Origin of the sequence: Parahaliea maris (assembly GCF_008064665.1) — a bacterium.
GTDB lineage: Bacteria > Pseudomonadota > Gammaproteobacteria > Pseudomonadales > Halieaceae > Parahaliea > Parahaliea maris.
This window is the reverse complement of sequence record NZ_VRZA01000001.1, coordinates 916,240-972,014: the sequence shown is the minus strand read 5'-3', so window position 1 is coordinate 972,014 and position 55,775 is coordinate 916,240. Positions and strand designations below refer to the sequence as shown.

The window sequence follows — 55,775 nt, the reverse complement described above, 5'->3', positions numbered from 1 at the left end:
ATGGAGAGGTTGTCGTGGGTGTACATCGGCGCCACCGGGATGTCGATGGTGTACTTGCCACCCGGCTCGATAAGCTGGCCGCCAATGACCAGTTTCTCAACGGGTGTTCGCGCCACGTTTATTGGCCCTCGCCCGGGCGGGCACCCTGCAGGTAGGAGCGCGCCGGGTCCACCAGGAACTCCCCGCGCATGGCGGTGCGGCCCAGCAGCATGCGAAAGCGCATGGTTTCGCGGTCGGTGAGGGTGATTTCGGCGTCGATGATGCGCTGGCCCACCTGCACCCGGCTGGCGATCACGTAGCGGTATTCCCGGTGGCCGCCGGAGTCGGTGACCTGGCGCTTGTCGAGCACCTTCGCCTCGCAGTGTACCTCCAGCTCGGTGTTCTGCTGGCGGGGGTGGATGCCAAAACGCACCCACTCCTCGCCGTCGCGCTCGAAGGGTTCCACGTAGTAGGCGTGCAGGGCGCTGGTGCGCGCCCCGGTGTCGATTTTGGCCTTGATGCTGTCGATGCCGAGGTCCGGCAGGGCCAGCCACTCGCGCCAGCCCAGTGCAGGCTTGTCTGTCATACCCGGTGTCGCCTAACTCATTCAGCCCCGAGTATCACCGCGCGGGCGGGTTCTGTAAACCTACGCGGCCGCGTTCAGGGAACGGCCCCGGCCGATACCGTAGTACTCGATGCCGAGCTCTTCCATGTGCGCCGGGTTGTAGAGATTGCGGCCATCGAAAATCAGCGGGTTGGAGAGCAGCGACTTCACCTGCTCGAAGTCCGGTGACCAGAAGGCCTTCCACTCGGTGCAGATCACCAGGGCGTCGGCGCCCTCGAGGGCTTCCTCTTTGTGTTCGGTGATCACCAGGTCGTCGCGCTCGCCGTAAATGGCGCGGCAGGCCTCGGCGGCCTGGGGGTCGTAGGCCCGGACCTTGCCGCCACAGGACCAGATGCCCTCCAGCACGTAGCGGCTGGGCGCCTCGCGCATGTCGTCGGTATTGGGCTTGAAGGACAGGCCCCACACGGCGATGGTCTTGCCGGTGAGGTCAAAGCCCAGGCGTGTCATGACCCGCTCCGCCAGCTTGTTCTTCTGGCGCTGGTTGGTGTCGTGCACGGCGGTGAGGATTTCCGCCCGGTGGCCGTGTTCGCCGGCCAGGAATTTCAGCGCGCGGACGTCCTTGGGGAAGCAGGAGCCACCGTAGCCGCAGCCTGGGTAGATAAACTGGTAGCCGATGCGGGGGTCGGAGCCGATACCGCGGCGCACGGATTCGATGTCGGCGCCGACCACTTCCGCGATGTTCGCCATCTCGTTCATGAAGCTGATCTTGGTGGCCAGCATGGCATTGGCGGTGAGCTTGGTCATTTCCGAACTCAGCGGGTCCATGGCCATGATTTTTTCATGGTTGCGGTTGAAGGGCTGGTACATGCGGCGCATGTCTTCCAGCACCTTGGGCGAGCGGGTGCCGATGATGATCCGGTCGGGGCTCTGGCAATCCGCCACCGCGGAGCCTTCCTTGAGGAATTCGGGGTTGGAGGCGGCCTCGATGGGGATGTCACGCCCCTGGTCGTGCAGGGCCTGCTTGATATGGGCGAGGACCTTGTCGGTCGTGCCCACCGGCACCGTGGACTTGGTCACCACAACCTTGCGGCTGGTCATGTAGCGGGCGATGGACGAGGCCACGTCCATGACGTAGGTGAGATCGGCGCCGCCGTCAGGGCGGGAGGGAGTGCCCACACAGATAAACAGGAACTCGCTGGCCTGGATGGCGGCCTTGGCGTCGGTGGTGAAGGACAGTAGCTGGTTGTCCAGGCCGTTCTTGAGCAGGCCGGCCAGGCCGGGCTCAAAGAAGGGGACTTCTCCCGCGCGCAGGCGGTCGACCCGCTCTGCGTCGATGTCCATGCAGACCACCCGGTGGCCCACATCGGCGAAAATGGCGGCCTGTACCAGACCCACGTAACCGCTGCCGAAGATGGTGATATTCATTGTTCTGTGTGACTTCCCTGATAATTTCTCGCTAATGGGCGCACTATATGTCGAAAAAGTGACAAAAATAATACTGTCGATTGCCAGGACGGCTTTCAGGCTTATCGGTCGGGGGGTTTTTCAGTAGAATGTGCGCCTTTCCAATCGGGGTCAGATTCTAGCAGGAATCGGGCCCACCTGCCGGGGGATTCCGATGTTTGACCGCAGCATGACCATCCAGGGTTTTGACGACGAGATTTTTGCCGCCATTGGCGACGAGGAACGTCGCCAGGAAGAGCATATCGAGCTCATCGCCTCAGAAAACTACACCAGCCCCCGCGTGATGCAGGCCCAGGGCACGGTGCTCACCAACAAGTATGCCGAGGGCTACCCTGGCAAGCGCTACTACGGCGGCTGTGAGTACGTGGACGAGGCCGAGCGCCTGGCCATCGAGCGGGTCTGTGCCCTGTTCGGCGCGGACTACGCCAACGTGCAGCCCCACTCCGGCTCCCAGGCCAACTCCGCTGTGTACCAGGCCCTGTGTGTCCCCGGCGACACCGTGCTGGGCATGAGCCTTGCTGACGGCGGCCACCTGACCCACGGCGCCAAGCCCAACTTCTCCGGCAAGATGTACAACGCCGTGCAGTACGGCCTGAACGCCGAAACCGGTGAAGTGGACTACGAGCAGGTGGAAGCCCTGGCTCTGGAACACAAACCCAAAATGATCGTGGCGGGCTTTTCCGCCTACTCCCGGGTGATGGACTGGGCCCGCTTCCGCGAGATCGCCGACAAGGTGGGCGCCTACCTGATGGTGGACATGGCCCACGTGGCGGGCCTGATCGCCGCCGGCGTCTACCCCAACCCGGTGCCCCACGCCCACGTGGTGACCTCCACCACCCACAAGACCCTGCGCGGCCCCCGCGGCGGCATCATCCTGGCCAAGGCCAACGAAGAGCTGGAGAAGAAGTTCCAGTCCGCCGTGTTCCCCGGCGGCCAGGGCGGCCCGCTGATGCACGTGATCGCTGCCAAGGCGGTGAGCTTCAAGGAGGCCGCCAGCCCCGACTTCGTGGAGTACCAGAAGCAGGTGGTGGCCAACGCCCGGGCCATGGCCAAGACCTTCATCGAGCGCGGCATCAACATCGTGTCCGGCGGCACCGACAATCACCTGATGCTGGTGGACCTGATCGGCAAGCCCTACACCGGTAAAGACGCCGACGAAGCCCTGGGCAACGCCAACATCACCGTGAACAAGAACGCCGTGCCCAATGATCCGCGTTCCCCCTTCATCACCTCCGGCCTGCGTGTCGGCACCCCGGCCATCACCACTCGCGGCTTTGGCGAGGCGGAAACCATCGAGCTGACCGGCTGGATGTGCGACGTGCTGGAAGCCCTGGAAAATGGCAATGCCGACGCCGTGATCGAAGAGGTGAAGGGCAAGGTGCTGGATATCTGCGGACGGTTCCCGGTTTACCGCTAGGTTCCCGCCGAAGACACTGAACAAGGGAGCTGCGGCTCCCTTTTTAGTGCGTGGCTGTTGCGGGCTTATTGCATCTCAGACAGCGCTTCAGTGATGACTTCGGGATGGCGAGCGGCAATCTGTACCAGGGTGCGGGCGGCCCCCGAGGGGTGACGCCGGCCCTGCTCCCACTCCTGCAGGGTGCGCACGGAAATGCAGAGGACGCTGGCAAACTCGGTCTGTGTCAGGCCGGTCCTGGAGCGTGCCTCGGCTACCGCATTGGCGTTGATTACGGTTCGGCGGGCGAACTGTCCCTGTTTCATTTCGCGCACAGATTGCAGCAGTTTCTCGCCGAGTTCGTGTTCACTCACGGTTCAGTTCCTCCCGTATGGCCTTGAGGATGTGGGCGGGAATATTGCTCTGATTACGCTTGGCGTAAATTAGCAGCAACCAGATCTCCCCGTGGCGAAGGCGGTTAAAGTAGATGACCCTCACACCTCCGCGTTTGCCCGAGGTGCCACCAATCCAGCGCACTTTCCTGCATCCGCCACTGCCCGGAATGACTTTTCCCGCTTCGGGGTTGACCGCCAGCCAGGCATAAAACTGATCTCGCTCCTGAGCGGACCAGATTGCGTTGGCTTCGTCAGTGAAGGTTGGTGTTTCAACGATCGTAAACATTACGCCAAAGTACGTCAATGACGGACTTTTCCGCTACAGGTTCAATCAGCCTTTTTCAGGCATCGCGTGGCACCCGTGTTGCGCAGTGCTGGCGGGCAGCGCGCCAGCCGGCGCGACTCTGATTCGCGACTTAAGTAAACCTTCAGTATTCACACGTACCGTTATCACCGTATTCCCGAATACGGGATTACGCGGTGGGCGCCGGGAACTCCTGCCGTGCATGGTCATCGGCAACAGGAGGCAGGCGTGTTCAACCCCATGGAGGTTATCGGCCGCGCGAAGCAGCGCAGGCAGCGGGCGGCACTGGCCGGGACTCTGGCCGATCAGGCGCGAATACGTGCGGGTGAATTGCGACTGCAGTCGGAACATTGCCGTGAGCCCGGCGTGGCACCCTCTGCAGAAGATAACCTGGTTATTTCCCTGACCACCATCGGTTCCCGGCTCGACAATGTGGCCCTGACAATCGAAAGCCTGATGCAGCAGACGCAACGCGCCAGTCGAATCGTGTTGTGCCTTGATCGCGAGACATTTCGATGGCGGGAGCTGCCGCTGTCCCTGAGCCGCCAGCAGGGACGTGGGCTGGAGATCCTGTTCTGTGAGCGAGACCTGGGCCCGCATACCAAGTATTACTACACCCTGCAAAAGTACCCTGATTCCCTGCTGCTCACGGTCGACGACGACAAGCTGTACCCGGACGATATGGTGGCGCGCCTGCTGGTTGCCCATCGCGCGCAGCCCGGGGTCGTCCACTGCCACCGGGGCCATGGCATGACCTTCCGGCGGGGACAGATCCGACCCTACAAGCGCTGGCAGTGGAATACGTTGAGGAGCGAGGCTTCGCCGCTGGTATTCCCGACCGGCGTTGGTGGCGTACTTTACTTCCCCGGGTGCTTTGATGAACATGTGCTCGACGACGGCCTATTCCGTCAACTGTGCCCCTCGGCCGATGACGTCTGGCTCAAGGCCATGACCCTGGCGCGGGGAGTCGACTGCCAGGTGGTGCCGCGCGACTACCTGTGGAAGACGCGCAACCTGACCATTCCGGGTTCGCAGCAAACCGCCCTCAAGCGGCGTAACAAGCACGCCGTGTCGGGTAACGATGCGCAGATCGCGCGCACCTTCGATTACTTTGGCCTGTTGGCCCCCCTGGCCCATGAATACCGCGCCCGGCCCGCGCTGAAGCCGGCAGCCGAGCGCAGCGGAGTGACACCCCTGACAGGGACTTACCAGGCGATCCCGTAATCCTCGCCGTAGTCCGAGGCGCCGCCCCACATCGTGCCGTGCTCGCGATCGAACCAGATAGCGGTGATGGGGCTGTAGGTGCGTTCCACAGCCTCGACCTTGTAGCCCATTTTCTGCAGGGTCTCACGGGTGTAGGGCGGTATCTGCGTAGTCACCTCGAGCCTCCCCGGCTCGCTCTGGTGGGCGCCGAAGGAGCTCTGCATCTGGTAGCTGGTGATGTTGTGGGCCTCCACCGCCTCTTGCACGTTCATGTCGAACTCCACCATGTTGAGGAAGAATTGCAGCAGGTTCTGGTCCTGGGTGTCGCCGCCCTGCACCGAGAAGGCCATCAGCGGCACGCCGTCTTTCAGCGCCAGGCTGGGTGTGAGGGTGGCCCGGGGGCGCTTGCCCGGGGCCACCACGTTGTAGGGGTTGAGGCGCTCGTCCAGCACGAAACTCTGCATGCGCTGGGACAGGCCGATGCCGGTGTCGCCGGCGATGAAGGCCGGTACCCAACCGCCTGACGGCGTTACCGAAACCACCCAGCCCTCGGCGTCTGCCGCCTGGATCGAGGTGGTGCCGGCGAGGAAGCCTTCGTCGTGGGACATCAGGTTCGCCTGCTGGAAGCCATCGGAACCCTCCGCCTCGGCAGCGGGCGGGATGGGCGTCCATTGCTCCAGCAGCTTTTTGAAAGGATTGCTGCCGCGCTGGAAGGCGTAGGGGTCGCCGGGGCGGGCGTCCGGATTGTTGCGGTCCGTTGGGATCTCCTTGCGCCGCTGCTCGGCGTACTTTTTCGACAGCAGGCCCGCGACGGGTTCTTCCGGCGGGAAGTAGGGGTCGCCGTAGTAGAAGTCGCGGTCGGCGAAGGCCAGGTTCATGGCCTGATAGAGCGTGTGAATGTAGCGGGCGCTGTTGTAGCCCATGCTCTTCAGGTCGTAGCCCTCGAGAATGTTCAGCGCCTGCAGCATGGCCGGGCCCTGGACCCAGGTGGTGAGCTTGTAGACATCGATGCCCTTGTAATTGGTAGTGACCGGCTCCTCGATGTGCACCTGCCAGTTGGCCAGATCCTCTTTGGTGAACAGGCCGCCGGCCTCGCGAGTGGCGCGCACGATCTCCTCGGCGATATCACCGCGGTAGAAGCGCTCGTAGGCGGCGTAAATGGCTTCCTTGCGGCTCTTGCCGGCGGCCAGTGCCTCGGCTTCGGCATCCACCAGTTTCTGCAAGGTAGCCAGCAGGTCCTCCTGTTTGAAGATTTCGCCGGCATAGGGGGCGGCCCGCTCCTGGCTGTCGTCGTCTTTCAGGTGCGGCAGGAATACGCGAGTGGAGGAGGGCCATTGCATGATGACTTCCTTGCGCCGCTCCATATTGTCGGCCTGTTGGGCCTCGATGGCGTAACCGGCAGCCATTTGCATGGACGGCGCCAGTACCTCCGCCAGGCTGAGCTTGCCGTATTCCGCCAGCATCACCATCAGGCCGCCGGGGGTGCCGGGCGTGACCGCGGCGAGGGGGCCGAATTCAGGGGGGTAAACCATGCCCTGTTCGCGAAAGAATTCGGGCGTGGCGCCGGTGGGTGCAACCCCCAGGGCATTGATGCCCTTCACTTCACCGGTGTGGGGGTTATAGATCAGCGCCTGGGTTTCCCCGCCCCAGCTCAGTACGTCCCACATGGTGGCGGTGGCGCCGAGCATCGCGCAGGCGGCATCCACCGCGTTGCCGCCTTTGGCGAACATCATCGCCCCGGCAGTAGCGCCCAGCGGCTTGCCGGTGATGGCTACCCAGTGCTTGCCGTGGAGTACGGGCTTGGTGGTGGTTTTCTGGGCGAGCGCTGCGGGTGCGGCAGTGATGGAAAGTGCGCAGGCGAGGCCGGCGAGCAGGCGTTTGCTGATGCGTGGCATGGTGATCCCTCTGACAATGTGCCAGCAGGATAGCAAAGCGACGCAACGGGTGCTCGACAGGATTGGCTTGCCGCGCCGTCGCTGGCAGGTGGACTGTGGTCGAATTTGGCTGATGACAATAGGCATACATTTTATGCTAGATTTGCGCTATGAAAGTGTTCAATTGGAGCCCCGAGAAGAACCGCCAGCTTATACGGGAGCGGGGGCGGTCTTTCGAAGAGGTGATCTTTCACATTGAGCAGGGCGGCTTACTGGATGAAATTGCCCACCCCAACGCGAGCGACTATGCCCATCAGCGCGTGTTCGTAGTGGCGATTCAAGGTTACGTCTATCTGGTGCCTTATGTTGAAGATGAGGAGCAGGTGTTCCTGAAGACCATCATCCCCAGCCGCAAATTTACCCGGCTATACCGTGGAGGCAGCCAATGAGCAAAGCGACAATCGAGCGGGAAGAGCAGGAATTGCTGGAAGCGGTGGAGTCCGGGCAGTTTGAGTCGATCCTGACGGCGGCAAGGCGTCGGGAACTAGCGTCTGTGGCCTCGGCTACTACGCGTAAGGACCGCAGAATCAATATCCGCATATCCAATAGAGACCTGCTGGCGGTGCAGAGTCGGGCGATGGAAGAGGGTATTCCCTACCAGACCCTGATTTCCAGCGTGATTCACAAATACATTTCCGGTTCTTTGCAGGATGTCACATCGGGCAAGAAATCAAAGCCCTAGACTGGCGCTCCAGCGCTTTGGTGATTTTCCACAGTCGCCTTCCGGTGACCACTGAAGTGGCGAAAATATGTTAATCTTCAGCCACTTAACTATAGGGGACGGCCATGCACTGTCCATTCTGTGCCGCCGATGACACCAAGGTCATCGACTCCCGTCTGGTGGCCGAGGGCGACCAGGTGCGGCGCCGCCGCGAGTGCCTGAGCTGCAAGGAGCGTTTCACCACCTACGAGGTGGCGGAGCTGGTGATGCCGCGCGTCATCAAGCAAAACGGTGACCGCGAGCCCTTCGACGAGGGCAAGCTGCGTTCGGGTTTTCAGCGCGCGCTGGAGAAGCGCCCGGTGGCCACTGAGGACATCGAGGCCGCCATCAACCAGATCAAGCACAACCTCCGGGCCACCGGCGAGCGCGAGGTCAAATCGCGGGTGCTCGGTGAGCTGGTGATGGACAGCCTCAAGCAACTGGACCAGGTGGCTTACGTACGGTTTGCCTCGGTGTACCGCAGCTTCCAGGATATCGCCGAGTTCCGAGACGCCATCGAACGGCTCGAAAGCGACAGCGCCTCCACCTCCTCCTGAGCATGTCTTCACCCTTTGATACCCGGATGATGGCGCGGGCCCTGCAACTCGCGCGCCGCGGGCGCTTTCGCGCTGCGCCCAACCCCCATGTGGGCTGCGTGTTGGTGCGCGATGGTGCCGTGATTGGCGAAGGCACTACGCAGCCCGCCGGCGGTAACCACGCCGAGATCGAGGCCCTGCAGCAGGCGGGCGATGCCCGCGGTGCTACCGCCTACGTGACCCTGGAACCCTGCTCCCACCAGGGCAAGACCGGCCCCTGCGCCGACGCGTTAGTCGCCGCGGGGGTTAGCCGGGTGGTGGCGGCGATGGAAGATCCCAACCCCCAAGTGGCGGGGCAGGGCCTGGCAAAGCTGCAGGCTGCCGGCGTGGTGGTGGAGTCCGGCCTGTTGGCGGCGGAGGCGGAGCAGGTGACTCCCGGCTTTGTCGCCCGGATGCGCCGCGGCCATGGTCGGGTCCGGGCCAAGCTGGCCATGAGTTTCGACGGGCGCACGGCGATGGCGTCCGGCGAAAGCCAGTGGATTACCGGCCCCGCCGCCCGTCAGGATGTACAGCGTCTAAGGGCCGCAAGTTGCGCCATTGTCACCGGCGTAGGCACCGTGCTTGCCGATGACTGCAGCCTCACCGTGCGCCGGGAGCAGCTGGACCAGCACTCACTGGCGGCCCAGGCGGGCGAGCGCCAACCCCTGCGGGTGGTGCTGGACTCCCGCTTACAGACACCCGCCGGGGCCAATATCCTGTCGGCTGCGGCTCCCACCCTGATCTGCCACAGCGCCGGTGCTACTGTGCCGGCGCATTTGCAGGCGGTGGACCGGGCGTTTCTGCCGGATGCCGCGCAGGGCCTCGACCTGGCGGCATTAATGCCCCTTCTCAGCACGCGGCAATGCAACGAAATTCTGGTAGAATCTGGCCCCCGTTTGGCCGGGGCCATGCTGCAGGCGGGCCTGTTGGACGAATTGATCGTCTACATGGCGCCACTGTTGATGGGTAGCAGCGCCAATCCGCTGCTCGCGTTCCCCCTCGACAGCATGGGGCAGGCAGTACCCCTGGCCGTGAAAGACGTGCGGCAGGTGGGCGTAGACTGGCGCTTTACGGTCGTACCACAGCAGGTGGTACTGAAGTAAGCAGCGTCGCGGTAAGCCCTGCCACCGTCGGAAGAAACCAAGGAATCACCACATGTTCACAGGCATCATCCAGGCCATTGGCGAAATCGCCGCGCTGCAGCCCAGCGGCGGCGACCTGCGCCTGCGCGTACGCACCGCCAACCTGCCGCTGGATGACGTGGCCCTGGGTGACTCTATCGCCACCAACGGCGTGTGCCTGACCGTGACCGAACTGCCCGGCGACGGCTACTGGGCTGACGTGAGCCGTGAGACCCTCGACTTCACCACCCTGGGCGCCCTGCAGGTGGGCTCTAAAGTGAACCTGGAGAAGGCCCTGACTCCGGCCAGTCGCCTGGGTGGACATATTGTGTCCGGCCACGTGGATGGCGTGGGCGAGGTGGTAAGCAGTGCCGAAGACGGCCGCTCGATCCGCTTTGTGCTGCGCGCGCCCGATGCCCTGGCCAAGTACATCGCCCACAAGGGCAGCATTACCGTGGACGGTACCAGCCTCACGGTGAATGCGGTCAGCGGCGCCGAGTTCGACCTGAACATCATTCCCCAGACCATGGCGGAAACCATCTTTGGCACCTATTCGCCGGGCAGCCGTGTCAACCTTGAGGTGGACCTGATTGCCCGCTATCTCGAGCGCCTGGTGCTGGGAGAGGCTGCGGCTGATCCCCAGGCAGGTGGCCTGACCATGGAAACCCTGGCCGAGAACGGCTTTCTGCGCCGTTAACGCCAACAAGGACCCCTTATGCAAGTCAATACGGTAGACGAACTGATCAGCGACATTCGCCAGGGGCGGATGGTGGTGCTGATCGACGACGACGCCGAGAGCCACAACGAAGGCGTGGTGATGGTGGCCGCGGAGCACTGCGACGCCAACCACGTGAACTTCATGGCCCGTCAGGCCCGGGGCCTGGTGTGCCTGACCCTGACCGAGGACCGCTGTCGCCAGCTCGACCTGCCGCCCATGGTGGCCGAACCCCACGGGGAAAAATCCAACTTTACCCTGTCCATCGAGGCCTCGGTGGGCATTGATACCGGTATTTCCGCCGCCGACCGCGCCCGTACCGTGCAGGCTGCGGTGGCGCCCCACGCGGTGCCCTCGGACATCGTGCAGCCGGGCCACATCTTCCCGCTCACCGCCATGCCCGGCGGTGTGCTGACCCGCGCCGGCCACACGGAAGCCGGTTCTGATTACGCCCGGCTGGCGGGCCTGCTGCCCTCTGCGGTGATTGCCGACATCCTGACGCCGGAAGGTGAACTGGCCGACGGCCCTGCACTGGTGGAGTTTGCGGCGAAGCACCAGCTCAAGATTGGTACCGTGGCGGACCTGATCCACTTCCGCCTGGCCAATGAGCGCACCATTCGGCGGGTGCGCGAAGGCAGTATCCAGACCGCCCATGGCGAATTCCGCCTGACCGCCTATCGCGACCAGACCATGGGGGAGGTGCATATCGCCCTGTCCCGCGGTGAAATCCGCGCCGACCAGCCGACTCCCGTGCGAGTGCATGTCACCAGCACCCTGCGCGACCTGGTCACCAGCGAACTGCCCGGCGGCACGTCCTGGAGCCTGGGCAAGTGCCTGGCCCATGTGGCCAGCGTCGATCGCGGCGTGATCGTGCTGCTGGCGCGGGAAGAAAGCAGCGAACAACTGCTGGCCAGCATCGACATGGCCCTGGGCGAAGAGCCGATGCCCTCCAAGGGGCAGGACGTGTACACCACGGTGGGCCTGGGCTCCCAGATCCTCAAGGATCTCGGCGTGGGCCAGATCCACCTGATGGGCGCGCCCATGAAGTACAATGCCATCTCCGGGTTCGACCTGGAGGTGCTCGACTATATTGAACCCAACTGATTAAACAGGACCCCACCATGACCGACATCAAAACCCTCGAAGGCGACTTCACCCACACCAAGGGCAAGTACGCCCTGGTGGTAGGCCGCTGGAACAGCTTCGTGGTGGAGCACCTGCTGGAAGGTGCCGTTGACGCGCTGCGTCGCCACGGTGTGGACGAGAAACAGCTCACCATCGTGCGCGCCCCCGGTGCCTTCGAGATCCCGCTGGTTTGCCAAAAAGTCGCCAAAAGTGGCAAATATGACGCCATCATCGCGCTGGGCGCCGTGATCCGTGGTGGTACTCCCCACTTTGAGTATGTCGCCGGCGAATGCACCAAGGGCCTGGCCCAGGTCAGCATGGACTCCGGCGTACCGGTCGCCTTTGGCGTGTTGACCGTGGATTCCATCGAGCAGGCGGTCGAGCGCTCCGGGACCAAGGCCGGCAACAAGGGCGCCGAGGCGGCCCTGTCGGCCCTGGAAATGGTCAGCCTGATGGGCCAGCTGGACTGATTATTGTGAGCAAACCCCAAGGTTCCAACCAGGGCAACACCCTGGCCGCACAGCGCCGCAAGGCCCGCCACTACGGCATGCAGGCCCTGTACCAGTGGTATATGGCGGAGGCTCCGCTCAACGTGATCGAGGCTGAATTCCGCACCGACTACGACTTCAGCCACGTGGATTCCGAGTATTTCCAGGCTCTACTGCACGAGATTCCCGCCAAGGTGGATGAACTGGAGGCCGTCTTTACCCCCCTGCTGGACCGCAAACTGGAAGAGCTCGACCCCATCGAACGCACTCTGCTGCGCATGGGCACCTGGGAGCTGGGCGGCCGCATTGACGTACCCTACAAGGTCGCCATCAACGAGGCCGTGTCCCTGGCCAAGAAGTTCGGTGCGACCGACAGTCACAAGTACATCAACGGTGTGCTGGACAAACTGGCCCGCAAGCTGCGCCAGGTTGAGTGGGCGGCTGACCATCCCGGTGGCGCGGCCTGATACCCGGTTCCGGGCTTTCTTGCCTTGCCGCCTAAGGCCCCTGTCGTTACACGGCCGGAGGCACCAGTAGTTGCCGCTACCGGCAGAACGGTGATCAGATGCCCCTCTCTGAATTCGACCTGATCTACCAGTTTTTCTCCTCCCTGGGCCGCGGCCCGGGAGTGGTACTGGGCGTGGGGGACGACTGTGCCCTGTTGCAGGTACCCGAAGGCGAACAACTGGCGACCTCCATGGATACCGTGGTAGCCGGCGTGCATTTTCCCGAGGACGGCTTTCCCGAAGACATCGGATTCCGCGCCATTGCCGCGGCGGCTTCGGACCTGGCTGCGATGGGTGCACGTCCCCTGGGCATGACCCTGGCCCTGACTGTGCCCGAGGCGGACGATCTCTGGTTGCGCACCTGTAGCGAAGGCGTTGCCGCGGCGGTATCGGCCTTCGACCTGCCGCTGGTGGGCGGTGACACCACCCGCGGGCCATTGAGCATCACGGTGCAGGTATTTGGCAGTGTGCCTGCCGGCAAAGCTCTGTTGCGCAGTGGCGCGCAAGTGGGCGATCAACTCTGTGTTAGCGGTACCCAGGGTGATGCGGCGGCGGCGCTGTTGGTATTGTCCGGCGACTGGCCCGGTAGCCATGAAGCGGCGGAGTATCTCGAGCAGCGCTACTACCGCCCCTCCGCGCGCCTGGCCCTGGGCCAATCCCTGCTGGGCGTGGCGACCTCCGCCATCGATATCTCCGACGGCCTGCTGGCCGATGCCGGCCACATTGCCGCCGCCAGCGGGGTGAAACTGAAGATAGACCCGGCCCTGCTGCCCCTGTCACCCGCCCTGCGCAGTTATCCGGACCAGGACCAGGCCCTGCGCTGGGCCCTGGCTGGCGGGGACGACTACGAACTGTGCTTCACCCTGCCTGCGGAAGCAGAGTTACCACCGTTGTGCACCCGCATCGGCGAGGTGGTAGCCGGGGAGGGCGTCGACTGCGGCCTGGACCCAGGGGATGCGGGCGGTTACCGTCATTTCTAGGATTGGGTGCATCGGTTTTGTTGAACAGGACTACAATGGACCCCCGACAAAAGCACTCGGGGGTGACTCGGAGGGTACTCCCGTCACCCCGGGCAGTTTATCAGAGTCATCCCCGCAAGCCTGCCTCCGTCATCCCCGCATGCTTTTGGCGGGGATCCATTTAAACCACTGAGACAAGCCCTAGAGCCGTGCCCAAACCCAACCTCACATCCCCCATCCACTTCCTCGCCTTCGGCCTCGGATCCGGCCTTGCCCCCAAAGCGCCCGGCACCTTCGGCACCCTGGCCGCGGTTCCCCTCTACCTGCTGGCCGCCCAGCTACCCCTGCCGGCCTACAGCGTTTTTGTGGTCCTCAGCTTCGCCATTGGCGTTTACCTCTGCGACCGCACCAGCCGTGACCTCGGCGTACACGACCACCCTGGCATCGTCTGGGACGAATTCGTGGGCTACTGGATCACCATGTGGTTAGCCCCGGCAGGTTGGTTGTGGATAGTGGCGGGCTTCGTCCTGTTCCGTCTGTTCGACATCCTCAAACCCTGGCCTATCGGCTGGCTGGACCGGCGGGTGCACGGCGGGCTGGGGATTATGATCGATGACGTGGTGGCGGGGGTGATGGCGTGGGGGTGTTTGCAGGGCCTGGCCTGGTGGCTGGCCGCATAATCAGAGCGGTCAGTGAATCAGGGTAATAGGCTCTTGACGGTTGGCAGCAGGATCACCGCCGTTAGGAGCGCCAGTATCCAGTTATGCAGTTTGAGTTGGGATTCGATGGCGGCAAAACGCTTCTCCTGGACTGAGAACAGGGCTTCGATACGCGCATCCTGCTGGGCGAATCGCGCGTTAAGAGTGGCCTCGAAATAGTCCTTGGTGACGATTTCGCCAACGTAATACCCGAACGCCTGACCCATAAGCTCCGCCTGTACTTCGGCTTGCTCCTCCGGTACACCGGCCTGTTTGAGGCGCCTGGCGCACTGGAGGGTATCAAATGCAATTTCAGCCATACTACGCCCCCTTCCATATTCCGTACAGCCTTGCACCGGGACACTGGCAAGTACACATCAAAACCAGCCACCGGCTTGATCAGACCCGCTAAACTGGGCTTACTGGTTTTAATTGATGGCAATCGGGGAGGTGAGGGCATGAAAAATGCGGCCCGCGTTCTGGCGGGGTGGTTAATGTTGGCGGTGTTGCCCGCCCACGCGACCTCCCTGGTGGTAGAGGCTTTGCTGCCCAATACCGCCGTGATCACCATCGACGGCACCCGTAAAACCCTGCGCGCCGGCCAGAGCCACGGCAGCGTCAAACTGATCAGCGCCGATGCCAACGCTGCCGTTGTGGAGGTGGACGGCCAGCGGCAGACCGTGAAAATGCACCAGCGCATCACCAGTAACTACAAGGCACCCGAAACCCGGGTGGTAAGCATCCCCCGGGATGCGCTCATGCAGTACCGCACCACCGCCCACGTCAACGGCCGCCAGATGCAGGTGATTGTGGATACCGGCGCCAACGTGGTGGCGATGAACAGCGCCCACGCCAAAAGCCTGGGCGTGGACTACGCCAGCGGCCAGCCCGCCCGGATGGAAACCGCCAGTGGTGTCACCGCTGCGTGGGTCGTGAATCTGCGCAGCGTGGACGTGGGGGGCATCCGGGTGGACAACGTCCAGGCCACTGTGGCCGAAGGCGCTTTTCCCAGCGATATCCTGCTGGGTATGACCTACCTGCGCCATGTGAAGATGAGCGAGGAGAACGGGGTGCTGTCGTTGAGCAGGGAGTGGTGACGTGGGCGGGCGTCAGGGAATGACCATCTCCTTTATAGCGGGCAGCAAGACCGCCGCGGCCAGCATCGCAAAAATCCAGTTATGCATGCGCAACTGGGCGCGAATTTCGGCGAACTGCTTGTCCAGTTTGGCGTCTTGCTGGGCAAAGCGGGCGTCCAGGTAATCCTTGGTCACCAGATTGCCAATGTAGTAGCCAAACGCCTCAGCCATAGCCTCCCCCTGGACCTCTGCCTGTTCCTCGGGTACCCCAACTGCCTTGAGCTTGCGGGCGTACCTAAGTGTGTCAAATGCGATTTCGGCCACTATACTCCCCCCATCGGCAAGTGGACAGGGCAGGCCCTGGGCGCCGTTAATACCACGTCATATCCGGCCGCTCTTCTGGCAACTATTTCAGTCGCTATACCCCTGATTTCCGATAACTCGCACCCGCGCGCCAAAGTGGTAGAATAGGCGCCCTTTTTTGACCCGCAAGGCCCACAGAGTGCCAACACGCTACGTAGAATCCGCGCGCCTGCCCACCGACTGGGGCGTGTTTGACATGCATGGTTTCGAAGACGCCGCGGACAACAAGGAGCACGTGGTACTGACCATGGGCGACGTCAGCAACGGCGAGCCCGTACTGGCACGGGTCCACTCAGAATGCCTGACCGGCGACGCCCTGTTCAGCCTGCGCTGCGACTGCGGCAACCAGCTGGAAGCCGCCCTCAAGGCCATTTCAGAGGAGGGCAGAGGCGCCCTGTTCTACCTGCGCCAGGAAGGCCGGGGCATCGGCCTGCTCAACAAGATCAAGGCCTACAAGCTCCAGGACGCCGGCGCCGACACCGTCGAGGCCAACGAACAACTGGGTTTCGGCGCCGACATGCGCGATTACTCCATCCTCGGGCCCATGCTGGAGCACCTGAACATCAAGCAGGTGCGGCTGATGACCAACAATCCACGCAAAGTCGCCGCCCTCGAGGCCGCCGGGGTCGACGTGGTGGAGCGGATTCCCCTGCATACGGACTGCAACCCGCACAATGAAAAGTACCTGCAGACCAAAGGCGCCAAGTTGGGGCACCTGTTCAACGACTAAGCCGGTCGTCTAGCGGTCCCGTTCGACGATATACCGCGCCAGTTCCCGCAACATGTCCGCCGACTCGCCAAACCCTTCTAGCGCCGCCAGAGCCTCGTCCAGCAACCGCGCCGCCTCGGCCTTGGCGCCCTCCAGCCCCATCAACTTGACGTAGGTCGCCTTGTTGGCCGCCTCGTCCTTGCCCTGGGTTTTGCCGAGGGTCTCCGTGTCGCCCTCCACGTCCAGAATGTCGTCCACCACCTGGAAGGCGAGGCCGATATTGTCCGCATAGCGGTCCAGAGCCGCCAGTTGCTCCTCCGTGGCCCCGCCAGCGATACCGCCCAGTGCTACCGAAGCCCGGATCAGGGCACCGGTTTTCATGGCGTGCATGGCCTTGAGTTCTTCCAGCGTGAGTGCCTTGCCGGTGGACTGGATATCGACATATTGGCCGCCTACCATGCCGGCAAAGCCTGAGGCCTCGGCCAGCACCTTGATCATGCGGACTTTCTGTTCTGCCGAGAGATCATCAGCGTCTGCGATCAGCTCGAACGCCCGCGCCTGCAGGCCATCGCCCACCAGGATGGCGGTAGCCTCGTCGAAGGCCCTGTGCAGAGTGGGTTTGCCCCGGCGCAGGTCGTCGTCATCCATGGCGGGGAGGTCGTCGTGGATGAGGGAGTAGGTGTGGATGAGTTCGAGGGCGAGAGGTGTAGGGCTATGTTTGCAGCACCCGGAAATGCTGATAGCTGTGGCATGGAACAACGCTGGCCGCACGAGTTTGCCGCCCATGTCTGCAGCATAGGCAAACGGTTCAGCCAATGATGGTGGAACCATGGCCGTGTTTTCCGGCAGAGATTTGATATGTCCGCTAGCTGCGCGGCGAATCTCGTCTAACTGCTGTTCAAGATGATTGGACACCTAACTGGGTTCCTGGTCAAGATACTGTGGAATTTTCGTCAATTAGTAGTTCGCATATTTTTTGTTCCATCGCCGAAAGCTCCGTTTGTGTAACTCGCACCAGTTGGATTCCGCGTTGAAACTCCTCCATGGAAGCTTCTAGAGAGGTGCCTGTGTCTTCAAGTGTGGCGACAATTTGCTCAATTGAAGCGAGGTTTTCAGCGAAGGTTTGAGTTGTCTTTTTTGTCGCCATAGTGGCTCTCCTGATAATGTAACTCGATTATACCAATTTCGGCGGAGAGAATTTCCAAGTCTATTATATGGCTTCAGGTATCTGTGCTAGCCAATCTCCCATGGAGTGTCAGTGAGATTTCTCATTCAATACGGCATCTTCATATGTAAAATATACTCCGCTTAGTCCCGGTCAAGGGAGTTAGAGCCAGTAGCTGTAGGCAAAGCAGTACTTTCGATTTAGGTTTGAATTCACTCTTCAATAGCCGCCAAGCGGCGCGCCACTCTCCACCAGGTGAAACTTGTTTGAGCCAAGAGTAAAGTACTTCAGGTACCGGGAGACGGTTTTTTTGAAGGCGACCTATTAACTCAGCAATGTTAATTATCTTGTTGTCCAGAACTCGCCGTTGCCTATTTAAGATGTAACGTAGTTTTGACAGTCTTCTCAGGGAGATTTCCGCACCAATTGTGTTATGTCCATGCTGGCGATAATTGACTAATCTTTCAGGCAAATACTTTAACTGTCCGAGCGAGGCTGCACACATTGCCAGCCACCAGTCATGGTTTTCGAGATCCTTCGGAAACGGTAGTGCCAATTCTAGAATTTCACTTTTGATCATTAGTGAACATCCGACCACAAAATTTTGGCGTAGCAGGCCGTTCAAGTCATGCATGCCGTCCAAACCGGTGTACTGCATGAAACTGCCTTTTGGTCTTCCGTAACTATCTATGATTTCCAGATCAGAAAAAACGCTTGTGTAATTTGCCCCAGATATACAGGAGGATGCCAACATCATCTCAAGCTTACTAGTCGCCCAGATGTCATCTTGGTCAGCCAAAAAAATAAACTTTGCATGAGCTTGTACAGCATGCATCAGCAAGTGTTCAAAGTTCGAGGCATGTCCCGGTGCGCCGGTCCTGCGTGGAAGTATAACTATTCGGCTGTCATTTTGAGCCAGATCGCCCAAGATCTTAAGTGTCTCATCGTTCGATCCATCATCAGAAATCAGTAGCGTCCAGTTTGTTAGCGTTTGTTGCTGAATGCTTCTGATTTGCTCTCTGAGATAGCGCTCTCCGTTGAAGGTGGCCAGCGTAATAAAAATGTTTTGATCTTTCATAGTTTCGCTACTTCGTCAGCAACTGCGCTATAAACCATCCTCTGACTTAAGTGTTGGTCATATAGTTTTCGAGTCTCTACAAAGGATGATAATGAAGGATACTTTACATAAATGTCGTGGATGGCAGTGGCTAACGACTGTGGATCCCCTGGGGGTATGAGAACGAGTCCAGGAATATCTTTGTCGTGAGTCAGAGCTGACAAGGCCGGACCTGACCGTGTGATCAGAATTCGGTTGGCTGCCAAGGTTTGATGGGCCTTGTAGGGCACCACATTCCCGGCTTTGTCCGAATCCCCAAATATGCCTAATACGCAGTGTGCACTTTCAAGATGCTGTACCAGCATTTGTCCGGGAAGGATCGCTCGATGCCATGTGATATTTGTAACATCCAGCGCTGCAATCAGTTCAGCTACCGTGTTCGCTGTCTGTCCGTCACCGATGATTATAAACTCGATATTTGGATGGCCGATTTGGACTAGAGCTGCCGCCTTAATTATTGTTTCAATACCATGCAAAGGTATGAAGGTGCCCCAAAATAAACAATAAAATGTGCCGGAAAAAATAGGCTGTGGGAGTGGGTGCCAAACTGACTCATCAATACCCACGGGAATAGTCGCCAGACGGTGAGGTTCAATACCGTACATGCGTTGTAAAAGTGCTTTATGCTGAGAAGTATCTATAAAAACGAGATCGGGCACCTTTAAAGTTTCACCTTCCAGCCAGCTTACCGTTTTGTCTAGAATGCTCCCGGGACTAATCATCTTGCGATCACTGACAAGCGTGTCTTGCAAACAAAGAAACGCATCTACGATTATTTTGTAGTCTTCCCGATTCCGCTTTCTCAGCAGGTACCTAAGTAAAAGTAGATCCAAATAAGCAGGATAAGGAACGAAGAATAAATTACTACGGGAAAGACATCTACGCTGTCGGAGAAGGAAAGCTGCATCTACAAATAATTGTATTATTGTGCGAACGAGCCCCCGGACGGAAGAGAGCTTTTCCTGGTTACTTTGATGTTTGCTGCTTTTAGCGGCTCGAACTTCAATTACTTCAATAGAGGACTGACTTAGCGCGTCTATTAGTACACGATTTCGTGCATAATACTCGGAGTCCACATAGCTGCCGAAGACGCAAAGTCGATAGAATTTTGAATTATCGTTCAAATGTACTCCCGCAAAGATTGGTCTAGGACTTTTGATGTGTTAACAGCACTGGATTAAAAAATGGGTATGAATAGTCCAATGCATATTAGTACCGGACTGAACGTTTAGCTGTATGTAGTAACTCCCTACAAGCAGGCAAGATTGATGCGGTGGACAAAAGTACAAGCACAATACTCGCCAGGCAAGTAATAAGTGGAGAAACCCCAGCCCACGAATAAAGCACAATATTGAGTGTGTAAAAAATTAGAAGCCCCAATACGCAGGGAAGTGTTGTATCGAAAACCCACCAAGGATATAGAGCGTGTTGTAGTAAACGACGATGCATTATCGGGACTTCAAAAGCAAAGTAGAGCACATTGATAGCGAGCCAAGCCCATGCTCCGACAATAGGTCCCGAGTGAGGAATTCCATACCATAAAGCTATGAGAAAGAATGGCAGGATCAAAAGATTTTTATATGCCGAGAGTTTTGCCCAACTGTGTGCCAACTGTAGAGTGTAGGGCAGCACCATTAGTACATTCAACATGGTGCCAAGTGCAATCCAAGGTAGTAAAGCGCCAATCTCCTGTGGGGTATCCCCCCCTTTAGTGCCTAGCCACCAAGCAGCGATATCCTCTCCGTAGAAAACTAACGCTCCAACTGGTGGCAGTGTTACGAAGACCGTAAGTTGAGTCCACCTGCGATACTCCTTTGCGAGCGCGTCTTTCATTCCAGCAGTAGCTAATTGTGTAAAGTGAGGATATGCAACAATAAGTGCGGGCTGCACAATCAAAACACTAACAACCGATGCTAGTGTGAAAGAAAGACTATAAGCAGCGAAACTGGAGAGCGACGTGAACTTTGCAACAAGAAATTTATCGGATTGAGTGAGTAATGTACCTGTAAATCCTATAGCTAAAGTGCCTATTGAAAATCGCCAACTTTGGCGCAGTACTTCTTGATTCCACTGGAACCTAGTTTTATTGGGTTGAACACATTGTTTGACCCGAACTCTCAGAAGAGATGAGAGCAAAGCAAAGCAGGCTGCATGCCATAAAAATAAACTTTGAATTTCGTTCGATAATGCAGCTAGCACAAGAGCGCCCCCAAACCACTGCAGGACCGCTGTAAGTACACGAACGCTATTTAGCGCTACTTGCTCACCCATACCTGAAAGCGCTGCGCTGTAAAAAGATGAAGGCCATTGGACGGCAACCATTAGTCCCATTAATTGTATGGCCCGTAATGATTGCGGATTTGAAACGGTTGTTCCTTGAGTGAAGTTGCTCGATAACCACGGTGCGGATAATGCTAAAACCGTCGCCAAGAGTACACTCGCAAAGAGAACTAAGGCTTCCAGTGTGCGAAAAGCATTCCACAAATTAGATAAAGGAGTATCTTTGTTTGACGCTTGAGCGAAGTAACGGGATATTAAAGGGTTTAACGCTTGATCCAAAAACGCAATGCTCGCGAGTATCGTAGTATAAAATCCAATTAGGCCGTATGATTCGATCCCTAGAAGTTCAATATAAATCGGTGTAAAAATGAACATCAACGCAACGGAAAAAATTCTTCCAATAATACTTGAACAGATGTTAAGTGTTAGGGAGCGTCGCATTTTCTTTCCGTGGGATCAGCGGGTCCGTCGTTTCTAAAAACAACAGTAATTCCTGCCCCGCCATTTTTCAAAAAAAATAGAGAGAGTAGCGGTGGGGCAATTAAAGATAAGAATATCCTAGTGAATCTGTTCCCAATGATTCCTTGTATTCTATGTTGCCAAGCGTTTCTTTCAAGTACGCGGCTTAATCTGTCTCTAGTGTGTAATTCTAAAACTGATAAGCCGTTTTTCATTCCCAGTTTCCTTAGACCTCTGGGAGACCAAAAGTAGAGGTGTCGCGGTGCATCCAAATGCAGCCACTTTGCCCCCAAAAGCTCGGCTTGTGTGCTGGTAATATTAGGAATCCCAATTATTAGAATGCCGTTAACTTTCAATCTATGTGATGCTTGCTGAATAACAATCCACGGTTTTGCTAGGTGCTCTAGACTGTGCCAAAGTATGATAGCGTCGTATTTTTTGTTGTCGTTCTGCAGCTCACCAACCACGTCGTCTGTCTCTGTAGCATTAATCTCAACCACCTGGCGTAAGAACCTACATACATGTGGATCCCTTTCTATCGCGCTAACTCTGAATCCGCGACGTTTCGCGTTCAGACTAAAGATGCCTATCCAAGGTCCTATCTCGAGTATATCTCCATGTTCCTTGTGTCTTAATAATGGGGAGAGTCTGTACGCTTCCTTCTTGGCCATTCTTTCAAGAGATAGAAGATTATCTGGAATTTCTTGATATCCGCCAGAATAGAATTTGGAAATATCTTCAGGTATAGGGTCTATGAATACCATTTCGCATTCACTGCACTTCCAATAATCAAAAGTATGCGTTGAAATCTGGCGGTTATAGTCTCTACTATTCAAGAATGGATCTGCACAATACATATCACAAGCGGGACACTTTGTTCTACGAGTGTTGTGCAAAAAGGGGGTAGTGTTTTTCGGCGACTCGCGAATCATTCTTACGTTATTCCTTCCCCAAGCCAAGTCTGCAAGTTTTCTACGTCGATTTTTCGAGCTAGCAATGTATTCGTGCGTTCGATTGTCCGTAACGAGTAAATTCTGTTGTTCATGTGACCTGAAAGTTACGCTGAAAGGCCACTTTTCTATGGGATATTCCTTTCCATCAGCACCACATATCACTAATTTGCAGTGATTATCTAATGCAAACATTGAAAGGCCATTGATTCCGCTTTCGAGCTGAAATGCCTCATTTTTAGTTTTTGGAAATTTGCTATTCTTGGCGAACTGTTCAAGTAAACATTTTTCAATAACAAGACCATTGGACCTTAAATGGGGGTTAGGAAAAGATTGGAATTTTTTCCAATTAGCACAGTTTATAATATTACTGAGAGCGGTTGCTGCAGTCGCCGATATCGATCCCTGTTTTAGGGGCGACCAGCCTAGAGACTGCCAAGAACCTGTAGCTCCGGCGATCCCGTTGCCAGTGGTTCTGGCAGATTGAGAGAGTAGTCTTAGCCAGCCGGGAGTGTTTGGTTTGGCATACGAATTCATTAGACAGACCCATTTTTCCTCTATTTGGGGCAATGCGCGAAAATAGGCTCCGAAATCAAATCCTGTATCCGGAAGATCCAGCAATTTCGCATCACAGGATTGTGCGAGTTGAACCAATTTCTGGTGCTGAAGCTCGCTTTTCCAACCCTTGGCGAGGAAATACAACTGATGTGCATGTTCGGGAGGGTGTCTACTCCAGGCCTCTACAAATTCTTTTGCAGAATTTAGCCCTGCATCGATGCCCCGGGCGATATAGAATACTGCTACGGTCGAATCGTTCATACTAGGTCGCTTCGAAATTTGATTGAGCCTAATCTAAAGTAGGGGCGTTCAAGACAGCCGATTTTCTGTGTTAAATATCGAAAAAGAAGGTCTATTTGAATGACTAAATGAATCCTACCTCGTAATTCGGAGTATAGTACTAATACTAAGCTAATGAGACCGTTACCTAAGCTTAGTCCAAAGGTTTGGTGTCGAAGCTTATGCTGAAAGTATCTTTACTGAACTTAGATAGAATGAGCACAAGCATTTGTATAGCAAAGATCTGATAAGCTCTTTTAAAGGGTATTTTGGAAATAATATTTATCGCCTTTGAAAGGAACACGCTTTGAGTGACGGTTAATTTTGGCTGACAAATTCGGCTCTGATAGTCTTGCGAGAGTTGAGCTTTATCAAGCAAATAGTTACAAACGACGTCATTAGACGGGTGGTCACCCATGCAATTCAATAAAAGTGTAGAGATTCCCAGGTATTCTGACAGGAGTCGATCGCGAGATGTATGGCGGGACGCTGATTCGGATGCGTTATGTACACGGAAGGAAGCGACCTTTATTGGCACTACTGTCAGTCCAAATCTCGTACCAAGTCGATGCCACAACTGAAGGTCGCACAGTTGGTGGAAACGTCGATCAAATCCCCCAACGGTCCTAAACGCCACGGAACTGATCAGCACCGCTCCAGGTTCCCCTATAAAATTGTGGGAAGTATTTTGACTAAATGCATCAAGGTATTCTTTTGGTGGTGTAAAGCCTTCGCCCAAAATTTTATCTACCCTCCAGATTATGTTCTGCATCAAGTAGAATATGCGGTTTCTAATTCCCGTCCCTTCGAAAATAAAATCCCTCAGACCTACGATAAAATGGTCTCCGGGATTTGCTCCTCTAATTAAGTCGCCGATGCTGTCAACCGTTAATATATCATCATGTGGAAGTAGTTTTAGATATTCTCCGTTGGCTCTGCTAAGTGCAATGTTAAAATTATCTACCATCGAAACAGTTTTCTGATTGCGAAAAGATACTATTCGACGAGGGTGCGTTGAGCAAAGTTGTTCAATTATGTCGGGAGTATGATCCGTTGAGGCGTTGTCAATAACAATTACTTCAATGTTGCTATAGCTTTGATTTAGTGCTGACTCGATAGCATGAGCTATGTAATCTCCCCCGTTAAAAACAGGTATACAAATACTTACGAGGGGGTTTGAATCCATTGTTAAATTACATTAATCTGTCAAGTTTCTTGAGGGTATACTTTCATAGAATGACCAAGTTAAGTGCGCCCAAAGCTATTATTAAATGTGTCGGTCAAGTGATGTTTTGGTACTGAAGGTTAAAAAACTAAAAAGCTGTGAACCTATCGAATAATATTACAGAAATTACAATTTTCTGCATCATAACTTCGGCTTTCTTTATTTCTATTGCTACAACATCTGGTGATCGGACTTCCCAAATAGTTGCGCAGGCATTGCTAGTCTGCCAAATAGACGCATTTGTCTGGGCTCGATGCATCTGGAAAGCAGAATTTTATAGTAACCTAATTCAAGTTTTTCTCTCGCGCCTTCTTGGAGCTTGAAATTTGAAAACGTCGGGAGTTACGAGCAATGGTCGTTAATGAATTATAATCAGTTTGTTTTCGCGCGGCAGTCGCAGTAAAATCGACAGAAAAAAGTTTAACCCATCAAGTTCGTGCCTCATTTCTTAGGTAGTCGATGTAGTCTAGAAGCCCGTTTTGTAGATTCCATTTGGGATTCCAGCCAGTAGCTATTAGCTTCTCGTTTGCACCTACTAATTTTGGGGGGTCATCAGGCGATACTGGTAACACCCCATATAAAGTTTTGGAATTGGAGTGAGTCAACTTTTGGCACATATCCACGATGTCACGGATACTTGTTGGGACTCCACTGGATAAGTTGTAGGCACCATCTGGGATATCAGTAGTAATAAGGTGAGCCATTGCTGACGCTACATCGTCTGCGTGTATAAAATCCCGCAGCTGACGACCATGTGTGCATCGAACCGGGTCTCCCGACAGCATCGCGTCAAGAACCGAAGGTATTAGTCGAGTACTATGCTCGCCTGGGCCGTAAGGAAAGAAGATTCTACCCCATATCAGTTTTATGTTCGCCTCTCTGCAAATTGGTTGGAGTAGTTGCCACGTGGCAAGCTTCGCCGCGCCATAAAGTGTAGAAGGTGCCAGCGTGGTTTTTCCTTCCGTATATTCTTCAGAGGACCATAGATATTCTGCGCATGTTCCAGCGACTAGTACGCGCGATCCTCCTGCCTCACTAAACTTTTCAACCAAAGAAAGTGTCGCATTTAACCAGGAAATGTTTTCTTTTGTCGACCAATACACCCCGGGTGTTGTGCACCAAGCCAGATGGATTAGGCAGTCAGGTTTGATATTTCGGAACAGCGCATCATGGCGCTTAAGGTCTAGCAGGTCGTAATACAGTGGACGTACGGATTCGGGGGCACCTAGTTGCCTGCCAGGCCTGCAGGTTGCGTAAACCTCGCAACTCGTAGAAAGCAAGCGCGGCAGTAGGTGTCGACCAATGAGGCCACCTGCGCCTGTAACTATTACTCTCACAATGAGATCTGGGTCTACAGCGGGAGGAATTTTACATCCGGAAGTGCAACCGCTAGACGGCCATCCCATTCCTTTATATGGAAAAGGCTCTCTTTAATTTCTTCAATTAGGTTCCAGGGTAGTACGATTACCACGTCTGGTTTTTCGTCTCTGATCGCGTCAGGCGCAATTACGGGTATGTGGCTACCAGGGAGATACTTTCCCTGCTTGGAAGGTGCTGCATCGCATACAAATTTAATCATATCCGGGCGAATTCCGGCAAAGTTCATCAATGTATTTCCTTTAGCCGCGGCACCATAGCCGCAAATTTTCAATCCCCGCAGCTTGCAATCAAGAAGAAATCGCAAGAAATTGTTCTTCAGCTCAACAACTCTCTCTCCGAATTCGGTATAGATTTCTTGGGAATTGATACCGAAAGCGGATTCCTTCTCGAGTAATTGTCTAACTGTACCCTTAGTTGCGCGGGAGCTGTCTTGATGGCAGCCATAGATTCTTAGACTACCGCCATGGGTAGGCAAGGATTCAACATCCCAGACACGGAGTCCATGTTTAGAAAAAATATTCTTCACTGCATATAGGGATAAGTATGAAAAATGTTCATGATAGATTGTGTCGAACTGATTCTGCTGCAACATTTCCAGTACATGTGGAAATTCCAACGTGATGACTCCGTCTGCTGACAAAATTGCTTTAATTCCCGCAGTAAAATCATTAATGTCCGGCACATGGGCATATACATTGTTGCCGATAACCAAGTCAGCCAAACCCTTTTTTTTCGCAAGACCAATGCCTAGTTGGTGGCCAAAAAACTCCCTTAGAACCGGTATCCCTTTTTCCTCTGCCTGCTCTGCGGCTGCACGTGTGGGCTCTATTCCAAGGCAAGGAATATTGGCAGCGACGAAGTACTGCAACAGATAGCCATCGTTAGAGGCAAGCTCCACTACAAAGCTATCGTTATTGAGACTTAACCGATCCGTAATATGTTCTTGATACTTTTTGGCGTGCTGCAGCCAACTCTGGCTGGTAGATGAAAAATAAGCGTAGTCATCAGAAAAAAGCTGGTCGCAGTCCGCGTAATCTTCGGTTTGCACTAGCCAGCATTCGTTACATACCCTTACTCGAAGCGGGTACCATATCTCTGGTCGTACCAGATCTTTGGACTCCAAGTAGGCATTGGACGGAGGCGAGTAACCCAAATCAACAACTAGCGATAACTCTGGCGAGTGACAAAATCTACAATTCACTGATTAAAGTCCTGTAAATCCCTCAGAGATGAACGGAAAGCTGAGATCTCGATTTGAAACATTGCGTGCAGGTAGCGGCCAATTAATTGTGAGGGCTGGGTCATCATAACGAAGCCCGCCCTCCGCGAAAGGCTGGTAGGGCTTAGAGTGGAAGTAAATAAGTTCACTTTCCTTGTCTAGAACTTGAAACCCATGCGCGAAACCTTCCGGAATTACCATTACTTTATGGTTATGTCCTGAAAGCTCCTCTGCATACCACTTTAAAAAAGTCGGCGAATCCTCACGCAGGTCGACGGCGACATCCCAAACTCGACCACGAATGCACCGGACGAGTTTTATCTCTGCATGCGGTGGACGTTGGAAGTGTAAACCCCGAATCACTCCAGATTCGTGACTTAATGAGCGATTGACCTGTGCAAAGCTGTTGGTTCCCAGAATAGTTAACATCTCTTTCGCACAGAATAGACGGGAAAATTCACCTCTATTATCCGAATTGGCTTTGCCTTGGAGAATCGAAAGACCAGGAATTGGAGTACTTTCTCGCCGAAACCAACTCACAACTTCTTGCCTCCGCCTACGAAATCTAGGAGCTGTCGTTGTGAAATAACCTCTCCCTGCTCAGACCAGGATTGATACCATTCAGATACTCGACTGATCGTTGTCTCTAAATCCCACTGGGGTTTCCAGCCTAGCAATGCCCTTGCTTCTGAGCTATCAAGATAAAGTAAGCCGGCCTCGTGGGGGTGTTCGTACTCGTCACACTCCCAATGCAATGAAGGCCACTGTCGGCCTAAAAGTTCTAAAACTTCGATTACAGACCTGTTAGCTTCAGGGCCCGGGCCGAAATTCCAGGCCCGCGCACAGGTCCGATCGCCCTGTAACAACCGACTCCCCAAAATTAGATAGCCGCAAATCGCATCGAGCACGTGCTGCCACGGACGTGTCGCGGTGGGATAGCGAAGGTATACCGGCTGATTCAGTTCGATTGCTCGGAAGATGTCGGGTATTAACCGCTCTTCAGACCAGTCACCGCCGCCGACGACGTTCCCAGCGCGCGCGGTTGCCAAGAGTGGGCTGTCTGCGTTACTGAAAAACGAGGATCGATAGCTCGATACTGCGAGCTCTACTGCAGCTTTTGATGCACTATACGGGTCGTGACCGCCGAGAGGATCTGATTCCCGGTAACCCCAGTTCCACTCAAGATTTTGGTAGCATTTGTCGGAAGTCGCCACCAAAATTCCGGCAGTATTAGGGGTTTGTCTGCACGCTTCGAGCAGATTGATGGTGCCCATGACATTTGACTGCCAATTGGATACGGGGTCTTTGTATGATTTGCGTACGAACGCTTGCGCGGCCAAATGGAAAATGAAATCAGGTTTCGCCGAATTTAACGCTTTTCGTAGTCCTGCGGCATCACGAACATCGACTCGATATTCCTGAATGTCGAGTCCGAGACAGTCCCAGTGGTTGTTAACTGAGTCTGGGGCAAGCGCCAGCCCTTTGACCTTGGCTCCGATGTGTTTCAGCCAAAGAGCCAGCCAGCTTCCCTTGAATCCTGTATGCCCAGTGACGAGTACGGTTTTGTCGAGAAACGCCGAACCTATCATGGTGAGGTCCACGTTTTCCATGGTGCTCGGCCAGACTGCCATAAGTCATCAAGCAATCTTTTCTCACGCAATGTGTCCATCGGTTGCCAGAAACCTTCGTGACGATAGGCGGAAAGGTCGCCGTTGGCGGCTAGGGTTCTCAATGGGCCTTCCTCCCATACCGTGCTATCGCCTTCAATCAAGTCTATAACAGTGGGTGATAACACAAAAAAGCCACCGTTGATCCAGGCGCCATCCCCGCGAGGCTTCTCAATAAAGCCGGTCACATCATTGTTTTGTATATCCAACGCGCCATATCGACCGGGGGGTTGAACTGCGGTTACTGTAGCGAGCTTTTCCTGGCTTTGGTGGTACTTGATAAGGGATTGTATGTCGACGTCTGCCAGACCGTCGCCATAGGTGAAGCAAACTAAATCCTCTTCCTTGATATGATCTTTTACACGCCGCAGCCGACCGCCTGTCATTGTGGTTTCACCGGTGTCAATAAGTGTCACTCGCCATGGCTCTGCATACTTTTCATGAACTTGGACGCTATTATCGCTCAGGTCAAACGTGACGTCGCTCATGTGTAGAAAATAGTTCGCGAAATATTCTTTTATAAGATAACCCTTATATCCGCAGCAAATAATAAAATCATTGACCCCATGCTGGGAGTAGATTTTCATAATGTGCCAAAGGAGCGGCCGCCCACCTATTTCAATCATGGGTTTTGGTTTTAAATGAGTTTCTTCAGAAATTCTTGTGCCTAACCCACCGGCTAGTATCACTGCTTTCATGCTTGCCCCGTCTCCCGGCCATTACTCCAAGCCATTCAGTCTACTATTTGTAAATGCAGCATCGTCGCATTTGACTTGATCTAAAAGCTCTTTTTTGGTTTTTGTCAGTCTCTTCGAGGTCGTCAAGGCCATGCAGAACTGTCGATGGCCGAGCAGTAGACTGATTCACGAAGAACGACATGCAGGAAATTTACCGTTGTCAGATCTCTAAATTTTGACGAATGCGCCGGTTCGTCCGGTGCGTTAGATGTTAACGGACATTCAGTTGAGGTATTCGTGTTAGTCAAGTTCTGCTGCACTCTCTCACGGGCTTACTACCAATATGATGTGCAGTCAGTACTGAATTGGCAAAAAAATTTACGGTTAATTCTTCGAATAATCGTCCTGTTTGTAGGGAATATGTGGTTATTCCCACTAAGCGCGGAGTTTGTAAAACGCAAGGTAGCTAACGAGTACGACGAATTTATCATAGAGGCTACTCGTTTGCTCTCTGTTTTTGCGGGACGGTGAGGCTTAAGGAGAATTTGTCTGTGCAGTTCGAATGGTATGTGGGATATTCGAAATCCCCACTATGTCTATCTCCGCTCTTTGTCCGATTAACCTTATTATTCCTGTTGCATCAATACTCATTGCTGTCCGCTGCTCGGTTTGGGGGCCGTGTTCGACGAACTCGTCCGGGAGACCTATCACCAACAGCGCAGTATTCAAACCGTTGCGGAGAAGAAACTCGGCTATGGCGGACCCCGCACCGCCGGCGGCTGAGCCATCTTCAATTGATACTAGCAATTTATGATGTGTAGCCAACTCAGCGACTAACCTCTCATCCATCGGCTTCACCCAACGCATATCTACAACTGTCGCGTTTAGCACCTCTGCTGCGTTCTTCGCCTCCGCCAGCAATGGCCCGAAGCTGAGAATTGCCACCTGGTCGCCTTCACGAATGAGAGCCGCCTTCCCAATCACCATCCCCGACATCTCATCCGCCACCAACGCCCCAGGCCCGGTCCCACGCGGATACCGCACCGCACTCGGCCCTTCATGCTGGTACGCCGCATACAACATCTGCCGGCACTCATTCTCGTCCGAAGGCGCCCCAATCACCATGTTGGGGATACACCGCAGGTAGCTCAGGTCAAAAGCGCCGTGATGGGTTGGTCCGTCCTGGCCGACCAGGCCGGCGCGGTCGATGGCGAAGGTCACGTCCAGGTTCTGCAGCGCTACGTCGTGGATCAACTGGTCGTAGCCACGCTGTAAAAATGTCGAATAGATCGCTACCACTGGCTTCAGTCCGTCGCAGGCCATACCCGCGGCCAGGGTGACGGCGTGCTGTTCGGCAATCGCCACGTCGTAGTAGCGGTCGGGGAAGCGTTTGGCGAAGTCGACCATGCCGCTGCCTTCGCACATCGCTGGCGTGATGCCCACCAAGCGTGGTTCTTTCTCGGCCATGTCACACAGCCAGCGGCCGAACACGTCCTGGTATTTGATCTTCTTGGGGGCGGACGGCGTAGTCCCTGGCTCGGGGAGTGCCGCTTGGGGCCCCTTGGGTTTGGCCTCAATCTTGTTGATGGCATGGTAGCCAACGGGGTCGCGCTCGGCGGGGGCGAAGCCCTTGCCCTTCATGGTGCGGATATGGAGGAACTGGGGGCCCTCCAGGTCCTTCATGTTTTCCAGGGTCTGGATCAGGCCGGGCAGGTCGTGGCCGTCGAGGGGGCCGATGTAGTGCCAGCCGAGTTCCTCGAACAGGGTGCCGGGGGCGACCATGCCTTTCATGTGTTCTTCGGTGCGCTTGGCCAGTTCCCAGGCGGGGCGGATTTTTTCCAGCACGCGCTTGGAGCCTTCGCGCAGGGCGATGTAGGTCTTGCTGGCCCAGATCTTGGCGAAGTAGGTGGCCAGGCCGCCCTTGTTGTAGCCGATGGACATCTGGTTGTCGTTGAGGATCACCAGCATGTTGGGGCGCTCGTGGCCGCCGTGGGCCAGGGCTTCGATGGCCATGCCGCCGGTGATGGCGCCGTCTCCAATTACGGCGACAACCTTGCGTTCAATACCTAGCTGTCTCGCCGCCAGGGCCATGCCCATGGCAGCGGAAATGCTGGTGGAGGAGTGGCCCACCCCAAAGGTGTCGTACTCGCTCTCGCTGCGCTTGGGGAATCCCGCCAGGCCGCCCGCCTGGCGCATGGTGTGCATCTGCTGCATGCGCCCGGTGAGGATCTTGTGAGGGTAGGTCTGGTGGCCCACGTCCCACACGATGCGGTCATCGGGGGTGTTGAACACGTGGTGCAGGGCAATGGTCAGTTCCACCACGCCGAGGCCCGCGCCGAAGTGGCCGCCGGTCTGGCCCACGGTGTAGAGGAGAAAAGCACGGAGCTCTTCCGCGAGGGTTTCCAGTTCGCCTTCGTGCAGGCTGCGCAGCGCGCGGCCCTGGTCGACGGCGTCCAGTAGGGGGGTTTGGGGGCGGATATTAGGGATGTCCTGCAACATCCGGCGATTCTAGCGCATTTTGCCGGGGAATGAATGGCTGGGGGCGGGCAATATTTACCGCCGCGGGGGGTTCAGCGGTGAGCGTTGGCGGTACTGGTAGTTGGCGAGAAGACGGCGGGAAAGTCCTCCACCAGTGCCTGCCGTAGCAGCATATCCAGGCGCAGGTAGCCGGCATCGTTGAGTTGGATGCCTTCGCTGCGGAAAAAGGTCGAATCCGGCGTGCCATCAGGGGCGCTCAGCAGCGGGTTGGGGTCGATCAGTTCGAAGGCCGGATGGTCAATGCCCCACTTCGCCAGCTTCGCCACAGCCGCATCAATGGTGGGCCAGTCCTCCCGGTGGAGCGGGGTCTTGATGGGGGCAAACACATAGAACCTTCGGCGTTTACTCAGGCTGGTATCCAGGTCCACCAGGGTCTTGATGGAGGCGACCAGCTGGCCGGCGGAATTGTTGGCCCGGTGGTGAAACTCGGTACTCCCTGGCAGCAGCACCACAGCGGCGGGACGGTAAAAGCTCACCATTCGATCGTGGTAGTAGATGAAGTCGTCGACAATGGCATTGCCCAGCGAGCGCAGTATCAGAGGCATGGGGCTGACGGTGGATGCCAAATTCGGCCACAGGGAGGCGCGGCGGCCGCCAATGACCACTAATGGACTGTCTGGCAGGGAGGCCCGGTCGTCCTGCCGGATATAGCGATCCACCTCGTTCTGCCACACGGTCGGGGAGCTTTCCATGGTTGCCATGCTCTCCCTGGCCAGCAGAATGGCCAGGTGTGCCAGCGGCAACAACAGCAACACCGCGCAGAACGCGCGTATCGTCTTCCAGGAGTACATGCCCCGGGCCCCAAAATCTTTTCCGGCCAGTGTGTCGGAATTCCGCTTGGCAGGCAATTCGGGCTGGGGGCTGGCTGTGACGGGGTTCTCAGCTTTTCTCCCCTGCCCCTAGGTGACGGGCTGGGGCCGTTGTAGCATTGGTCGATGATCTATCAGCGCGCCATACCGGCCGATGAGCTGTTCTCCGCCCAGTTGGAGATGCTCATGCAGAACGGCCGCATTGCTACCATCTCCGCCAATATGTTGGGGGTGCTGGCGACGATCGTGCTGTTCTGGCAGTTCGTGGAGATCACCTGGCTGCTGCTGTGGGCCTGCGGGGTGCTGATCATGCTGCTGGCGCGCTCGCTGTACATGAGCAATGCACTGGTCGAGCGCAGTTACCAGGACCGGCCCCGGCGGGTGTACTGGCAGCTGCTGCTGGGGGCGGTGATCACCGGTGCGGTCTGGTCGACGGCTTATATCGCGGCCACCTTCGTGGCCCCGGCGCCGGTGCAGTACATGTTCCTGCTCCTGATATTCATGGTCATCACCCTCTCCATGGGGGTGACCCTGGCCCTGCGCGAGTATTTCATCGCCCACCTGTTCACCTCCCTATGGCCCATTGCCTGGTGGTGCCTGGCGCATTACTGGGACGAGGCCAACAACCTGCTGGTGGGCCTGTTTACCCTCGCCGTCTGCGGTGTCCTGCTGCTGGTGAGCAACCGTGTGTACCTGTCTTTTCGCAACATGATCGCCCTCAACTGGGAGCGCGAGGCCATGTCGCGGGAACTGGGCGACCTGACGCAGTCCCTGCGCGACCGCAACCGACAGCTGCGCGACGCCCGTCGCCAGCTCACGGACCTCGCCAATGTCGACGAACTCACAGGGCTGGGCAACCGGCGGGTGGTCAACCAGGTACTGCGCGACGAAATCAACCGGGCCCGGCGCAGTGGCGCGGAGCTGTCGGTGATCATGCTGGACGTGGATTACTTCAAAAACTACAACGACACCTACGGTCACCCGGCCGGGGACGGGGTACTGCAGCGCCTGGCGGACCTGATGCAGCGGGCCACGGCCCGGGCCGGCGAGGTGGTGGCCCGCTACGGTGGCGAGGAGTTCATTCTCATTCTGCCAGGCGCCAGTGAGCATTCGGCGCTGCGTACGGCGGAGCGGTTGAAGGAGCTGGTGATTGCCGAGTGCATTCCGCACGGGACTTCGGAGGTGTCGGAGTTCATTACTGTCAGCCAGGGGGTGGTGACGGTGTGTCCCGGGGCCAATCTGGAGCCGGCGGACCTGATCAAGGTCGCGGACCGCTCGCTCTACGAGGCCAAGGACTCGGGGCGGAACGCGATTGCTTTTGCGGGGGTATAGCCCTTTTGTCATCGTCGCTCGGGAAGCAACTCCCGAACCCTGAGATGCGTTGAGCAATGGTTCCTGCCAGGGCGGTCCTTACTCTTCGTGAATGTTCTTGAACCGATGGATCTGGCGTCGTTGTTTTTTGGTGGGCCGGGTTTCGGGCCGTTCGATCATCCCGCCAGCGGCCTTGCGGGCCGCGGCTTCCGCTTCCCGGCGGGCGATGGAATCGTCAGTTTCACGGTATAGCTGCTGGGCCTCGGGGGCGCCCCGGCGCTGGTCGGACAGCCCTTCCACCACCACTTCCTTCAGGTCCCAGCCCTGGCGGATCTGCAGCCGGTCGCCCACGCTGATCTCCCGGGAGACCTTCACCCGGTGGCCCTCCAGCTGCACCTTGCCGCCCTCGATGGCGCCCTTGGCCAGGCTGCGGGTCTTGAAGAAGCGGGCGGCCCACAGCCATTTGTCCAGGCGCAGTTTGGCGACGGGGTCGCTCATGCCGGTTTCGCCGCCCCGGGCATGATCTCGTCAAAGTGGTGAATGCCCGGGAACCGGGTGTCGATACGCTTCTGGCGCTGGCTGTCCGGTTGCAGCAGGGTTAGCAGGTGGGCGATGCCGTAGGTTTGTGCGGCCTCCAGCACGGTTTCGGTGTCGTCGATCAGCAGGGTACGGGCCGGGTCGAAGGGGTGGTGTTCCTGCAGGGCGTGCCAGAAGGCCTGCTCCTCCTTGGCCGCGGCCAGCTCGTGGGAGACCACGATGCGATGGAACCAGGGGGTGATGTCCACCTGTTCCATCTTGATGTCGAGGGTCTTGCGGTGGGCGTTGGTCACCATCACCACATCCCGCGCACCCTCGCGCAGGGCGCTGAGAAACTCCGGCACAAAGGGGCGCAGGCTCACCATGTGCTTCAGCTCCCGCTTCAGGGCGGGTATGTCCATATCGAGCTGCTCGCTCCAGTAGTCCACGCAGTACCACTCCAGCGTCCCGCGATTCTGGCTGATGCGGGCCATCAGGGCCTCGCTGGCCTCCGCTTCGGGCAGCTGGTTGCGGCGGGCATATTCCCGGGGAATGTGCTTGGTCCAGAAGAAGTTGTCGAAATGCAGATCGAGCAGCGTGCCGTCCATATCCAGCAGTACGGTGTCGATGCTGTCCCAGTCAATCATGGCGGGTCCGTTGGCGCTGCCGGCGCAGCGCGTTGTTCAGAATTGCGGGGGCATATTATGCCTACTTTTACCGCCTGGCGCAGGGTGCCCGCCGCGCTGGCATTTGCCGATGGTATAGTACGGGCACTGCAACCCAGGACCCGCCGTGACCGATCTGCCCGCCCTCGTCCCCGCCGTGCTGGCACTGTGCCACAAGGCTGGCGATGCCATCTGCCACCATTACCACGCCCCCGGTGACGTGGCGGTGGAGTCCAAGCACGATGACTCACCCCTGACCCGGGCCGATCTCGACTCCCACGTCATTCTGCGCGACGGCCTCAAGGAACTGCTGCCGCAGGTGCCGGTGCTGTCGGAGGAATCCTCCGCCGAGCACAAGGCCCGCCGTCACGACTGGCCTCTCTACTGGCTGGTGGACCCACTGGACGGTACCAAGGAATTCGTCGCAGGTACCGGCGAGTTCACGGTCAATGTCGCCCTGATCGATGGCCATCGCCCGGTACTGGGGGTGCTCTACCAGCCCTTGCCGAGGCTTGCCTATGTGGGGATTCCCGGATTTGGCGCGCATTGCTACCGGTTTTCGGGCAACGGCGAGGGGGACGGAGAGTGGGAAGCGGAATCCATCCACACCCGGCCCCTGCAAGCGGGCGCACCGCTGGCAATCCTGGCCAGCCGGCGGCATCGCGGCGAACGCCTGCAGGCCGCCCTGGCCTGGCTGGAGCAGGCATGGGGGACACTGGAACGTCACAACAGTGGCAGTGCCCTTAAATTCTGCGACCTCGCTCAGGGCGATGGCGACTTTTACCCGCGCTATTCACCCTGCTGTGAGTGGGACGTGGCCGCCGGCCAGGCCCTGGTCGAGGCCGCCGGCGGCGCAGTACTGGGCCTGGATGGCAAGGCCTTGGAATACAACCGCCGGGACAGTCTCCTCAGCCTGCCGTTTCTGGCTATCGCCGACCCGGGCAATGCCCTGTGGCAGCGCTACCTCGACAGCAGCTTGTAAGCCCCCTCCAGCCCCGTTCCGGTCAAAATCAGCACCTTTGTGCGGCGCTTACGGCCCCATTCGGGGTGCTCGCTTGTCACCGCAATCGAAGTGGGTATAGAGTGTGGCACTGGCCTGTCACGGTCTGGATGTGGAGCTGTGGAATGAACATGAGAGAGCCCCCGGAAGGTAACGCGCATGAGGACCGCGGGGACGCTGCCAATGAAACCATCACCCCCGCCATGCGCTTGCAGAATCTGGTTTCCCGGCACCGGGCCCTGGACCTGCGCATCGCGGAAATGTACCGCTATCCCTCCCAGAACCAGATCCTCCTGCAGCGGCTGAAAAAAGAGAAGCTGCGCCTCAAGGACGCCATCGAACGCCTGAAGGATGAGTTGATCCCGGACCTGAACGCCTAGGCGCTTCCCTACAGGCAGCTCCCAACCAGAAAAAACACAAAGGGGACCACCATGCGCAACCCGATTCGCCTGCTACTGTCTGCCGCCCTGGCGGTGAGCCTGCCCCTCAGTGCCCAGGAGGATGCCGAACTGGTAGTGAAGGTGAGCCCCCTGCCGGCACCGCTGCACCTGTTGCAGGGTCGCGGCGGTAACGTGGTGGCGTCGGTGGGCGAAGACGGTGTGTTGATCATTGACGATGACTACACCAATTATGCCCCGGTCTACGCCGAGACCCTGAAGGGGCTGGCGGCTGCCGGAGAGGCGACCCCGCGCTTTGTGCTGAACACCCACTGGCATTTCGACCATACCGGCGGCAATGCCTTCTGGGGTGAGCGGGGCGCGGTGATTGTGGCCCACGACAATGTCTACCAGCGGATGTCGACCCGGCAGGAAATGAAAGCCATGAATCGCGTGGTGGAGCCCAGCCCGCGGCCGGCGCTGCCGGTGGTGACCTACGCCGACTCCCTGGCCCTGCGCTTCAACGGCACGACGATTGAAGCCCAGTACTACCCGAGTGGCCATACCGATGGTGATTCGGTGGTGTACTTTGTCGAACAGAACGTGGTGCATATGGGGGATCACTTCTTCAAGGATCGTTTCCCCTTCGTCGACCTCGGTTCCGGCGGCAGTGTCGGGGGCTATCTCAATAATGTCAGAGCCGTCCTCAAGCGCATCGACACCAACACGGTCGTGGTACCCGGGCACGGCGACCTGGCGACACGGGCGGACCTGCGCAGTTACGTGGGTATGCTGGAGGCCACCATTGGCCTGGTGAATGACCGCCTGGACGATGGCGCCAGCGTGGATGAAATTGTCGCCGAGGGGCTCGGTAACAAGTGGGACAGCTGGGGTGCGGGCTTTATCGACGAGGCCAAGTGGATTCGCACGATTGCCGCCAGCCGCTAGTCCTTGCCGGGTCGTCGTTTCGGGATAAGTTTTCGCTTAAGTTTTTGCTTAAGTTTCTGCTAAGGGCAGCGGGTTAGTCTCTTCCTGACACATTAGGGAGACCAGCCATGTTGCATACTTCTCCGGCAGTTACCGAATCCGCCGTCCCCGCCCCTCGCGTCCCTGTATCCGGGGCGGCCCTGTCGCTGCCTGAACTGCGCGTCGTCAGCCACTGTGGGCCGGCCCGGGACGTGCTTGAAAACTATGTGCACCGAGTATTTGCCCGTACCTACGGTGCCGAGGTAAACAGTTTCATGCCCCTGCTGGCGGGGCTCTACCGCGACGGTGAGCCCGAGGCGGCCTTCGGCCTGCGCAGCGCTGCCAGCCAGCCCCTGTTCTGCGAACACTACCTCGACCGGCCGGTGGAGCACTATGCCAGCACACTGTACGGCACCCTGGCACCGCGGCAGCGGATCATGGAACTGGGCAATCTGGCGGCTTCCCGGGGTGGCCACAGTGGGATTCTCTACCTGATTGTGGCCTGTGCCCTGCAGGCGGGTGGGGTGGATTACCTGCTGTTCGCCGCCAACAAGGCGGTGCGGCGGTCCCTCTCCCGCTGCGGCTTCTCGCCGCGCCCCATCCAGGGCGCCCGCCCGGAATGCCTGCCGGACGGGGGCGAGAGCTGGGGGCGCTATTACGACTCCGAACCCGTGGTAATGCTGGCGGACGTCAATCGCACGGTGCGCCAGGCGGCCACCCAGCCCGGCATGGTGGCGTTGATGGCGCAATATGCGACGGCTATCACCACCCTCGCTGCGGCAGTTGCCCGGGAGGCTCAGTGAGCCGCCTGCTGAGCGCACTGCATTTGCGGGCAGAGCAGGACCCCGACAGCCCGGTGCTGTCGGGCTCGGGGCAATCCCTGACGGCCCAGGCGCTGTACTGTGAGGTGCAGCGGGTTGCCGCCGCACTGCGCAACGCCTCTGTCCAGAGGCTGGCACTGCATGCTGACAATGGCCCCGGCTGGGTGATTGTGGATCTGGCCGCCCAGCTGGCGGGGGTGGTGCTGATACCCGTTCCCACCTTCTTCAGCGCGGCGCAGATGCGCTGGCTGCTCGAGGCGGCCGGGGTGGATGCGGTCTGCGCGGCGGGCGACGATTTCTTTACCGCTGCGGTGTGCGAAGCCCCGCGGGTGACGGTCTTTGGAGACCTGTCCCTGGCTCACCGCGTGCCACAAAGCGTGGCCCCGCTGCCCGCTGGCACCACCAAAATCACGTTTACCTCAGGGTCCACCGGGCAGCCGCGGGGGGTGTGCCTGTCTACCGAGCAGTGCCTGGCCGTGGCCGCTTCCCTGTTGAGCCGTACCGGGTTGAACCGGGTGCGTCACCTGGCCTTGCTGCCACTGGCGACCCTGCTCGAGAACATTGCCGGCGTGTACCTGCCGCTGCTGTCGGGCGGGCAGGTCATCGTTCCCGGCTGTGCGCAGACCGGGCTCATCGGCAGCAGCGGTCTCGACGCACACCGCTTCCTGACAGCCCTGGAGGTGGCGCAACCGCAAAGCCTGATCCTGGTGCCCGAGTTGCTGCGGGGGCTGGTGGAGGCAGCGGAGTCGGGCTGGCAGGCGCCGTCGTCCCTGCGCTTTGTGGCTGTGGGTGGTGCCCGGGTAGCGCCCGGGCTGGTAGAGCGGGCCCGCCGCCAGGGTCTGCCGGTCTACGAGGGATACGGCCTTTCGGAGTGCGCTTCCGTGGTTGCGCTCAATGCGCCTGGCCGTGATCGGCCGGGTACCAGTGGCCAGGTACTGCCGCACCTGGCGGTGCAGGAGGAGGACGGGGAACTGGTTGTGGAGGGCAATGCCTTCCTCGGCTACCTGGGGGAACCCTCGAGCTGGTATCCCCAGCGGGTGGCAACGGGTGACCTCGGGCGGCTCGACGACGAAGGCTACCTCGTCGTGGAAGGTCGCCGGAAGAATCTGCTGATCACGGCCTACGGTCGCAACATCAGCCCGGAGTGGGTTGAAAGCGAGTTGCTGGGCAGCACTGTCCTGCAGCAGGCGGTGGTACTGGGAGATGGTCGACCCAGCTGCTGTGCACTGGTTTACCCGCGAGACAGCGCAGTCTCCAATGCCATGATCCAGGCGGCCATCGATGCGGCCAACGCTCGCCTGCCGGACTACGCCCGCATCGGCCCCTGGCTGCGGCTGGTGCGGCCGGTATCGGCCCGCTCCGGGCTGTTGACCGCCAATGGCAAGCCGCGGCGGCAGGCCATTGCCGCCCATTTTCAGGAGGCGGTCGACGCCCTCTATCACGCCCTTAACCATCCTGAGGAGCTACAAGCCAAATGAGTTTCTATCAGCAATTACTGGATTCCACGGTCGCAGAACGCGAAGCGCTGCTGGTCACTTCCCTGGTGCGCGACGCGCTCGATGGCAAGCTCAGTCGCGAGCGCTATGCCGCCTTCCTGTGTCAGGCCTACCACCATGTGCGGCATACGGTGCCCCTGCTGATGGCTGCGGGGAGCCGCCTGCGTCCTGATCAGGAGTGGCTGCGAGAGGCCGTTGCCGAGTACATCGAGGAGGAGAAGGGCCACCAGGAATGGGTGCTGAATGACATCGCCGCCTGCGGCTACGACCGCGATCTGGCCGAGCACAGCCAGCCCAATCCCGCCACCGAGCTGATGGTGGCCTACGCCTATCACCTGATCGACCGCCAGAACCCGCTGGCCTTTTTTGGCATGGTGCATGTGCTGGAGGGCACCAGTATCGCGGTCGCCGATTCTGCAGCGGCACAGGTAATGGCCTCCACTGGACTGTCGGCAAAGGCCTTTACCTATCTGCGCTCCCACGGTTCGCTGGATATTGAACACGTGGACTTTTTCCGCGGCCTGATGGACCGTATCGAGGAGCCCGGGGACCAGCAGGCGATCCTGCACGCCGCGGGTATGTTCTATCGGCTCTATGCAGATGTTTTTCGCAGTGTGGACCCAGTGCAGGCAGCTGCGCTGGCGGCCTGAGGAGGACAAGTGAAAATAGAAGGCAAGCATCTGGTGCTGACGGGTGCCACTGGCGGCCTCGGTCGGGCAGTGGCCTGCGCGCTGGCCCGGCGCGGAGCGGTGCTGGTGCTGGTGGGCCGCAACGCCCAGGCCCTGGCGACCCTGCAGGCAACCTTGCCGGGTTGCGGGCATGTCACGGTAGAGGCGGACCTGACGGAACAGGCGGGCAGGGCGGCAGTGGTGGCCGCGGCCGGTACCGGGCTGGACGGCCTGATCAACTGCGCCGGCATCAACGCCTTCTGCCTGTTCGAAGAGCAGTCGGCGGACCAGCTAGGGCAGATGATGCAGGTGAATGTAGAGGCGCCAGCTGCACTGATCCGCGACCTGTTGCCGGTGTTGCAGCAGCGCAACTCGGTTATCGTCAATGTCGGTTCTACCTTCGGGGCTATTGGCTATCCGGGCTTCTCGGCGTATTGTGCGAGCAAGTTCGCCTTGCGCGGTCTCACCGAGGCCCTGACGCGGGAGCTGGCAGACAGCCCGGTTTCCGTGCGTTATTTCGCGCCGCGGGCGATCCGTACAGCCATGAATGCGGAACAGGTAGAAGCCATGAATGCAGAGCTGGGCAACGCCATGGATGCGCCGGAAGCTGTTGCTGAGTCGCTGGCGCAGTTTATCGAGGGCGATCAACGCCGTCGCCACACCGGCTGGCCGGAGAAACTGTTTGTGCGCGTCAACGCGCTGTTGCCGGCGCTGGTGGATAAATCGTTGCGGCAAGCGCTACCGGTCATTCGCCGCTACGCGCAACAGCCCGATGCCGGTGCCAGCGGGAAAGCCCAAGTCAAATCGAAAGCGGAGCGAGCCGCCGCCTGATGCGCATCCTGTTGGTGGAGGACGACCTCTCACTGGCCAGCGGCCTGGAGGCGGCCCTGGGCCGCGAGGGCTTCGTGGTGAATCACGTGGCCTGCGGGCGCGAAGCGCTGGCCGCCACCCGTGCCGAGGCTCACGATATGGTGGTGCTGGACCTCGGCCTGCCGGATATGGACGGGCTGCAGGTACTGTCCGAATTGCGCGGCCGGCACGACACCACTCCGGTACTGTTGCTCACCGCCCGCGGCGAGGCCGAGGACAAGGTCGCCGGGCTCGATCGCGGTGCCGACGATTACCTTGCCAAGCCCTTTGACATGCAGGAACTTGCCGCCCGCCTGCGGGTGTTTGCCCGGCGCCTGTCCACGGCGTCGAGCAGTCAGGTCACTATTGGCCCAGTGTCACTGGACGCGACCGCCCACACCGTTTCGGTGGAGGGCGAGGCGCTCAACCTGCCGCGCCGGGAGTACATGCTGCTCAAGGCATTGATGGAAAATGCCGGCAAGGTGCTCACCCGCTCGACCCTGGAAAACCACCTCTACAGTTGGGGTGAGGAAGTGGCCAGCAATGCGCTGGAGGTGCACATTCACCACCTGCGCCGGAAACTGCCGGAAGGCTTCATCCGCACCGTGCGGGGTATTGGCTACACTGTTGCCGCTGCATGACCTCGATTCGAGTCTCCCTGGTTGCCATGCTGATCGCCGCGTTCACGCTGGTGTCGTTCCTGGCGGCCCTGCTGGGGTATCGGGCGAGCATGGACAGGGCCGAGGAGTTACTCGACACCCAGTTGCGCTACGCGGTCGATATCCTGCGTTACCACGACGCTGTTGGGGCAGAGGCGACGGGAGCGAACAGCCCTGAGCGACAAATAGACAGCCCTGAGCGACAAATAGACAGCCCTGAGCCGGGGGCAGACAGCCCTGGGCCTGAGGGAGACAAAAGCCTCCAACCCGGTGAGGGTTTCGCGTTCCAGGTCTGGCGCGATGACCAGTTACTCCAGCACGCCGGCGTGCCGGGCAGCGAGCCGATGGCGAGTTTCGATGCCGGCTTCGACTACGCCAATTTCGGCGGTTTTCGCTGGCGGACCCTGACCGTGGCCGGCGCCGACGGTACCTGGTACCAGGTTGCCGAGCGCGCCGATTTGCGCTTCACCCTGGCCGAGCGGGTGGTGATGGAGTCGGTATTGCCCCTGCTCACCTGGTTGCCGGTCGCCGCCGTGCTGATCTGGTTCCTGGTGGGCTGGGGGCTGGCACCCCTTCGCTCCCTGTCACAGCAGATCAACCGCAAGGCCAGTGACGACCTGGAACCGCTGGTATTCCCAACCCCTCCGGTAGAACTACGCCCGGTGGTGGGGTCCACCAATGCCCTGCTGGCGCGCTTGTCGTCGGCCCTGCAACGGGAGCGGGATTTTGCCTCCCACGCGGCCCATGAACTGCGCACTCCCATCAGTGGCCTGAAAATTCACCTGCACAACCTGTCCCAGGACCTGTCGGCAGATCACCCCTCCCTGTGCCATATCCGCGCCGACGTCGATCGCATGCAGCACCTGGTCGAGCAGCTACTGGATATCTCCCGCACCCAGCCCGAACTGATGCGCGGACATTTTGCCACCGTCAACCTGCATGCCCTGGCCGAGCGGGTCGCCGCCTCCCTGTGGCCCCTGTTTTCCGAGGCGGGCCTGTCCCTGTCCCTGGGCGGCGAGGACTGTACGGTGCAGGGTGACGAGGTGATGCTCGACACCCTGCTGCGCAACCTGCTGGACAACGCGCGCAAGTACGCCGGTCGCGGCAGTGAGGTAGAGGTGACGACCGGTATGGACGAGGGCAGGCCCTGCCTGGTGGTCACCGACGACGGACCGGGTATCCCGGCCGCAGAGCGGGACCAGGTATTTCGCCGTTTTTACCGGGTCGACGACAGCAGTGGGGTCGGCGGGGCGGGCCTGGGCCTGGCCATTGTCTGGCAGATCGCCCAGTTGCATGGGGCGGAGGTGCGGCTGGATACGCCGCCTCCGGGCAAGGGCTTGGCGGTCCGGGTGTACTTCCCCGTGGCGGAGGCAAGCCAGTGACTGCCCGGCGCCGGCGTGTGCGGTCGGGGCTGCTGCTGTGTCTGCTGCTGCCAGGGCTGGGGCTTTCGGGCGCCGTCCTGGCGGCCCCTGAATTTCACCTGGTCATCCGCGACCACCTGTTCGAACCCGATGAAGTCGTGGTGCCCGCGAACACCCGGGTCAAGTTGGTGGTAACCAATGAAGACCCCACACCGGAAGAATTTGAAAGCTACGAGCTCAACCGGGAGAAAGTGATTCTCGGTGGGCGCAAGGCGGTCATTTTTATCGGCCCCCTGGCGCCCGGCGTCTATCCCTTCTTCGGTGAATTCAATCCGCAGACCGCCCAGGGGCGGGTGATAGCGGAGTAGGGTCGATGCTGATCAATTCCGTCATCCTGGTCCTGCGCGAAGTGCTCGAGGCGGCCATCCTGGTCACCGCGCTGCTGGCCCTGGCACGGGTGATACAGCTGGGCTTTAACTGGCTGTGGCCCGCGGCTGTGGCGTCGGTGGCAGGGGTCATCGGCCTTGCGAGTGCCCTGGGGCCCCTGACTGACATGCTGGATGGCACCGGCCAGGAGGTCACCAATGCCGCGCTGCAGATCGGGGTGTTTTTCGTGGTCTGCGCGGTGATCCTGGATACCCGGGAGCGCTCGGACGGCCGGCACTACTCGGCTTTCACCGGTCCCCTGATGGCGCTGGCCGTGGCATTGGCGGTGACCCGCGAGGGCTCGGAAGTCCTGCTGTATGTACGCGGATTCGCCGCTGTCGAGAGCTACCGCCAGGCGGTCCTGCTGGGCAGCGCCCTGGGCGCGGGTATCGGGGTCAGCGCCGGCACCCTGTGTTACTGGGCCCTGGTGACCCGGCCGGGGCGGTTGGCCTACCGGCTCTGTCTGGCCAGTCTCTGCCTGCTGGGTGCGGGCATGGTGATGCAGGGTGTGATGCTGCTGGAGCAGGCCGGCTGGTTGCTGAATGTGGACCCGGTCTGGAACAGCTCCTGGCTGGTATCGGAAGAGTCCGTCACGGGGGAACTGCTGTACGCGGTGCTCGGATACGAGGCCACCCCGGGCCGCGTGCAGTTGGGTCTGTATCTGGCCAGCCTGGCCCTCGCCATCAGCGCCAGCATTTACGCGGCCCGTTCACCCTATCGAGGAGGTCAAACGTCATGAGAATTGTCACCAGCAGGGGACTGGGGGCTGCGCTGATGCTGCTCAACCTGCCAGTGATGGCGGACGGCCTGGCAATTGACAAGGTTTACCACCCCTACGTGGACCCTCTGGTGTGGGAGCTGGAATATCGTGCCATTGCGGCCGATGATAATCCGGCCACCGGGCAGGGGCGCAGCCAGGTCCACCGCCTGAGTATAGGCCGCGCGGTCGCACCCAACCTGGCGCTGGAGGCCTACCTGGTGGGAGAAGACAACCGGGACGGAGGCTTTTCGGTCAGTGACTACGAAGTGGAAGCCCTGTGGCAGCTCACCGAGCAGGGCGAATATGCGCTGGACTACGGCCTGTTGTTCGAACTGGAAAAATCCCGCAAGGACGACGCCTGGGAGAGTGCGGTATCCCTGTTGCTGGAGCGAGAGCTGGGCCGCTATAGCGTGACCGCCAACCTGGAACTGGGTTACGAATGGGGCGACGATATCCGCGACGAGTGGGAAACCGGCCTCGCCTTGCAGTCCCGCTACCGTTACCGCCAGGAATTGGAGCCGGCACTGGAACTGTACATGGGCGAGGATACGGTCGGTATCGGTCCCGCCGGGCTCGGCACGTTCCGTCTGGGTCCCGGGCGCAGTCTGCACTGGGAGGCCGCGGTGATCCTGGGGGTGGATAACACCACGCCCGATTACACCCTGCGGGCGCTGCTGGAATATGAGTTTTGACGCCGATGCGCGTCAAGCAAAGGCGGTCACTCCTTCCAGTGCCAGCAACTGCCGCTTGATTTTCAATCCTCCCGCGTAACCCGTCAGGGTGCCGTTGCTGCCGATCACCCGGTGGCAGGGCACCACAATGGGCAAGGGGTTGCGGCCATTGGCCGCGCCGACGGCGCGCACCGCTTTGTGGCGGCCGATCGAGCGGGCGATATCGGCATAGCTGCGCAATTCGCCGTGGGGTATCTCCCGCAGGGCTTGCCACACACACTGCTGAAAGGGCGTGCCGTTGCCCGCCAGCGGCAGGTCGAATTGCCGGCGCTGCCCGGCGAAGTACTCTTCCAGTTGGGTGGCTGCACGGGTCAGTACGGCATCCTCCGGCGCGGGGCTAGCGGGCTGGTGCTGGTCCGGAAAATGAATCGCGGTCAGCGCACGGCCATTGGAGACGAGCTGCAGGGGGCCGATCGGGCTTTCGAAGGTCAGTGTCTTGAGCGTCAGGGAATTCACAGGCTTCTCCATAACAGGTTGGCGGCGTAGGCGCCAAAGGGGCGCCAGCGCTGGGCAGCGCCTGCCAGGGTTTTACTGTCCTCGCCCAGGGCCTCCCAGGCGCGCAGCAGGCCGAGGTCCTTGTTGGGGAAGCAGTCCGGGTCACCGAGGCCCCGCATGCCGACCATGGCCAGGGTCCAGGGGCCGATACCAGGTTGTTCTCCCAGGCGTTCCAGCAACTGTTCGGGGGGGCAGGCAGGCAACAGACGGCAGGCGGCCCTCAGGCTTTCCCGGCGGCGGGAGGGCATGGCAAAGGCGCTGTCCGGCAGGGCGGCAAGCCGGGCAGGGTCGGGGAAGTCGTCGCTCTCGCAGACTTCCGCCAGCCGGGCGCAGACGGTGCGCGCGGCGCCGATACTTACCTGCTGGCCCACGATCGCGCGCACGGTGGCTTCTGCGGGCGACCAGACCACGGGCGAACGTACCCCGGGATAGTGTTGCAGCAACGGGTTCAGTGCGGGTTCCCTGCCCAATACTTCGCTAACGGCTGCGGGGTTGGCGTCGAGATCGAACATACGCCGCACCCGGGAGACCAGGGGCATGAGTTCGATGGGTTCCGGGCTGTGGATCTCCAGTACCAGGGCCCCCGGACTGGATGCGGGCGTCACGCTGAACTGGACCGGGATGTTGTCGACCGTGGCCCGACGCTGGTAGCGACCGCGGCCGGCCGTCGCAGCGGTTTCAACCTGTTCGATACCGTCGATCGCATGGCGGGCGAAAAAGTCGATCACGCCGTCCCAGTCGTAGGGCTCGCGGTACTGCAATTGTAGCCGGATACTGCCGGTGGGCAGGTTCTGTCGGCGCCGCAGGGCACTGGGTGCCATGCCGAAGCTGGCGCGCACCGCGCTGTTGAAGCGGCGCACGCTGCCAAAGCCGGCGGCGAAGGCGATGCCGGTAATCGGCAGGTCGGTTTCCACCAATAACTGTTTGGCGAACAGGAGGCGGCGGTTCTGCGCCACCGCCAGCGGGGAAACACCCAGCTCGCGCTGGAACAGTTTGCGCAGGTAGCGTTCGCCCACGCCCAGGCGGGTCGCCAGATCTTCCAGCGAACCACTGTTCAGCGCGCCGGCATTGATCAGGGCCAGCGCCCGGTTCACCGTGGTGGTACTACCCTGCCACGCGGGGCTGCCCGGGGCGGCTTCCGGGCGGCAGCGCAGGCAGGGCCGGAAGCCGGCGCTGGCCGCCTGGCTGGCCTCGCGGAAGTACTGGACGTTTTCCTCGGCGGGCAGGCGGGCCGGGCAGATCGGCCGGCAGTAGATGCCGGTGGTGCGTACCGCCAGGAAGAATTCGCCGTCGAAGCGGGGGTCGCGGGAGAGCCGCGCCCGGCGGCAGGTTTCCGGGTCGGGCGGTGTGGGGCCCTGTAGGTCAAAGTGCGTCATGGGGGCACTATAGTCCCCGGGAGCGGGTGCTACTAGCCAGAATCGGCCCTGTATCCAGTGCCGGGGTTCAGTTTGTATTCAGCCCGTGTTGCCACGATACTTGCCCAATAATCCTAACTCGCGCGTATCCGGAAACAGCTGCTCAGATGAGTGAGTCATTCCCGCGCAGGCGGGAATCCATTGCTTTAACAGAAAAATGGACCCCCGCCTGCGCGGGGGTGACTCGAAATTTCAGTTTCCGGATGCGCCCTAACAATCATTACCTATGAATCTTGTTGTCTATGCCGTCCCGCTTTTTATTCTGGCCATCCTGTTGGAGCTGGCCTGGGGCCTTAAGCGGGGGCGCAATACCTACCGCCTGAACGACAGTGTGGGCAGCCTGTTCCTTGGCACCCTTAGTCAGGCGCGACGCTTTGTGACCTTGGGGATCGGCGGGTACATTTACTACCTGATCACCCGCTATTTCTCCCTGCCGCTGATGGACAGCGGGCACTGGTTTACCTGGGTACTGGCCTTTGTCCTGTACGATTTCTGCTACTACTGGTTGCACCGGCTGGGCCATGAGCGAACCGTGCTCTGGGCGGCTCACGTGGCCCATCACCAGAGCGAGGACTACAACCTGTCCACCGCCCTGCGCCAGACCAGCACCGGCTTCCTGCTGAGCTGGGTGTTCTACATTCCGATGTACCTGCTGGGGATTCCCGCCGAGGTGGTGGTGACCGTGGGTTCCCTCAACCTGATCTACCAGTTCTGGGTGCACACCGAACACGTGCCCAAGCTGGGCTGGTATGAGTGGATCTTCGTGACGCCGTCCAACCACCGCGTGCACCACGCCCAGAACGACCGCTACATGGACCGGAATTACGGTGGCGTATTCATTCTCTGGGACCGCCTGTTTGGCACCTTCCAGGAGGAACTGGAGGAGGACCTGCCGGTTTACGGTATCCGCGGGCCCCTGCACAGTTTCAATCCGGTGAAAGCGCTGACCCACATCTACGTCGACATGGCGCGCGACAGTTGGCATGCCCGGGACTGGCGCGACAAGTTGCGGGTCTGGTGGGCTCCCATGGGCTGGCGCCCGGCCGATGTCGAGGCCCGCTTTCCCCGGGAAAAAGCCGATCTCAGCCGTTTCCGCAAGTACGATCCGCCGGTGAGCGGCGCGGTAAAAGGCTATGCCTTCTTTCAGTTGGTGACCGTGGTGTTGTTACTGGGCGTTATGCAGGCTACGGAACTCAGCTATGGGGCGGGCGTATTGCTGTGGGCTGCCATGTTGGCCACCACGGTCGCCACGGCGGGCTGGCTCGACGGGCAGTCCGCTGCGGCGCGCCGGGACTGGTTGCGCCTCGCGGCCATTGCGGGGCTGGTCGTAGTGGCCTGGCAGGCGGAGCTGGCGACTCTGGCGTGGCTGGCCGGGCTGGTTTACCTGGTCCTGAATGCCCTGGCGCTGCGGGTTTTGTCCGCTCCCGTCCCGGCACCAGAGAAAGCCGAAGCGGCCTGATTGCCCCGCAGCAATGACCTAATCAGTGGCGAACAGGGTTAGCGGCTCCAGCGTCACCGGCTGGTTGCCGGTATCGAGATAAAGTGTGCCGCCGGCAATGCTGAGCGACAGGGAGCAATTGCGGGTCAGCAGCGCTGCGGCTGCCTGCACCTCGGGCCAGGCCAGTTGCAGCACCTGCAGGTGTGGCAGGCTTTCCATGGCCTCGCGGTTCAGGTTCCACCAGGTGTCGGCACTCTTGCCGTAGGCTACGACACTCACTTTCCGGGATATCCCGCAGGCCTTGCGCAGGCGGGCGGGTTCCGGCTGCCCCAGCTCAACCCAGTGCTCGATTTCCCCGCTGTCGCTGTGCTGCCACAGGTCGGGCTCGTCGGTGGTGGAAAGCCCCTTGGTAAAGTTGAGCCCCGGTGCGGCGAACAGGCCAAAAGACAGCACCCGCGCCGCCAGTCGCTCTTCGGTTTCCGAGGGGTGTCGCGCCAGGGTGAGGTTGTGGTCCTCGTATACGCTGCGGTCACTGTCGGCGAGTTGTAACTGGACTTTGTAAATCGTCGGTTTGAGGGCCATGGGCAGCTCCGTTCAGGGGGCGCGGATTGTAGCAGAATGCTGCCGGACGTCAGGCCGACTGGCGCTCGTCCCGCAACTGTTCCGCGGCGTGGGCGGCAAAGCCCGACCCCGCCTGGGCATAGAGGTTGAAAGCCGAAATGCCGTAGCGTTCCAGTTCCTCTGCTTCCTCTTCGAAGCGAACCACAGCGGCAATACGGCCCTTGTAGCCCAGGTCCTCCAGCAGGCGGCCGACCAGTTTGTTCTCCTGGTGGTTGGTCAGGGCCAGCATGATCAATTCGATGTTATTGAGGTCCACCCGGTGCCAGAAGTCCGGGTCGGAGGCATCGGCGGCCACTACCCTCCGATGGGCCGCGCGATGGGCTGCCAGCTTGCGGTCGTTGTCGTCCACACCCAGCACCTCGGAGCCGTACACTTCGGCGATGGACTCGTAGGCACCGGTGCCGATGTTACCCATGCCGAGCACCATGACCCGGGTGTTGCGGGTGTCCGGGTGGGTCGCGCGCACCTGCGCTGTTTCGAAGGCTTGCAGCCGATGGCACCAGCGGCGGTAGATCTTGTGGGAAAAGCGATTGAGGGGCGAGGCGATCAGGAAGCTCACGGCGATAGCCAGAGAGATGGCGCCGGACCACTGGGCATCCATCCAGCCGGCGCTGGCGGCAATGGCCACCACGATCAGGCCAAATTCGCTGTAGTTGGCCAGCGACAGGCTGGCCAGGAGCGCGGTCCGTGGCGGGGTATGCAGGCGAGTCATCAGCAGGAAATAGAGCGGCGGTTTGATCACGGCCAGCACGCCGATCACCAGGGCCAGCACGATCAGTTCGCCGCGCGGCCAGCCGGCCAGGCCAATGGTGAGGAAAAAGCAGACCAGGAACAGGTCCTTGAATTGCAGCAGGTTGCGCGACAACTCCTTCGCTTTCTGGTGGCCGGCGAGCACCGCACCGATCAGCAGAGCGCCAAGGTCGCCCTTGACGCCGGTGAGCTCGAACAGTTGGGCGCCGCCCACGGCGAGGGCAAAGCCGAACAGGGTGAACAATTCGCCGTGGCCGCTGAGCGTCAGCAGGCGCAGGATCACGCCGCGCAGGGGAATGAAGAGCAGAAGCAGCAGGGCCTCGGGGCCGGGTACTTTGCCGGCGGAAAAGCCGAGGAAGACCACGGCCGCCAGATCCTGGATGATCAGTATGCCCACCGCCAGCGCCGCGTGACGGGAAGCCATCTCGCCGCGTTCCTGCATCACCTGGATAACAAATACCGTGCTGGAGAAGGTCAGCGCGAAGGCGCCCACCATGCTGGCACTGAAGCCCAGCGCCAGGCTGGGTACCAGCTTGCCAGCCAGGAAAAACACCCCGAGAAAAAACAGCTGTAGTAGCGCCATATGGGCCAGGGTGGTGCCCCAGACCCGGGTCTGCAGCAGGTCCTTGATCTGTAGCTTGAGGCCGATGGTAAACAGCAGCAGGGTAATGCCCACTTCCGACAGCACCTGCAGGATTTCACCCTCCACCACCTGTAGTTCGTGGAGCAGAAAACCGGCGCCGAGGTAGCCGATCAGGGCGGGCAGGCCGACTGCCCGGCTGGCCATACCGCAGGCGAGTGCGATCAGAATAATCAGTGGATCAAGCATGGAGTTACCGCTGCCAGTGTGTGCAGTTCGGGATTATACCTGCCTGCGGTGATGGATAATTGACGCCGCTCACAAACTGGGTTGGTGGCGCAGGGCCCAGAGGACCCTGGTGCTGAGCAGAATGACGATCGCATCAATAGCGGCGAGGGTGCTGGCGCTGGCCGAGTTATCGAGGCCATAGCTGAACCACAGGTGGGCGGCCGGTAGGACGATTGCCACAAACAGGCTGAACCGCGACTGCCCGGAAAGGCCGACGCTCATCAGCAGGTAAACGCCGCCGGTCAGCGCAGTGAGCAGGCCGCCCTGGGTGAGCGGACCGAGCCAGAGAGTGGCTACCTGCCAAACGCCACTACCCGCTACCAGCAGGGCAGTCAGTTGGCGCAAGAAATGTATGTTCCGGTGCAGCATGTGGTCTCCGCGGTCCCACCGCGAATGTACCACAGTGCTGCAACCGGTGTGGTTACAGCGGCAACCGGATTATTCGGAGGCCGCCTCCGGGGTGAAGTTCACCAGTTCGGCACCACCGTCCACCAGTTCCCCGGGCTGGAAGTAGAACGCCTCTACAATGCCGGCCGCAGGAGCGCGAATGGTGTGCTCCATTTTCATCGCCTCCATCACCAGCAGGGCCTGGTTGGCTTCTACCGTGGTACCCGGGGCAACCAGCAGGTTGACCACGGTACCGTTCATGGGGGCGGTGAGACCGCCGGCGCTGCCTGAACTGTCTGCCTCGCCGGTATCCGGGCGCACGTCACTGAAGGTGATGGCCCCGGACGACAGGTAGAGAATGAAGTCCTCTCCCGTGGCGGCCAGGGTGGCACGCTGGCGATGGCCGGCCACTTCGAAGCTCAGCGTATCGCCGTCCAGTTGGCCTTTGATCGTCGTTTCCTGGCCGTCTACACGCAGGCGGTAGGCGTCGCCCAGCCAGTCGGCGCTGACCGCCACCTCGCGGTCGTGACAGCGAACGTTGAGCAGTTGCGTGTGCGCCTCGTTGAGGCGCCAGGCGTTGTGGGAAGCCCAGGGGGTGTACGGATCCAGGCAGGAGCCCGGGCGATCCTGCTGCTGGCGATAGAGCAGCAGGGCGAAGGCGGCCAGTGGCAGTTCACTGGCCAGGTCCTGCTCCCGTTCGTGGAAGATCAACTCGCTGTGACGCTCGATGAACCCGGTGTCCAATTCGGCGGCGCGGAAGGGCGCGCTGGTAGCCAGGTTGTAGAGGAAGTCCACATTGGTCACGGTGCCGCCGATGCGGTATTCGCTGAGGGCTCCGGCCAGACGTTGCAGGGCGCGCTCCCGGGACTCGTCCCACACGATGAGCTTGGCAATCATCGGGTCGTAGTAGACGCTGATCTCGTCGCCCTCGCGAACGCCGGTATCCACCCGGACGTTGGCGGATTCCTCCGGCGGTTGCAGGAAGGCCAGGGTGCCGGTGGCCGGGAGAAAGTCGTGGGCGGCGTCCTCGGCGTAAACGCGGGCCTCGAAGGCGTGGCCCTGCAGGCGAATTTCGTCCTGCTGCAATGGCAGCAACTCGTTGCTGGCGACCCGCAGCTGCCACTCCACCAGATCCTGGCCGGTGATCATCTCGGTGACCGGGTGCTCTACCTGCAGCCGGGTGTTCATTTCCATGAAGTAGAAGCTGCCGTCCTCGTCGAGCAGGAATTCCACCGTACCCGCACCACTGTAGTTGATGGCCCGGGCGGCCTGGACCGCGGTCTCGCCCATTTCCCGGCGCAGCGCTTCGGTCATGCCCGGTGCCGGCGCCTCCTCAATGACCTTCTGGTGCCGGCGCTGCACGGAACAGTCACGCTCCGCGAGGTAAACCCCGCTGCCGTGGTTGTCACAGAACACCTGGACCTCCACGTGACGGGGCTTGGTCAGGTATTTCTCCACCAGCATGGTGTCGTCGCCGAAACTGGCGCTGGATTCCCGTTTGGCGGCGGCCAGTGCCTCGTCGAACTCCGCGGCACTCCACACCTGGCGCATGCCCTTGCCGCCACCCCCTGCGGTGGCCTTCAGCAGTACCGGGTAGCCCATCGCATCGGCCGCCTGCTTGAGGACAGCCGGATCCTGGTCATCACCGTGGTATCCCGGCACCAGCGGTACGCTGGCTTCCTCCATGATCTGCTTGGCGGCGGACTTGGAGCCCATGGCATCGATGGCGCTGGCAGGCGGGCCGACAAACACGATACCGGCTTCCTCGCAGGCCCGGGCAAAGCCGGCGTTTTCCGACAGGAAACCGTACCCCGGGTGGATCGCGTCAGCGTCGGTGTCGATCGCGGCCTGAATGACCCGCTCCGCCACCAGGTAGGACTCGCGGGCCGGCGCCGGGCCAATATGCACCGCCTCGTCCGCCAGTTCCACGTGCAGGGCATCGCGATCGGCGTCGGAATACAACGCCACCGTGGTGATACCCATGCGACGCGCGGTTTTGATGACGCGGCAGGCGATCTCGCCGCGGTTGGCAATCAGTAGCTTGCTGAACATGGCTCAGTCCTGTTTCCAGCTGGGGGAGCGTTTATTGAGAAATGCCGACAGGCCTTCCTGGCCCTGGTGTGACACGCGGATATGGGCGATCCGGGCGCAGGTGTCCTCGATCAGGTCGTTGGTGATGTCCTGCCCGGCCACGCTGTTGATCAGGTCCTTGGCCGCGCGCACGGCTTCGGGCCCATTGCCCAGCACTGCGTCGACCAGCTGTGCCAGCGCACCGTCGAGCTCGGTTTCCGGAACGACTTCACTGAGCAGCCCGAGCCGCAGTGCCTGTTCCGCAGCAAAGCGCTCGCCGGTGACAAAGTAGCGCCGCGCCGCCCGTTCGCCGATGGCGCGGATGACGTAGGGGCTGATGGTGGCCGGAACCAGGCCGATCTTGACCTCGGATAGGGCGAAACTGGCGCTCTCGGAACCGACGGCCATGTCGCAACAGCTCACCAGGCCAACGGCGCCGCCGAAAGCCGCTCCCTGTACCCGGGCGATGGTGGGCTGGGGCAGTTCGAACAGGGCCTTCAGCATGCCCGCCAGGGCCTCGGCGTCTTTCATGTTGTGACCGTAGTCGTAACCGGCCATGCGCTTCATCCACGCGAGGTCGGCGCCGGCGGAGAAGTTCTTGCCCTCGGAGGCGAGTACCACCACCCGCACGTCATCGCGCTCGGCCAGTTCGTCGAAGGTTACGCGCAGTTCGGCGATGATGGCATCGTCGAAGGCGTTGTGTTTTTCGGGGCGATTGAGGGTGACGGTGGCGACGCCCTTATCGCTTACGGTTGTGCAGACTGTTTGTTGGTCCATTCTGTTGTAGTCCCGTGGTTCTATTGTTCTATCGGAGGCGGCATCCGCAACCCGCAAGGGCCTTCCGCGACACGCTGTGAATACGTCCATGTACGCTCGTGCTCGGCATCCATGCCTCACACGGTCGCTGCAGGCCCTTCCGGGTCACGGACGCCGTCGACCTATGGCACTTCGACCAACCTTGCCAAGCTACTACTTTTACTTTTGCCCGTATGCCACTTCTGCTCGGGATGGGCAGAACGAAACTGCTTGGCGTCGAATTGGCGCGGCGCGGCGTCGCGTAGCGGGGGAGCCCTCGGAGGAACGTCAGCGGCCAGGGACGGCCGCTGCCGAGCGCACATGGATGTGCTTGTAGCGTTTCCGGAGAGGGCTCCCCCGCTACGTGATGCCTGACAGGCACCGAATCACAACCTGCGTACCCAAGCATAAAGAATCACATCCTGAACACGCCAAACTTCGACTCCGGTACCGGCGCATTCAGCGAGGCTGAAATCGCCAGTCCCAGCACCATGCGCGTGTCCGCCGGGTCGATCACCCCGTCGTCCCACAGGCGTGCCGAAGCGTAGTAGGGGTGCCCCTGGTGCTCATACTGCTCCAGCACCGGTTTCTTCAGGGCCGCGATCTCCTCGTCCGTCATCTCCACCCCTTCCCGCGCCAGCTGGTCCTGCTTCACCGTGGCCAGCACGCCAGCGGCCTGCTCGCCGCCCATCACCGAGATGCGGGCGTTGGGCCACATGAACAGGAAGCGCGGGTCGTAGGCGCGGCCGCACATTGCGTAGTTACCCGCGCCAAAGGAGCCGCCGATGATCACGGTGAACTTGGGCACATCGGCACAGGCCACCGCATGGACCATCTTGGCGCCGTGCCGGGCGATGCCGCCGGCCTCGTACTGCTTGCCGACCATGAAGCCGGTGATGTTCTGCAGGAATACCAGCGGTGTCTTGCGCTGGGCGCAGAGCTCCACAAAGTGGGCGCCTTTCACTGCCGACTCACCGAACAGGATGCCGTTGTTGGCGACGATGCCGACCGGGTAGCCGTGGATGCGGGCAAAACCGCACACCAGGGTCTCGCCATAGAGTGCCTTGAACTCGTCAAACTCGCTGCCGTCGACCACCCGGGCAATGACTTCCCGCACGTCGAAGGGCTGTTTGGTATCGGCCGGGATTACACCGTAGATATCGTCCACCGGGTAGGCGGGTTCCATCGGTTCGCGAATATCCATGCTCACCGGCTTGACCCGGTTCAGCCGGCCTACCGCGTTGCGCATGAGCTGCAGGGCGTGGTGGTCGTTATTGGCGTAATAGTCGGTCACGCCGGAGGTGCGACAGTGCACATCGGCGCCGCCCAGTTCCTCGGCTGACACCACTTCACCGGTTGCCGCCTTCACCAGCGGTGGGCCGCCGAGGAAGATGGTGCCCTGGTTTTTGACGATGATGCTCTCGTCGGCCATGGCCGGCACGTAGGCGCCGCCGGCGGTGCAGGAGCCCAGTACCGCGGCAATCTGGGGGATGCCCATGGCGGACATGCGGGCCTGGTTGTAGAAGGCGTGGCCGAAGTGCTCGCGGTCGGGGAAGACCTCGTCCTGCAGGGGCAGGAAGGCACCACCGGAGTCTACCAGGTAGAGGCAGGGCAGGTGATTTTCCTGGGCGATGGTCTGGGCCCGGCCCTGCTTTTTCACCGTCAGTGGATAGTAGGTGCCGCCTTTGACCGTGGCGTCGTTGACGAAGATCATGCACTCCTGGCCCGCCACCCG

At 59.6% G+C, this 55,775-nt stretch carries 60 protein-coding genes (2 of these 60 only partly in view); 28 read left to right on the top strand and 32 right to left on the bottom strand.

Annotated elements, in window-relative coordinates; genetic code table 11:
• The 3 genes in view from FV139_RS04405 to FV139_RS04395 are tightly spaced (at most 60 nt apart) and all read right to left on the bottom strand, a layout consistent with a single transcriptional unit that may run on beyond the window.
• On the bottom strand, positions 1–116 hold the 5' end (the start) of the coding sequence (locus tag FV139_RS04405) for a succinylglutamate desuccinylase/aspartoacylase family protein (RefSeq protein ID WP_235898520.1). It extends 943 nt beyond the left edge of the window; the window shows 116 of its 1,059 coding nt (coding positions 1–116); its start codon is at positions 114–116; its stop codon lies off the left edge, out of view.
• Positions 117–118: 2 nt separating this feature from the next.
• Positions 119–565 (bottom strand): ATP-dependent zinc protease family protein, encoded by a 447-nt coding sequence (locus tag FV139_RS04400; protein WP_148066978.1) that lies wholly within the window; start codon positions 563–565, stop codon positions 119–121.
• A 60-nt stretch (positions 566–625) separates the two neighbouring features.
• Positions 626–1,969 carry a UDP-glucose dehydrogenase family protein gene (locus FV139_RS04395; RefSeq protein ID WP_148066977.1) on the bottom strand — a complete coding sequence of 448 codons (1,344 nt, stop codon included), beginning with the start codon at positions 1,967–1,969 and terminating at the stop codon, positions 626–628.
• Positions 1,970–2,162: 193 nt separating this feature from the next.
• Here FV139_RS04395 and glyA point away from each other — a divergent pair, with 193 nt between their 5' ends.
• Positions 2,163–3,425 carry a serine hydroxymethyltransferase gene (glyA, locus tag FV139_RS04390; protein WP_148066976.1) on the top strand — a complete coding sequence of 421 codons (1,263 nt, stop codon included), beginning with the start codon at positions 2,163–2,165 and terminating at the stop codon, positions 3,423–3,425.
• 65 nt (positions 3,426–3,490) lie between these two features.
• Here glyA and FV139_RS04385 read toward each other — a convergent pair whose 3' ends face one another.
• Positions 3,491–3,775: a helix-turn-helix domain-containing protein gene (locus FV139_RS04385; RefSeq protein WP_213004014.1), complete on the bottom strand. Its 285-nt coding sequence runs from the start codon at positions 3,773–3,775 to the stop codon at positions 3,491–3,493.
• Positions 3,768–4,082, bottom strand: a complete 315-nt coding sequence (locus FV139_RS04380) for a transcriptional regulator (protein ID WP_148066975.1) — start codon at positions 4,080–4,082, stop codon at positions 3,768–3,770. Before FV139_RS04380 ends, FV139_RS04385 begins: the two co-directional genes overlap by 8 nt.
• A 246-nt stretch (positions 4,083–4,328) precedes the next feature.
• Between FV139_RS04380 and FV139_RS04375 the strand changes: the two genes are divergently transcribed.
• Positions 4,329–5,324 (top strand): glycosyltransferase family A protein, encoded by a 996-nt coding sequence (locus FV139_RS04375; protein WP_148066974.1) that lies wholly within the window; start codon positions 4,329–4,331, stop codon positions 5,322–5,324.
• Here FV139_RS04375 and FV139_RS04370 read toward each other — a convergent pair.
• Entirely contained in the window at positions 5,306–7,198 is a 1,893-nt protein-coding gene (locus FV139_RS04370; RefSeq protein ID WP_148066973.1) for a gamma-glutamyltransferase family protein, read from the bottom strand. The genes FV139_RS04375 and FV139_RS04370 overlap by 19 nt on opposite strands.
• Before the next feature lie 149 nt (positions 7,199–7,347).
• Between FV139_RS04370 and FV139_RS04365 the strand changes: the two genes are divergently transcribed.
• The 10 genes from FV139_RS04365 (at position 7,348) to FV139_RS04320 (ending at position 14,106) form a co-directional block, all read left to right on the top strand.
• Positions 7,348–7,626, top strand: a complete 279-nt coding sequence (locus FV139_RS04365) for a BrnT family toxin (RefSeq protein ID WP_148066972.1) — start codon at positions 7,348–7,350, stop codon at positions 7,624–7,626.
• Complete coding sequence (locus FV139_RS04360; protein ID WP_148066971.1) at positions 7,623–7,919, top strand: hypothetical protein; 297 nt, start codon at positions 7,623–7,625, stop codon at positions 7,917–7,919. Before FV139_RS04365 ends, FV139_RS04360 begins: the two co-directional genes overlap by 4 nt.
• Positions 7,920–8,023: 104 nt before the next feature.
• Positions 8,024–8,494 carry a transcriptional regulator NrdR gene (nrdR, locus tag FV139_RS04355; protein WP_148066970.1) on the top strand — a complete coding sequence of 157 codons (471 nt, stop codon included), beginning with the start codon at positions 8,024–8,026 and terminating at the stop codon, positions 8,492–8,494.
• A 2-nt stretch (positions 8,495–8,496) separates the two neighbouring features.
• Entirely contained in the window at positions 8,497–9,615 is a 1,119-nt protein-coding gene (ribD, locus tag FV139_RS04350) for a bifunctional diaminohydroxyphosphoribosylaminopyrimidine deaminase/5-amino-6-(5-phosphoribosylamino)uracil reductase RibD (protein WP_148066969.1), read from the top strand.
• Between the two features lie 52 nt (positions 9,616–9,667).
• Positions 9,668–10,330 carry a riboflavin synthase gene (locus FV139_RS04345; protein ID WP_148066968.1) on the top strand — a complete coding sequence of 221 codons (663 nt, stop codon included), beginning with the start codon at positions 9,668–9,670 and terminating at the stop codon, positions 10,328–10,330.
• A gap of 18 nt (positions 10,331–10,348) precedes the next feature.
• Positions 10,349–11,452 (top strand): 3,4-dihydroxy-2-butanone-4-phosphate synthase, encoded by a 1,104-nt coding sequence (gene ribB, locus FV139_RS04340; protein WP_148066967.1) that lies wholly within the window; start codon positions 10,349–10,351, stop codon positions 11,450–11,452.
• A 17-nt stretch (positions 11,453–11,469) separates the two neighbouring features.
• Entirely contained in the window at positions 11,470–11,943 is a 474-nt protein-coding gene (gene ribH / locus FV139_RS04335; RefSeq protein WP_148066966.1) for a 6,7-dimethyl-8-ribityllumazine synthase, read from the top strand.
• A gap of 5 nt (positions 11,944–11,948) precedes the next feature.
• Positions 11,949–12,428 carry a transcription antitermination factor NusB gene (gene nusB, locus FV139_RS04330; protein ID WP_268939925.1) on the top strand — a complete coding sequence of 160 codons (480 nt, stop codon included), beginning with the start codon at positions 11,949–11,951 and terminating at the stop codon, positions 12,426–12,428.
• 98 nt (positions 12,429–12,526) lie between these two features.
• Positions 12,527–13,447: a thiamine-phosphate kinase gene (thiL, locus tag FV139_RS04325; RefSeq protein ID WP_148066965.1), complete on the top strand. Its 921-nt coding sequence runs from the start codon at positions 12,527–12,529 to the stop codon at positions 13,445–13,447.
• 188 nt (positions 13,448–13,635) lie between these two features.
• Positions 13,636–14,106: a phosphatidylglycerophosphatase A family protein gene (locus FV139_RS04320; RefSeq protein WP_148066964.1), complete on the top strand. Its 471-nt coding sequence runs from the start codon at positions 13,636–13,638 to the stop codon at positions 14,104–14,106.
• Between the two features lie 17 nt (positions 14,107–14,123).
• Here the strand turns inward: FV139_RS04320 and FV139_RS04315 are convergent, their stop codons facing one another.
• Positions 14,124–14,444, bottom strand: coding sequence for a hypothetical protein (locus FV139_RS04315; protein ID WP_148066963.1), 321 nt, complete (start codon positions 14,442–14,444; stop codon positions 14,124–14,126).
• 138 nt (positions 14,445–14,582) lie between these two features.
• Here FV139_RS04315 and FV139_RS04310 point away from each other — a divergent pair, with 138 nt between their 5' ends.
• Positions 14,583–15,221: a retropepsin-like aspartic protease family protein gene (locus FV139_RS04310; protein ID WP_213004013.1), complete on the top strand. Its 639-nt coding sequence runs from the start codon at positions 14,583–14,585 to the stop codon at positions 15,219–15,221.
• A 12-nt stretch (positions 15,222–15,233) separates the two neighbouring features.
• On the opposite strand, the gene FV139_RS04305 is transcribed toward FV139_RS04310, so the two are convergent.
• On the bottom strand, positions 15,234–15,524 hold the full coding sequence (locus FV139_RS04305) for a CCDC90 family protein (RefSeq protein WP_148066962.1): 291 nt from the start codon (positions 15,522–15,524) through the stop codon (positions 15,234–15,236).
• A gap of 178 nt (positions 15,525–15,702) precedes the next feature.
• Here FV139_RS04305 and ribA point away from each other — a divergent pair, with 178 nt between their 5' ends.
• Complete coding sequence (gene ribA / locus FV139_RS04300) at positions 15,703–16,293, top strand: GTP cyclohydrolase II (protein WP_148066961.1); 591 nt, start codon at positions 15,703–15,705, stop codon at positions 16,291–16,293.
• Positions 16,294–16,302: 9 nt separating this feature from the next.
• On the opposite strand, the gene FV139_RS04295 is transcribed toward ribA, so the two are convergent.
• The 14 genes from FV139_RS04295 to FV139_RS04230 all read right to left on the bottom strand — a co-directional run bounded on the left by FV139_RS04295 (position 16,303) and on the right by FV139_RS04230 (position 32,577).
• A complete protein-coding gene (locus tag FV139_RS04295; protein ID WP_148066960.1) occupies positions 16,303–17,103 on the bottom strand; it encodes a polyprenyl synthetase family protein in 801 nt (266 codons plus the stop codon).
• Positions 17,104–17,203: 100 nt separating this feature from the next.
• Positions 17,204–17,419 carry an exodeoxyribonuclease VII small subunit gene (xseB, locus tag FV139_RS04290; protein WP_148066959.1) on the bottom strand — a complete coding sequence of 72 codons (216 nt, stop codon included), beginning with the start codon at positions 17,417–17,419 and terminating at the stop codon, positions 17,204–17,206.
• 139 nt (positions 17,420–17,558) lie between these two features.
• Complete coding sequence (locus tag FV139_RS04285) at positions 17,559–18,515, bottom strand: glycosyltransferase family 2 protein (protein WP_148066958.1); 957 nt, start codon at positions 18,513–18,515, stop codon at positions 17,559–17,561.
• Positions 18,512–19,678, bottom strand: a complete 1,167-nt coding sequence (locus tag FV139_RS04280; protein WP_148066957.1) for a glycosyltransferase — start codon at positions 19,676–19,678, stop codon at positions 18,512–18,514. Before FV139_RS04280 ends, FV139_RS04285 begins: the two co-directional genes overlap by 4 nt.
• Positions 19,679–19,763: 85 nt before the next feature.
• Positions 19,764–21,275, bottom strand: coding sequence for a lipopolysaccharide biosynthesis protein (locus FV139_RS04275; protein ID WP_148066956.1), 1,512 nt, complete (start codon positions 21,273–21,275; stop codon positions 19,764–19,766).
• Positions 21,260–23,062 carry a class I SAM-dependent methyltransferase gene (locus tag FV139_RS04270; protein ID WP_148066955.1) on the bottom strand — a complete coding sequence of 601 codons (1,803 nt, stop codon included), beginning with the start codon at positions 23,060–23,062 and terminating at the stop codon, positions 21,260–21,262. The genes FV139_RS04275 and FV139_RS04270 overlap by 16 nt, the downstream gene beginning before the upstream one ends.
• Before the next feature lie 172 nt (positions 23,063–23,234).
• Complete coding sequence (locus FV139_RS04265) at positions 23,235–24,266, bottom strand: glycosyltransferase family 2 protein (protein WP_148066954.1); 1,032 nt, start codon at positions 24,264–24,266, stop codon at positions 23,235–23,237.
• Between the two features lie 467 nt (positions 24,267–24,733).
• Positions 24,734–25,711 carry an NAD-dependent epimerase/dehydratase family protein gene (locus FV139_RS21365; protein ID WP_148066953.1) on the bottom strand — a complete coding sequence of 326 codons (978 nt, stop codon included), beginning with the start codon at positions 25,709–25,711 and terminating at the stop codon, positions 24,734–24,736.
• Complete coding sequence (locus FV139_RS04255; RefSeq protein ID WP_148066952.1) at positions 25,657–26,886, bottom strand: class I SAM-dependent methyltransferase; 1,230 nt, start codon at positions 26,884–26,886, stop codon at positions 25,657–25,659. Before FV139_RS04255 ends, FV139_RS21365 begins: the two co-directional genes overlap by 55 nt.
• A gap of 3 nt (positions 26,887–26,889) precedes the next feature.
• Complete coding sequence (rfbC, locus tag FV139_RS04250; protein WP_213004012.1) at positions 26,890–27,444, bottom strand: dTDP-4-dehydrorhamnose 3,5-epimerase; 555 nt, start codon at positions 27,442–27,444, stop codon at positions 26,890–26,892.
• Positions 27,441–28,514: a CDP-glucose 4,6-dehydratase gene (rfbG, locus tag FV139_RS04245; protein ID WP_213004011.1), complete on the bottom strand. Its 1,074-nt coding sequence runs from the start codon at positions 28,512–28,514 to the stop codon at positions 27,441–27,443. The genes rfbC and rfbG overlap by 4 nt, the downstream gene beginning before the upstream one ends.
• Entirely contained in the window at positions 28,490–29,269 is a 780-nt protein-coding gene (gene rfbF, locus FV139_RS04240) for a glucose-1-phosphate cytidylyltransferase (RefSeq protein WP_148066951.1), read from the bottom strand. Before rfbF ends, rfbG begins: the two co-directional genes overlap by 25 nt.
• Before the next feature lie 513 nt (positions 29,270–29,782).
• On the bottom strand, positions 29,783–31,747 hold the full coding sequence (dxs, locus tag FV139_RS04235) for a 1-deoxy-D-xylulose-5-phosphate synthase (RefSeq protein WP_148066950.1): 1,965 nt from the start codon (positions 31,745–31,747) through the stop codon (positions 29,783–29,785).
• 71 nt (positions 31,748–31,818) lie between these two features.
• Positions 31,819–32,577 carry an SGNH/GDSL hydrolase family protein gene (locus tag FV139_RS04230; RefSeq protein WP_148066949.1) on the bottom strand — a complete coding sequence of 253 codons (759 nt, stop codon included), beginning with the start codon at positions 32,575–32,577 and terminating at the stop codon, positions 31,819–31,821.
• Between the two features lie 144 nt (positions 32,578–32,721).
• Between FV139_RS04230 and FV139_RS04225 the strand changes: the two genes are divergently transcribed.
• Entirely contained in the window at positions 32,722–33,927 is a 1,206-nt protein-coding gene (locus FV139_RS04225; RefSeq protein ID WP_148066948.1) for a GGDEF domain-containing protein, read from the top strand.
• A 78-nt stretch (positions 33,928–34,005) separates the two neighbouring features.
• Here FV139_RS04225 and FV139_RS04220 read toward each other — a convergent pair whose 3' ends face one another.
• Positions 34,006–34,404 carry an RNA-binding S4 domain-containing protein gene (locus FV139_RS04220; protein ID WP_148066947.1) on the bottom strand — a complete coding sequence of 133 codons (399 nt, stop codon included), beginning with the start codon at positions 34,402–34,404 and terminating at the stop codon, positions 34,006–34,008.
• On the bottom strand, positions 34,401–35,069 hold the full coding sequence (gene yrfG, locus FV139_RS04215) for a GMP/IMP nucleotidase (RefSeq protein WP_148066946.1): 669 nt from the start codon (positions 35,067–35,069) through the stop codon (positions 34,401–34,403). Before yrfG ends, FV139_RS04220 begins: the two co-directional genes overlap by 4 nt.
• A gap of 145 nt (positions 35,070–35,214) precedes the next feature.
• Here yrfG and cysQ point away from each other — a divergent pair, with 145 nt between their 5' ends.
• The 12 genes from cysQ to FV139_RS04155 all read left to right on the top strand — a co-directional run bounded on the left by cysQ (position 35,215) and on the right by FV139_RS04155 (position 45,162).
• Complete coding sequence (gene cysQ / locus FV139_RS04210) at positions 35,215–36,069, top strand: 3'(2'),5'-bisphosphate nucleotidase CysQ (protein WP_148066945.1); 855 nt, start codon at positions 35,215–35,217, stop codon at positions 36,067–36,069.
• Positions 36,070–36,218: 149 nt separating this feature from the next.
• Positions 36,219–36,467, top strand: coding sequence for a YdcH family protein (locus FV139_RS04205; protein WP_235898515.1), 249 nt, complete (start codon positions 36,219–36,221; stop codon positions 36,465–36,467).
• A 51-nt stretch (positions 36,468–36,518) separates the two neighbouring features.
• On the top strand, positions 36,519–37,412 hold the full coding sequence (locus FV139_RS04200; protein WP_148066944.1) for an MBL fold metallo-hydrolase: 894 nt from the start codon (positions 36,519–36,521) through the stop codon (positions 37,410–37,412).
• Between the two features lie 107 nt (positions 37,413–37,519).
• A complete protein-coding gene (locus FV139_RS21120; RefSeq protein ID WP_148066943.1) occupies positions 37,520–38,233 on the top strand; it encodes a thermostable hemolysin in 714 nt (237 codons plus the stop codon).
• Positions 38,230–39,729 (top strand): AMP-binding protein, encoded by a 1,500-nt coding sequence (locus tag FV139_RS04190; protein WP_213004010.1) that lies wholly within the window; start codon positions 38,230–38,232, stop codon positions 39,727–39,729. Before FV139_RS21120 ends, FV139_RS04190 begins: the two co-directional genes overlap by 4 nt.
• Positions 39,726–40,397, top strand: coding sequence for a TenA family transcriptional regulator (locus FV139_RS04185; RefSeq protein ID WP_148066941.1), 672 nt, complete (start codon positions 39,726–39,728; stop codon positions 40,395–40,397). Before FV139_RS04190 ends, FV139_RS04185 begins: the two co-directional genes overlap by 4 nt.
• A 9-nt stretch (positions 40,398–40,406) precedes the next feature.
• Positions 40,407–41,246: an SDR family oxidoreductase gene (locus FV139_RS04180; RefSeq protein WP_148066940.1), complete on the top strand. Its 840-nt coding sequence runs from the start codon at positions 40,407–40,409 to the stop codon at positions 41,244–41,246.
• Complete coding sequence (locus FV139_RS04175; protein WP_148066939.1) at positions 41,246–41,905, top strand: response regulator; 660 nt, start codon at positions 41,246–41,248, stop codon at positions 41,903–41,905. The genes FV139_RS04180 and FV139_RS04175 overlap by 1 nt, the downstream gene beginning before the upstream one ends.
• Positions 41,902–43,305 carry a sensor histidine kinase gene (locus tag FV139_RS04170; protein WP_148066938.1) on the top strand — a complete coding sequence of 468 codons (1,404 nt, stop codon included), beginning with the start codon at positions 41,902–41,904 and terminating at the stop codon, positions 43,303–43,305. The genes FV139_RS04175 and FV139_RS04170 overlap by 4 nt, the downstream gene beginning before the upstream one ends.
• Positions 43,302–43,652 (top strand): cupredoxin domain-containing protein, encoded by a 351-nt coding sequence (locus FV139_RS04165; RefSeq protein WP_407946792.1) that lies wholly within the window; start codon positions 43,302–43,304, stop codon positions 43,650–43,652. Before FV139_RS04170 ends, FV139_RS04165 begins: the two co-directional genes overlap by 4 nt.
• 5 nt (positions 43,653–43,657) lie before the next feature.
• Positions 43,658–44,449 (top strand): FTR1 family protein, encoded by a 792-nt coding sequence (locus tag FV139_RS04160; RefSeq protein WP_148066937.1) that lies wholly within the window; start codon positions 43,658–43,660, stop codon positions 44,447–44,449.
• Positions 44,446–45,162: a hypothetical protein gene (locus FV139_RS04155; protein WP_187276386.1), complete on the top strand. Its 717-nt coding sequence runs from the start codon at positions 44,446–44,448 to the stop codon at positions 45,160–45,162. Before FV139_RS04160 ends, FV139_RS04155 begins: the two co-directional genes overlap by 4 nt.
• Positions 45,163–45,174: 12 nt before the next feature.
• Here FV139_RS04155 and FV139_RS04150 read toward each other — a convergent pair whose 3' ends face one another.
• Both FV139_RS04150 and FV139_RS04145 read right to left on the bottom strand, forming a co-directional pair.
• On the bottom strand, positions 45,175–45,657 hold the full coding sequence (locus FV139_RS04150) for a methylated-DNA--[protein]-cysteine S-methyltransferase (RefSeq protein ID WP_407946791.1): 483 nt from the start codon (positions 45,655–45,657) through the stop codon (positions 45,175–45,177).
• Positions 45,654–47,072 (bottom strand): Ada metal-binding domain-containing protein, encoded by a 1,419-nt coding sequence (locus tag FV139_RS04145; RefSeq protein WP_148066935.1) that lies wholly within the window; start codon positions 47,070–47,072, stop codon positions 45,654–45,656. Before FV139_RS04145 ends, FV139_RS04150 begins: the two co-directional genes overlap by 4 nt.
• A gap of 265 nt (positions 47,073–47,337) precedes the next feature.
• Between FV139_RS04145 and FV139_RS04140 the strand changes: the two genes are divergently transcribed.
• Positions 47,338–48,570 (top strand): sterol desaturase family protein, encoded by a 1,233-nt coding sequence (locus FV139_RS04140; RefSeq protein WP_148066934.1) that lies wholly within the window; start codon positions 47,338–47,340, stop codon positions 48,568–48,570.
• A gap of 18 nt (positions 48,571–48,588) precedes the next feature.
• On the opposite strand, the gene FV139_RS04135 is transcribed toward FV139_RS04140, so the two are convergent.
• The 6 genes from FV139_RS04135 to FV139_RS04110 all read right to left on the bottom strand — a co-directional run.
• The gene (locus FV139_RS04135) at positions 48,589–49,131 is read right to left on the bottom strand and encodes a YaeQ family protein (RefSeq protein WP_148066933.1); all 543 of its coding nucleotides are present in this window, start codon (positions 49,129–49,131) and stop codon (positions 48,589–48,591) included.
• A gap of 49 nt (positions 49,132–49,180) precedes the next feature.
• Positions 49,181–50,749 carry a cation:proton antiporter domain-containing protein gene (locus FV139_RS04130; protein WP_148066932.1) on the bottom strand — a complete coding sequence of 523 codons (1,569 nt, stop codon included), beginning with the start codon at positions 50,747–50,749 and terminating at the stop codon, positions 49,181–49,183.
• A 69-nt stretch (positions 50,750–50,818) separates the two neighbouring features.
• Positions 50,819–51,133 (bottom strand): hypothetical protein, encoded by a 315-nt coding sequence (locus tag FV139_RS04125; protein WP_148066931.1) that lies wholly within the window; start codon positions 51,131–51,133, stop codon positions 50,819–50,821.
• Between the two features lie 93 nt (positions 51,134–51,226).
• Entirely contained in the window at positions 51,227–53,227 is a 2,001-nt protein-coding gene (locus FV139_RS04120; protein WP_148066930.1) for an acetyl/propionyl/methylcrotonyl-CoA carboxylase subunit alpha, read from the bottom strand.
• 3 nt (positions 53,228–53,230) lie between these two features.
• The gene (locus tag FV139_RS04115) at positions 53,231–54,022 is read right to left on the bottom strand and encodes an enoyl-CoA hydratase/isomerase family protein (protein ID WP_148066929.1); all 792 of its coding nucleotides are present in this window, start codon (positions 54,020–54,022) and stop codon (positions 53,231–53,233) included.
• Between the two features lie 433 nt (positions 54,023–54,455).
• Positions 54,456–55,775 carry the 3' portion of a carboxyl transferase domain-containing protein gene (locus tag FV139_RS04110; protein WP_148066928.1) on the bottom strand. 288 nt of this gene lie beyond the right edge of the window, so 1,320 of the gene's 1,608 nt are visible here — the last part of the coding sequence; its start codon lies off the right edge, out of view — the gene reads right to left on this strand; it ends in the stop codon at positions 54,456–54,458.

What these genes read in the sequence shown, in the direction of transcription:
- xseB (WP_148066959.1), bottom strand. Translation starts at nt 17,419, where the DNA reads ATGGCGACAAAAAAGACAACTCAAACCTTCGCTGAAAACCTCGCTTCA.
- FV139_RS04220 (WP_148066947.1), bottom strand. Translation starts at nt 34,404, where the DNA reads ATGAGCGACCCCGTCGCCAAACTGCGCCTGGACAAATGGCTGTGGGCC.
- nrdR (WP_148066970.1), top strand. Translation starts at nt 8,024, where the DNA reads ATGCACTGTCCATTCTGTGCCGCCGATGACACCAAGGTCATCGACTCC.
- FV139_RS04315 (WP_148066963.1), bottom strand. Translation starts at nt 14,444, where the DNA reads ATGGCTGAAATTGCATTTGATACCCTCCAGTGCGCCAGGCGCCTCAAA.
- FV139_RS04115 (WP_148066929.1), bottom strand. Translation starts at nt 54,022, where the DNA reads ATGGACCAACAAACAGTCTGCACAACCGTAAGCGATAAGGGCGTCGCC.
- FV139_RS04360 (WP_148066971.1), top strand. Translation starts at nt 7,623, where the DNA reads ATGAGCAAAGCGACAATCGAGCGGGAAGAGCAGGAATTGCTGGAAGCG.
- FV139_RS04130 (WP_148066932.1), bottom strand. Translation starts at nt 50,749, where the DNA reads ATGCTTGATCCACTGATTATTCTGATCGCACTCGCCTGCGGTATGGCC.
- FV139_RS04295 (WP_148066960.1), bottom strand. Translation starts at nt 17,103, where the DNA reads ATGGTTCCACCATCATTGGCTGAACCGTTTGCCTATGCTGCAGACATG.
- dxs (WP_148066950.1), bottom strand. Translation starts at nt 31,747, where the DNA reads ATGTTGCAGGACATCCCTAATATCCGCCCCCAAACCCCCCTACTGGAC.
- FV139_RS04285 (WP_148066958.1), bottom strand. Translation starts at nt 18,515, where the DNA reads ATGAAAGATCAAAACATTTTTATTACGCTGGCCACCTTCAACGGAGAG.
- ribH (WP_148066966.1), top strand. Translation starts at nt 11,470, where the DNA reads ATGACCGACATCAAAACCCTCGAAGGCGACTTCACCCACACCAAGGGC.
- FV139_RS04310 (WP_213004013.1), top strand. Translation starts at nt 14,583, where the DNA reads ATGAAAAATGCGGCCCGCGTTCTGGCGGGGTGGTTAATGTTGGCGGTG.
- FV139_RS04175 (WP_148066939.1), top strand. Translation starts at nt 41,246, where the DNA reads ATGCGCATCCTGTTGGTGGAGGACGACCTCTCACTGGCCAGCGGCCTG.
- FV139_RS04230 (WP_148066949.1), bottom strand. Translation starts at nt 32,577, where the DNA reads ATGTACTCCTGGAAGACGATACGCGCGTTCTGCGCGGTGTTGCTGTTG.
- FV139_RS04370 (WP_148066973.1), bottom strand. Translation starts at nt 7,198, where the DNA reads ATGCCACGCATCAGCAAACGCCTGCTCGCCGGCCTCGCCTGCGCACTT.
- FV139_RS04380 (WP_148066975.1), bottom strand. Translation starts at nt 4,082, where the DNA reads ATGTTTACGATCGTTGAAACACCAACCTTCACTGACGAAGCCAACGCA.
- ribB (WP_148066967.1), top strand. Translation starts at nt 10,349, where the DNA reads ATGCAAGTCAATACGGTAGACGAACTGATCAGCGACATTCGCCAGGGG.
- FV139_RS04160 (WP_148066937.1), top strand. Translation starts at nt 43,658, where the DNA reads ATGCTGATCAATTCCGTCATCCTGGTCCTGCGCGAAGTGCTCGAGGCG.
- rfbF (WP_148066951.1), bottom strand. Translation starts at nt 29,269, where the DNA reads ATGAAAGCAGTGATACTAGCCGGTGGGTTAGGCACAAGAATTTCTGAA.
- FV139_RS04185 (WP_148066941.1), top strand. Translation starts at nt 39,726, where the DNA reads ATGAGTTTCTATCAGCAATTACTGGATTCCACGGTCGCAGAACGCGAA.
- glyA (WP_148066976.1), top strand. Translation starts at nt 2,163, where the DNA reads ATGTTTGACCGCAGCATGACCATCCAGGGTTTTGACGACGAGATTTTT.
- FV139_RS04135 (WP_148066933.1), bottom strand. Translation starts at nt 49,131, where the DNA reads ATGGCCCTCAAACCGACGATTTACAAAGTCCAGTTACAACTCGCCGAC.
- FV139_RS04200 (WP_148066944.1), top strand. Translation starts at nt 36,519, where the DNA reads ATGCGCAACCCGATTCGCCTGCTACTGTCTGCCGCCCTGGCGGTGAGC.
- FV139_RS04120 (WP_148066930.1), bottom strand. Translation starts at nt 53,227, where the DNA reads ATGTTCAGCAAGCTACTGATTGCCAACCGCGGCGAGATCGCCTGCCGC.
- FV139_RS04395 (WP_148066977.1), bottom strand. Translation starts at nt 1,969, where the DNA reads ATGAATATCACCATCTTCGGCAGCGGTTACGTGGGTCTGGTACAGGCC.
- FV139_RS04170 (WP_148066938.1), top strand. Translation starts at nt 41,902, where the DNA reads ATGACCTCGATTCGAGTCTCCCTGGTTGCCATGCTGATCGCCGCGTTC.
- FV139_RS04225 (WP_148066948.1), top strand. Translation starts at nt 32,722, where the DNA reads ATGATCTATCAGCGCGCCATACCGGCCGATGAGCTGTTCTCCGCCCAG.
- FV139_RS04265 (WP_148066954.1), bottom strand. Translation starts at nt 24,266, where the DNA reads ATGGATTCAAACCCCCTCGTAAGTATTTGTATACCTGTTTTTAACGGG.
- FV139_RS04400 (WP_148066978.1), bottom strand. Translation starts at nt 565, where the DNA reads ATGACAGACAAGCCTGCACTGGGCTGGCGCGAGTGGCTGGCCCTGCCG.
- ribD (WP_148066969.1), top strand. Translation starts at nt 8,497, where the DNA reads ATGTCTTCACCCTTTGATACCCGGATGATGGCGCGGGCCCTGCAACTC.
- FV139_RS04140 (WP_148066934.1), top strand. Translation starts at nt 47,338, where the DNA reads ATGAATCTTGTTGTCTATGCCGTCCCGCTTTTTATTCTGGCCATCCTG.
- rfbG (WP_213004011.1), bottom strand. Translation starts at nt 28,514, where the DNA reads ATGGAAAACGTGGACCTCACCATGATAGGTTCGGCGTTTCTCGACAAA.
- FV139_RS04205 (WP_235898515.1), top strand. Translation starts at nt 36,219, where the DNA reads ATGAGAGAGCCCCCGGAAGGTAACGCGCATGAGGACCGCGGGGACGCT.
- FV139_RS04345 (WP_148066968.1), top strand. Translation starts at nt 9,668, where the DNA reads ATGTTCACAGGCATCATCCAGGCCATTGGCGAAATCGCCGCGCTGCAG.
- FV139_RS04275 (WP_148066956.1), bottom strand. Translation starts at nt 21,275, where the DNA reads ATGCGACGCTCCCTAACACTTAACATCTGTTCAAGTATTATTGGAAGA.
- FV139_RS04145 (WP_148066935.1), bottom strand. Translation starts at nt 47,072, where the DNA reads ATGACGCACTTTGACCTACAGGGCCCCACACCGCCCGACCCGGAAACC.
- FV139_RS04155 (WP_187276386.1), top strand. Translation starts at nt 44,446, where the DNA reads ATGAGAATTGTCACCAGCAGGGGACTGGGGGCTGCGCTGATGCTGCTC.
- thiL (WP_148066965.1), top strand. Translation starts at nt 12,527, where the DNA reads ATGCCCCTCTCTGAATTCGACCTGATCTACCAGTTTTTCTCCTCCCTG.
- FV139_RS04270 (WP_148066955.1), bottom strand. Translation starts at nt 23,062, where the DNA reads ATGAACGATTCGACCGTAGCAGTATTCTATATCGCCCGGGGCATCGAT.
- FV139_RS21120 (WP_148066943.1), top strand. Translation starts at nt 37,520, where the DNA reads ATGTTGCATACTTCTCCGGCAGTTACCGAATCCGCCGTCCCCGCCCCT.
- FV139_RS04365 (WP_148066972.1), top strand. Translation starts at nt 7,348, where the DNA reads ATGAAAGTGTTCAATTGGAGCCCCGAGAAGAACCGCCAGCTTATACGG.
- FV139_RS21365 (WP_148066953.1), bottom strand. Translation starts at nt 25,711, where the DNA reads ATGGGATGGCCGTCTAGCGGTTGCACTTCCGGATGTAAAATTCCTCCC.
- yrfG (WP_148066946.1), bottom strand. Translation starts at nt 35,069, where the DNA reads ATGATTGACTGGGACAGCATCGACACCGTACTGCTGGATATGGACGGC.